Raw genomic sequence first — 57,671 nt, 5'->3', positions numbered from 1 at the left:
CTTCTTCTCGACGCCGGCCGCCGTGATCGGCCGGACCTGGAACCAGCTCACCGGCACCGAGATCTACTGGCATATCGGCATCACGCTAACGGAGACGGTGCTGGCCTTCGTCATCGGCTCGGCGGCCGGCATCTTCTTCGGCTTCACCTTTGCCCGTCGCGAGCTGCTGGCGGCGGTGTTCGATCCGTATATCAAGGCGGCCAACGCCCTGCCGCGCGTCGTGCTGGCGCCGATCTTCGCGCTCTGGTTTGGTCTGGGGATCTGGTCGAAGGTGGCGCTGGGCTTCACGCTGGTGTTCTTCATCGTCTTCTTCAACGTCTATCAGGGCGTGCGCGAGGTCTCGCCGACGGTGCTGGCCAATGCCCGCATGCTCGGCATGAACGAGCGCCAGCTCTTCCGGCACGTCTACTGGCCCTCGGCGCTGACCTGGATGTTCTCCTCCCTGCACACCTCGGTCGGCTTTGCGCTGATCGGCGCGGTGGTCGGCGAATATCTCGGCTCGTCTGCGGGGCTGGGTTACAAGATCCAGGAGGCCGAGAGCGTCTTCGACGTCACCGGGGTGTTCTCGGGCATGCTGATCCTGACGATCTTCGTGATCGCGATCGATTCCGTCGTGACCATGGTCGAGAAGCGGCTTCTGGTGTGGCGGCCAGTGCAGAGTTCGACGACGGTGTGAGCGGCGATGCGAACGCTCTGCCGTCGTTGCGAGCGCAGCGAAGCAATCCAGGCGACGGAGCGCGAAACGCTGGATTGCTTCGCTGCGCTCGCAATGACGGACTATCGCGATGACGCGACAGTTGCCCGTCGGCTGCCATCTCGCCTAACCTGTTTCCCAATGCGCTCGTTCAGAAGCGCAAATCACGCCAACCGGAGGAACACCCATGACGATTTCACGCCGCGCGGCGCTTGCTGCGCTCGCCCTCGCCACCGCGATCGGCTTTTCGCCCCATGCCGCGCTCGCCCAGGCCGCCGAAAAGGCCAAGCTGACGCTCGGCGTCGGCGGCAAGCAGCTTTTGTATTATCTCCCGCTGACGGTCGCCGAGCGGAAGGGTTTCTTCAAGGATGAGGGGCTCGACGTCACGATCAACGATTTCGGCGGCGGCGCGAAATCGCTGCAGGCGCTGGTCGGCGGCTCGGTCGATGTCGTCACCGGCGCCTATGAGCACACCATCCGGATGCAGGCCAAGGGCCAGGACATTCGCGCCGTGGTCGAGCTCGGGCGCTTTCCCGGCATCACCATCGCGGTGCGCAAGGATCTCGTCGACAAGGTCAAGTCGGCGGCCGACTTCAAGGGCCTCAAGATTGGCGTCACCGCGCCGGGCTCCTCGACGGCGCTGACCGCGCAATACGCCATGGTCAAGGCCGGGTTGAAGGCGAGCGATGCCGCGATCATCGGCGTCGGCGCGGGCGCCAGCGCGGTGGCGGCGATGAAGCAGAAGCAGGTCGACATCATCTCGCATCTCGACCCCGTCACCTCGAAGCTCGAGGCCGATGGCGATGTCGTGGCGCTGATCGATACGCGCACCGAGGCCGGCACCAAGGCGCTGTTCGGCGGCTCGAACCCGGCGGCGGTACTCTATCTCAAGGGCGATTTCGCCGAGAAGAATCCGGTGACGACGCAAAAGCTCGCCAACGCCTTCGTCAAGGCGCTGAAATGGCTTGAAACCGCCAAGCCGGAAGACGTCGCCGATCTCGTGCCGGCTGAGTATCATCTCGGTGACAAGCCGCTCTATCTGCGGGCGGTGAAGAACTCGCTGGAAAGTTATTCGCGCAGCGGCGTGTCCAGCCCCGAGGCGATGAAGAGCATGTATGACGCGCTCAAGCTGCTCGATCCGGAACTGGCCACGTCAAAGGTCGATCTGAAGACGACCTTTATCGATACCTTCGCCAAGAAGGCGGCTGCGGGGTCTTGAGCCAAGATCGTCATGGTCGGGCTTGACCCGACCATCTCTGGAGAACGAGATTCTCGGGTCGCCGCTCTGCGCCGCCCGAGAATGACGGCATGCTGATCCCTCCCATCACCGCTTTCGGTTGGCGTGCGGCGCAGCAACGGCTAGGTTCCCCGCCTTTGAAGCCGGGGCCCTGCTACCTCTGATGAACATTCTCTCGATCCAGTCGCATGTCGCCTATGGGCATGTCGGCAATGCCTCCGCCGTGTTTCCGATGCAGCGCCTCGGTGTCGAGGTCTGGCCGATCCATACGGTGCAGTTCTCCAATCACACCGGCTACGGCGCCTGGAAGGGCCGTGTCTTCGATGGCGGCATGATCGACGAGGTGATGGAGGGCATCGCCGAGCGCGGCGTGTTGCCCTCCTGCACCGGCGTGCTCTCTGGCTATATGGGCTCGGCCGATGTCGGCCATGGCATCCTCTCGGCGGTCGAGCGTGTGCGGGCGGCCAACCCCAAGGCGGTCTATTGCTGCGATCCGGTGATCGGCGATGTTGGGCGCGGTGTCTTTGTGCGGCCGGGCATTCCCGAATTCATGCGCGAGCAGGCGGTTCCCGCGGCCGACATCGTCACGCCCAACCAGTTCGAGCTGGAGCTGCTGACCGATATCGAGGTGCGCACGATCGCCGACGCGCATCGTGCGGTCGAGGCGCTGCGCGATGCCGGGCCGAAGGTCGTGCTGGTGACCTCGCTGACTACCAACGAGACGCCCGACGACGCGATCGACATGATGGCAGCCGACGCCAGGGGCGCTTACCGCGTCCGCACGCCCAAGCTCGACGTCAGCGTCAATGGCGCGGGCGATGCGATCGCGGCTTTGTTCTTTGTGCATTATTTGCGCGAGGAATCGGCTGCCGTCGCGCTGGCCAAGGCCTCAGCCTCCATCTACGGCCTGCTGAAGCGCACCAAGGAGGCGGGCTCGCGCGAGATCCTGACGGTTGCCGCGCAGGACGAGTTCGTCACGCCGACGCACCAGTTCGTGCCCGAGAAGCTGTAGAGCCGGATGAAGCTGCGCGTCGGCACCTTTAATGTCGAGAACCTGCTGACGCGGCACCGCTTCTCGTCGGGCGAACGCAGCGACACGGCGCCCGCCATGTCGCTGTTCCATTTCCCCCGGATCGACGAGCGCGACGCGGTCGAGCGTTCGCTCGCGGTCGCGCTGGAGGACGACAAGCGCCAGATGACGGCGCTCGCCATCGCCGAGGCGCATGCCGATCTCTGGATGCTGCAAGAGGTCGATTCGCTGGCGAGCCTGCAGGCCTTCTTCGCCAATTACGTCCACCGCATCGCCGACCATCGCTACGGCCATTTTACGCTGCTCGACGGCAATGACCGCCGCAACATCGATATCGGTTTCGCGGCGCGGCGCGACCTCCTGGCGCCGCAGCGGGTCGCGGTGAGCTCGCACAGGGATCTCAGCTTCGCCGAGGCCGGCGTCCATGACCGCGACCTCGCCGCGCTCGGGATCGATCGCAGCGGCAAGGTCTTCGCGCGCGACTGCCTGCAGATCGAGCTCGATTTCGGCGACCGCAGCCTGACCCTGTTCGGCTGCCATCTGAAATCGATGAGCAATGGCCGCGACGATGGCCGCCAGGCGACGCTGCCGGTGCGCCGGGCCGAAGCGCGTGCGGTCAAGGGGCTGATCAAGCGGCATTTCGGCGAGGGCTGGCGCGCGGCAAACTGGATCGTGCTCGGGGATCTCAACGCCTATCGCTTCGGCCTGGGCCCGCTGGCGCAGCGGACCGACGAGGGCGAGAGCGGGATCGAGCCACTGCTCGAGGATTTCGCGATCGACCCGATGGAAAACCTGCCGGAACACGAGCGCTGGACGCATTTCCGGCGCTACTGGTCCGAAGCCGGCCAACGCCTGGTCGAGACGCATATGCCGCTCGACCACATCCTGCTGTCGCCGGCGCTGGCTGCGGCCAATCCCGCCCCCGCCATGCAGATGATCCGGCGCGGGCTGCCCTACCGTGTGCCGCTCGATCCGCGAACGCCGGACCGCTCGATCGCGACGCTCGCCACGAGCGCCGACCGCTATCCGCGCATCGGCTGGGACCGGCCCAAGGCCTCCGACCATTGCCCGCTCACCATCGACCTGACGATACCGCAGGACCGCGTTTCATGACCCGCCGCTTTGTCACTCTCGATGTCTTCACGGCGACGCCCCATGCCGGCAACCCGCTGGCCGTCGTGCTCGACAGCGAGGGGCTCGACACCGAAGCGATGCAGGCGATTACGCGCGAATTCGCCCTGTCGGAGACGGTTTTCGTCCTGGCGCCGGCGGACGCTTCGCACCGCGCGGCGCTGCGCATCTTCACGCCTGGCCGCGAACTGCCCTTCGCCGGGCATCCCACCGTCGGGACCGCCGTGCTCCTGGCATTGCGCGATGCGGCCGAGGGCAGGGCGGCCGATGTCATCGTGCTGGAGGAGGAGGTCGGCCTCGTGCCCTGCGCCGTCTCCGTGACAAGCCCACGCATCGGCCACGCTGTCTTCACGCTGCCGCGCCTGCCGGAGGAATTGGGGCCGCCGGCTGCGCTGGCGCTGATCGCAGGCGCGCTCGGACTCGACCGCCGCGAGATCGGCTTCGACCGGCATGTGCCGAGCGTGGTCTCGGCCGGGGTGGCGTTCACCTTCGTGCCGGTGTCGAGCCTGGATGCGCTGGAGCGCGTGCGACTCGACACCACGCTCTGGTCGCAGGCGATCAGGCCGGTGGACGAACCCAACGCCTATGCCTATTGCCGCCGCACGCGCGATGCCGGGCATGATTTCCACGCTCGCATGTTCGCCCCTGCCATGGGCGTCAGGGAGGATCCCGCGACCGGGGCGGCCGTTGCTGCCTTTGCCGACGTCATCATGCGCTTCGAGCAGCCGGGCGACGGCGAGCATCGCTTCGTCATCGAGCAAGGCTATGAAATGGGCCGGCCCTCGCAGATCACGCTCGAACTGACCGTGGCGGGCGGCGCGCTCGTCTCGGCCCGGATCGGCGGGGCGGCCGTGATGATCAGCGAAGGCGTTCTGCTGTGACGATCGCCGGCAGCAGGCAGAGCGGATCGATCGAGGCGTTCCCCGACTGCCATATCGTGCCGCTGCGAGCGGTCGAGGCGCGGGCTGAGGCTCATGACTGGGCCTTCGCGCGGGAGAACGAAGACGCTATCGCCGCACATTGGGCCAAGCTCAGCGCCGACAAGCCCGCGATGTTCAACGGGCGCATCCTGCTGCAGCACCGGGCTGCGATCGAGGACGGCGTCTTCCGGGCCGGCTATTTCGAGACCGACTATGCCGCCTTCATGACATGGCGCGATCTCGGCCGGCCGGGACCCGCGATCCGCAACGGCTTCGCGATGGGCGCGCTGCGCGCCGCCGACGGGGCCTTTCTGTGCGGACGGATGGCCGAGCACACCGCCAATGCCGGCATGGTCTATTTCGCAGCCGGCACGCCCGATCGCAGCGATGTGCGCGCGGACGGCACGGTCGATCTCGCCGGCAGCGTCGTGCGGGAACTTTGGGAGGAGACCGGGCTGACGGAGGCCGAGATCACGGTCGGGGAGGGCTGGGACGCCGTGTTCACGCCCGGGCGCATCGCCTTCATGCGGCCGCTCACCGTCAACCTGCCGGCGGAAGAGGCGCGCGCGCTGATGCTGTCGCGGATCGCGACCATGGACGAACAGGAACTCGACGACATCGTGATCCTGCGCAGCGCCGCCGATTGCGACCGCCACAGGATGGCGCCCTTCATGAAGCCCTATCTCGCCCATATCTTCGGGCAGGATTGATCGCACGCCGATCGTCCTGCCGCCCGCCAGCCGAAAGCGATGCCATGACCACGTCCGAAGCCCTCGCCCCCGAGTCCCTGCCGCTTTCCTCGGACAACCCCTTCGCCACGCGCTGGGAGACGCCGTTCGGACTGCCGCCCTTCGCGGCGATCCAGCCTGAGCATATCCAGCCGGCCTTCGAGGCGGCGCTCGCCAAGCACAAGGACGAGATGGCGGCGATCGTGGCCGATCCGGCCGCGCCCGATTTCGCCAACACGATCGAGGCGCTGGAGCGGGCGGGCCGCGCGCTCTCGCGCGTCGGCGGCGTGTTCTACAACTTGTCTGGAGCCGACACCAACGAGGCGCTGCAGGCGATTGAGCGCGAACTCTCGCCACTCACCTCGCGGCACTGGTCGGCGATCATGATGGACCCGGCGCTGTTTGCGCGGGTCGATTCGGTCTTCGCCAAGCGCGAGACGCTGGGACTCGATTCCGAGCAGATGCGGCTCCTGGAGCGGACGCATCGCGGCTTCATCCGCTCGGGCGCACAGCTCGGCGCAGAGGACAAGGCGAGGCTGGCCGCGATCAACGAGCGGCTGGCGGAACTGGGCACGCAGTTCAGCCAGAATGTGCTCAAGGACGAATCCGCCTATGCGCTGATCATCGAGGACGAGGCGGGGCTCGCCGGCCTGCCGCCCTTCCTGCTGGCATCGATGGCACGCGCCGCAACCGACCGCGGCCATCCCGACAAACATGCGGTGACGCTGTCGCGCTCGGTGATCGAGCCGTTCCTGACCTTCTCGACGCGGCGCGATCTGCGCGAGGAGGCCTTTGCGGCCTGGGGCAAGCGCGGCGAGAACGGCAATGACAGCGACAACCGCCTGATCGTCGCCGAAATGGTCAAGCTGCGCGCCGAGAAGGCCAAGCTGCTCGGCTTCGCCACCTTCGCGCATTTCAAGCTCGACGACGCCATGGCCAAGACGCCGGAGAATGTCCGCGAACTGCTCGAATTGGTGTGGAAGCCGGCGAAGGCCCGCGCCGCGCAGGAGGCGGCCGATCTCGCGGCGCTGGCGCAGGCCGAGGGCGAGAACGGCCCGCTCCGCCCGTGGGACTGGCGTCATTACGCCGAGAAGGTCCGCCAGCAGACCTATGCGCTCGATGAGGCCGTGCTGAAGCCCTATCTCCAGCTCGACCGCATCATCGCTGCTGCCTTCGACGTCGCCGGCAAGCTGTTCGGGCTGGCTTTTGAGCCGCGCTCGGAACTCGTCGGCTATCACCCTGATGTCCGCATCTGGGAGGTAAAGGAGGCCGCCAGCGGCCGGCATATCGGCCTGTTCATCGGCGATTATTTCGCCCGCGCCTCGAAACGTTCGGGCGCCTGGATGAGTGCCTTTCGCGGCCAGCGCCGGCTCGGCGGCGAGGTTAGGCCGATCATCGTCAATGTCTGCAACTTCGCCAAGCCCGCCCAGGGGCAGCCGGCGCTGCTCTCGATCGACGATGCGCGCACGCTGTTCCACGAATTCGGCCATGCGCTGCACGGGCTGCTCTCGGACGTGACCTATGGCTCGCTCGCCGGCACCTCTGTCTCGCGCGATTTCGTCGAACTGCCCTCGCAGCTCTACGAGCACTGGTTCCTGACCAAGGAGGTGATGCAGACCTATTGCCTGCATGCCCAGACGGGCGAGCCGATCCCCGATGCCCTGATCGAGAAGATCAATCTGGCGCAGACCTTCAACCAGGGCTGCGCCACGGTCGAATACACCTCCTCGGCGCTGGTCGATCTGGCCTTCCATTCGCTGGAGGAGCCGGGCGAGATCGATGCGCTGGCCTTCGAAAAGGCGGAGCTTTCGCGGCTCGGCATGCCCGAGGGCATGGTGATGCGCCACCGCACCCCGCATTTTACCCATGTCTTCGCGGGCGATGGCTATTCGGCCGGCTATTACAGCTATCTCTGGTCGGAGGTGATGGACGCCGACGCCTTCAACGCCTTCCTTGAGGCCGGCGACGTGTTCTCGCCGGAGCTGGCAGGCAAGCTGAAGCGCTTCATCTATTCAGCCGGCGACACCCGCGACGCGGCCGAAGCCTACACGCTGTTCCGGGGCCGGCTGCCGACGCCCGACGCGCTGCTGCAGAAGCGGGGGCTGGCGGCATAGTCGCTCGCGTCATTCTCGGGCGGCGCGATGCGCCGACCCGAGAATCTCCGGCAAGAGATGCTCGGGTCAAGCCCGAGCATGACGGAGCATCTCACCCCGGGTAGCCAAACCGCGCCTTCGTCGCCCGGATCTGACTGACCGCGCCACCCTCATTGCCGGCGGCGCAGGTCGTGCGCGCGGTCGAGATCTCGGCCGAAACGCGGGTGTGGACGCCCTTGGTGGTGTGGCCGGTGGCGAGGTCGTTGTCGATCACGGCCTGGAAGCGCTCGACCTCGCCGGAGCATCCCGCACCGCTCGGCATGCGGAAGGTGTTGGGCGTGACGCCGGTAGCTGCCTGCTCGGGCGAGGGGGCCGGCGGCGTCGTGACCGAGGCGGTCTGGCAGGCGCCGAGCGCGAAGGCGAGGGCGGCGAAGGACAGGGCAGTGGCGCGCATGGCAGGCTCCGGCATCGGGTGAGTGCGAAGATGACCGATTCCCCTTGCGGGTCAATCGGCGCCCTCAATCGTCCAGCGGCAGGAAGGGCAGGGCGACGGCGAAGATCGCCGCCGCCAGCGCCGCCAGCCAGACGGCGCCCTGGCCGACGAGGTAATGCGCGATGGCGCCGTTGATGCAGCCGGTCAGCAGGCCCAGCCACAGGACGAAGTGGCGGACCCAGGCCAGTCTCGGTCCGCCGAGCATGGCACCGGCGATGCGCTGGCCCATCTTCACCAGCGTCCCGGTCATGTAAGTCAGGGCGATGGTGACCTCGCCGTCGCGCTGGAAGACGCCGTTCTCGGCGCCCATGGCGAAGGCGAGCAGCACCGCGCCGGCAAAGCTCAGGCCGATGATGTCGAGCGTCGCCGATGCCGCCAGCGCCAGCGCCACCAGCCCCAGCACGGCCGATTTGCGGCGCCGGCCGCCGAGATGGCCGACCAGCGACCCGCAGATCACGCCGCAGACAAACAGCGCCAGCACGCTGGCGGCGGTGGCGATGCCGCCGGTGTGGAGCCCCGCGAGTTCGATGCTGAGCCGCGTGGTGTTGCCGCTCATGAAGGAGACGAAGAAGCCGCCGAGGCTGATGAAGCCGATCGTGTCGATATAGCCGGCCAGGCCCGACAGGCAGAAGGCGAGGCCGATCGCCCAGCGGTTATAGGTCAGCATCGGTTGTCGTCCCCCGCCGCGCCGGCTTGCGCCATCCGCGCGGGGCGATCATAGGGGTCCCACCCGTGACGTCACCCATTACGGGCGGCCTGCGACATATGCTTGCGCGGGCGTGCCGGTTTCGGCTACATCGTTCCACGATATCCGAGGATTGCCCTTGTCTGCGACGCTTGCCCCCGACTGGTATGACGATTGCGCCCTGGCGCGATCCGCCGGTTCGCGCGCGCGTCCCGCCGCCTCGCTTGGTCTGCTTCTTCTCCTTAGCCGCCCCTGAGGGCCGGCCGGGCATGCATGCCTGGGCGCTCAGGGGAGTGACGAGAACGACACCCCAGACATAAGGCGCCTGCTTCCAAAGTGGCTACCTGCCAGGTGAGCGGCGCCGGATCTTTCAGGAACACGACCATGACCGAATCGATTGCGAGCAACGGCTCCGCGACTCCTTCTTCCCCCAAAGACCGAATCCTGATCTTCGACACCACGCTGCGCGACGGCGAGCAGTGCCCCGGCGCGACGATGACCTTCGAGGAAAAGCTCGAGATCGCCGAACTGCTGGACGCGATGGGCGTCGATATCATCGAGGCGGGTTTCCCGATCGCCTCGGACGGTGACTTCGAGGCCGTGTCGGAGATCGCGCGGCGCAGCAAGCGCGCGACCATCGCAGGTCTGGCCCGCGCCATCACCGGCGACATCGCCCGGGCCGGCGAGGCCGTGCGCCATGCCGGGAAGCCGCGCATCCACACCTTCGTCTCGACCTCGCCGATCCATCTCGAGCACCAGATGCGCAAGACGGAAGACGAGGTGCTGGAGATCATCACCCGCACCGTCGCGCAGGCGCGCAATCTGGTCGAGGATGTCGAATGGTCGGCGATGGACGCCACCCGCACGCCGATCGACTATCTCTGCCGCACCGTCGAGGCGGCGATCAAGGCGGGCGCCACCACCATCAACCTGCCCGACACGGTGGGCTATGCGACGCCCGACGAGTATCGGACGATGTTCGCCTCCGTCCGCGAACGCGTGCCCAATGCCGACAAGGCGATCTTCTCGGTGCATTGCCATAATGATCTCGGCCTGGCGGTCGCCAATTCGCTGGCCGGCATCGCGGGCGGCGCGCGGCAGGTCGAATGCACGCTGAACGGCATCGGCGAGCGCGCCGGCAATGCCGCGCTGGAAGAGGTGGTGATGGCGCTGCGGGTGCGCGGCGATGTCCTGCCCTACGACACCGGCATCGACGCGACCATGCTGATGCGCGCCTCGAAGACGGTGTCGAACGCCTGCTCCTTCCCGGTGCAGTACAACAAGGCGATCGTCGGCCGGAACGCCTTCGCCCATGAGAGCGGCATCCACCAGGACGGCATGCTGAAGAACCAGTCGACCTACGAGATCATGACGCCGGCTTCCGTCGGCGTGACCAAGACCTCGCTGGTGATGGGCAAGCATTCCGGCCGCGCCGCCTTCCGCTCCAAGCTGAAGGAGATGGGCTATGATCTCGGCGACAATCAGTTGGAGGATGCCTTCACGCGCTTCAAGGCGCTCGCCGACCGCAAGAAGCATGTCTATGACGAGGATATCGAGGCGTTGGTCGACGACAACATCGCCACCGCGCATGACCGCATCAAGCTCGATTCGCTGACGGTGATCGCCGGCACGCGCGGCCCGCAGCGCGCGACGATGCGGCTCGATGTCGAAGGCCGTCTCGTGACCGAGGAGGTCGAGGGCAACGGGCCGATCGATGCCATCTTCAACGCGATCAAGACGATCGTGCCGCATGAGGCAACGCTGGAGCTCTACGACGTCCATGCCGTCACCGAAGGCACCGACGCACAGGCCGAGGTCACGGTGCGGCTGACGCATGAGGGCGTCTCGGTGACGGGCCGCGGCGCCGACCCCGACACACTGGTCTCCTCGGCGAAAGCCTATCTCGTCGCGCTCAACAAGCTGATGGCCAAGGGCGTGCGCCTGCATGCGCAGGCTGCGGCGGAGTAGGGGGCTCCCCTGGCCGTCATGCTCGGGCTTGACCCGAGCATCTCCTGGAAGAGATTCTCGGGTCTGCGCTTCGCTTCGCCCGAGAATGACGCCTGCGAACGTCCGACACTTGCCGATTCCAGTGGATGACCCTGCGCTCGTCTGGCGCGGGCCCGCGACTTGCCTTCATCTCGCCTGATATCAGCGGCCGCCTCTCGCGGCCGCTCGGCATGGCGGGAGCGCGTGATGGCAGGCTATTTTCCGAACTGGACCCTGAAGACCTCAGGCACCGTGATGCCCGACGAGCGGCTGCCGCTCGCGCAGACCTTCATCGCGGGCCTGCAGCATGTGGTGGCGATGTTCGGCGCGACCGCGCTGGCGCCGATCCTGATGGGGTTCGACCCCAATGTCGCGATCTTCTTCTCCGGCGTCGCGACGCTGCTGTTCTTCATCGTCACGCGCGGGCAGTTGCCGAGCTATCTCGGCTCGTCCTTCGCCTTCATCGGCGTGGTGATCGCGGCGACCGGCTATGCCGGCTCGGGCCCCAACGCCAATATCGGCGTGGCGCTGGGCGGCATCATCGCCTGCGGCGCGGTCTATGCCGCAATCGGGTTGCTGGTTCAGGCGGTCGGCACGGCCTGGATCGAGAAGCTGCTGCCGCCGGTGGTCACCGGCGCGGTCGTCGCCGCGATCGGTCTCAACCTCACCGGCGTGGCGATGAACATGATCTCGGCCAGCGCCTATACCAAATGGATTGCGCTGTTCACGGTGGTCACGGTCGCCGTCGTCGCGGTCTATAGCCGCGGGCTGGCGCAGCGCCTGCCGATCCTGATCGGCGGGCTGATGGCCTATCTCGTCTATGCCGCGACCGCTGCGAGCTTCGGCGCGCCGCCGGTCGATTTCGGCCGCGTCGCGGCAGCCGCGTGGTTCGGGCTGCCGAACTTCGTCGCGCCGGTGTTCGACGCCAAGGCGATGGGGTTGATCGCGCCGGTCGCGATCATCCTGGTCGCCGAGAATCTCGGCCACATCAAGGGCATCGCGGTGATGACCGGGCGCAATCTCGATCCCCTGATCGGGCGCGGCTTCATGGCCGACGGCGTCGCCACCATGATCGCCGGCTCGGGCGGCGGCACCGGCGTGACGACCTATGCCGAGAATATGGGCGTGATGGCGGTGACGCGGATCTATTCGACGCTGGTCTTCGTCGCAGCCGGCATCATCGCGCTGGTGCTGGGTTTCTCGCCGAAGTTCGGCGCGGTGATCGGGACGATCCCCGTTGCGGTGCTGGGCGGGCTCGCCATCGTCGTGTTCGGATTGATCGCCGCCACGGCGGGGCGGATCTGGGTCGAGAGCAAGGTCGATTTCTCCGAGCCGAAGAACCTGCTGACCGTCGCGACCGCGCTGATTTTAGGCGCCGGCGACCTCAAGCTGCCGATCTTCGGTTTCGAGCTCGGCGGCATCGGTACGGCGACCTTCGGGGCGATCGCGCTTTATCACCTTTTGAACCGCAAAGCGGCCTGAGCGCCAAGGCCCGCCGCCACGATCTCGGCGGGTCTCACATATTTCTGTCACAGGTGGGTGGACAGCGCCGGGGGGCTTTGCTACATCGCCGGCCTGCCTGACGCGGCTTCGGTCGCCGAACGGCACGCGCTTCGTGGCGTATGGGTGATTAGCTCAGTTGGTAGAGCAGCTGACTCTTAATCAGCGGGTCGTAGGTTCGAGCCCTACATCACCCACCACGGACCTTTCCTGACAATCGACGATCTGGCTGCCCCGGTCGCCGGGCCGCGTCGTCCGGCTGACGGGGATGTCTTTCAGCCTGCCGGGCCCGACCGTGACGCTGAGGTCGCAGTCTGGCTTCCGATGCCATCCCCCGCACCGCGCCGCGTTCCAGCAATGTGCCAGCCGGTCATCAACCAAATGCGGCCTTGTGCCGGGATCGCGACACGAGATTGCTGCAATCCGGCTGATTTTGGAATATTAGGCTGTCGAGGCGTAGAACCGCGCCGACGCTGGACCGGCCCCGATGTTTTCAACCCGGACTCTCACCGCCGAGCTCGTCCAGCTCGCGGACGTGCCGGCCTGCCTCTCTACGGCTGGGTCGGACGGTTCCCGCTATGTCGCCGTCAACGCCGGCTATCTGCGGCTGATCGAACGGGTTTGGCCGGAAATTCATCAAAAGGAGTTGCTCGCCGCCGGCTCCGCGGTGAGCAGCGCGCAGCGCGACCGGCGCCTCGGGATGCTCGAAACGAACGGGTATTATGATTCCGAGCCCGCCGAGGTGCGCGCCGCGACAGGCCGAATCATCGCCGTCGAGATCTGTTCGCAAAGGGTGTGGTGCAGCGGGGTCGCGTGCGATCTCGAATACTTCATGCCGTTGCCGCCCGCGAAGCCTCATGATGCCGGTTGCGGCTCCAGCGAGGCGCCGTCGCGGAGAGCGTCCTTCACGCCCCGGTTCAGCGCCAGCCTCAGATCGATGAACCTGCTGGACAAGCGGATTGTGATCGGGCGCATCCTCTCGGTGGCCGCCAGAGGTGCGGTCCTGGCTAGCCATCTTGCCGGACCGCGCGACATCGCAAGGGCGCTCACGACCATCGGGGCGCGCCTGAGCGCTTATCAGGTTGTCGATTCCGCGAGCCCGACTCAGATCGCCTTCGATTTTGCCGATCTGGAGTATGACCAGCTCGAGAACCTGTTGCTGCAGGTTGCGGGCGACCTCTGGCTCCTGATCATGGCGAGCGAGGATCGTGACATCGTCGAGACGCTGAGGTGTCTGATCGGGCCCTATACTGTCCCCAGGCCGGTGGTCGTCGCCTGCTGAAAGACGACGTTCGTCTGCGAACGAAGCGGCTGCCGAACGAGTCCGTCCGAGGGGCACCGTCTGCCGTCGCGTCTGCCCACCACTTCGCGGGTGGTTGTGATCGGCTGTCCTGCATTGCCGGATTTCCGGGGAGCGACGCACGGAAATGCCGAAAATCGGAGCATGATAGCCGAAAGGTCGAAGCGCTTGTCGGCTTGTGTGCGGCATGGCCTTCCTATAACCGAAGGCTCGAACGGGCCTGCCTCCAGAACAAGGCCCTGAGGTGGATTCGGGAGCATCGGCGTGCAGGGTTTTCTCCGCATCAGCAGGATCATCGACACGATCAACGAGCAGATCGGCAAGAAGGTCGCCTGGCTGATTCTGGTGGCGGTCATCGTCGCCGCCGTCAACGCGATTATCCGCAAGGTCTTCAACGCATCCTCCAATTCCTGGCTGGAATTGCAGTGGATGCTGTTTGGCGCCGTGTTCCTGATGTGTGCGGCCTGGACGCTGAAGGTGAAGGAGCATATCCGCATCGACATCGTGAACAGCCTGCTGCCCAAGCGCGTGCAGCGCTGGATCGACCTGATCGGCCACACGCTGTTCCTGATGCCGTTCTGCTTCTTGATGATCTATCACTCCTGGCCGTTCTTCACGCGCTCCTACGCGATCAACGAACAGTCGCTCTCGGCCGGCGGCCTGCCGCAATGGCCGGCCAAGGGGCTGGTCATCATCGGCTTCGTGATGCTGGCGGTGCAGGGCGTTTCCGAGATCATCAAGCAGATCGCGATCATGCGCGGCCATCTCGAGGATGACGAGACGCTGCGCGGCCACGCCGCCGCGGCGGAAGCCGAAGCCCACCGCCTGCTCGAGCAGGCCCGGCAGCAGGGCCTGGCCTCGTGAGCCCTTCGAAAGACGTCCGGACCCCCGCCATGACCGCCACCCGCCTGTCCCGCGTCGCCGGCCTGCTGCTCGCGCTGACGCTGATCGCCTTCTTCGGCCTCCATACCGGCGACGCCCATGCCGCAGGCCTGGGCGATTTCCTGCGCGTCAACATGGCGCCGGTGATGTTTGCCGCCCTCGTCGGCTTCCTGCTGCTGGGCTATCCGGTCGCCTTCGCGCTGGCCGCCAACGGGCTGCTCTTCGCCATCGTCGGCATCGAGCTCGGCATGTTCCAGGAGAACTTCCTGCAGGCGATGCCGGAGCGCATCTACGGCACGATGAACAACGACGTGCTGCTGGCGATCCCATTCTTCACCTTCATGGGCCTGATCCTCGAGCGCTCGGGCATGGCGGAGGATCTGCTGGACACAATCGGCCAGCTCTTCGGCCCTGTGCGCGGCGGCCTAGCCTATGCGGTGATCTTCGTCGGCGCGCTGCTGGCCGCCACCACCGGCGTGGTCGCGGCGTCCGTGATTTCGATGGGTCTGATCTCCCTTCCGATCATGCTGCGCTACGGCTATGACCGGCGTCTGGCGACCGGCGTGATCGCGGCGTCGGGCACGCTGGCGCAGATCATCCCGCCTTCGCTCGTCCTGATCGTGCTCGCCGACCAGCTCGGCCGCTCGGTCGGCGACATGTATGAGGGCGCCTTCATCCCCGGCCTGGTGCTGTCGGCGATGTATGCCGGCTATGTCTTCCTCGTTACCATGGTCTATCCCAATCGCGCGCCCGGCCTGCCGCCGGAGGCGCAGACGCTGCGCGATGCCGATGGTCAGACGCGGCGTCGCTCGCTCCTCGTGGTCACGATCATCTCGTTCGGGCTCGCCTATGCCTGCATGAAGCTGTTCACCAATGTGAAGGCGGGCGCCGATTTCGTCATTCTGACGATGTCGATCGCGGTGGCTGTGTCCTTCGTCATCGCCATCGCCAACAAGGTTCTGGGCCTCAACCTGCTGTCGCGCATGGCCGAGCAGGTCGTGTTCGTGATGGTGCCGCCACTGGCGCTGATCTTCCTGGTGCTGGGCACGATCTTCATCGGCGTTGCGACGCCGACCGAGGGCGGCGCCATGGGCGCAGCCGGCGCGATCCTGCTGGCTTATGGCAAGAAGCGGATGACCTTCGACCTGCTCAAGCAGGCGGTGGAATCCACCGCCAAGCTCTCGGCCTTCGTGCTGTTTATCCTGGTCGGCGCGCGCGTGTTTTCGCTGACATTCTACGGCGTCAACGGCCATATCTGGGTCGAGCATCTTCTGGTTGGCCTGCCGGGCGGGGCGACGGGCTTCCTGATCGTGGTCAACATCATGGTCTTCCTGCTCGCCTTCTTCCTCGATTTCTTCGAGCTCGCCTTTATCATCGTGCCGCTGCTGGGGCCCGCCGCCGAGAAGCTCGGGATCGATCTGATCTGGTTCGGCATCATGCTCGGCGTGAACATGCAGACCTCGTTCATGCATCCGCCCTTCGGTTTCGCCTTGTTCTTCCTGCGCTCGGTCGCGCCGAAGGATCCCTATCGCGACAAGGTTACGGGAACGATGATGGAGCCCGTGACCACCGCGCAGATCTACTGGGGGGCGGTGCCCTTCGTGGTGATCCAGTGCATCATGGTCGCGCTGGTGGTGATCTTCCCGCAGATGGTGATGCATTACAAAGCGTCGGCTGTGCAGCTCGACCAGCAGTCGATCGACAAGCAGTTCGATTCGATCCAGATCCCGGGCATGGGCGGTGCCGGCGGCCTGCCGGGGCTCGATCTGAGCGCGCCGCCGAGCTTCAAATAAAGCGATCGGCGACGATCTGACGACGATACGACGCCGGCCTCATCGCCGGCGTCGCTGTTTTGGCGGCAGGCCGTCCGGCTTTTGCGCGCAAGCGAACCTTGCCGCCGCTGCTGCGTTGCTCCTCGAACCGAGGAGCGACGAATGACCGATCTCACGATGACGCCAGCCGATCCGACCGGGACCCCGGCCATGCCGACCCCGCCGCAGGAAATGCCGCCGCTGACCCCGACCGAGGTGCCGCCCGCGCCGCCGGTCGAATCGCCTCCGTCCGACGTGCCGGTCGGCATACCCGTCGAGCCGCCGTCGGAACTGCCGCCCGCTTCGCCGATCGAAGGTCCGCCCGCGACGCCCTTCGACATGCCGCCGGACCGCGCTCCCCGCGAGCCGATGGAGTAGTCAGACCGGCGGCGCTTGCCCTGCACCTATATCCCAGTAGAGCCCAGCCATCAGGCCCAGCGCCTCGCGCGCGAGCGCGCTGGGCATGTGCTCGTCGGGCGCATGCTGGGAACAGCCGGGATAGGAGTGCGGCACCCAGATCGTCCGCAAGCCCAGGATTTCGGCGAAGATGTCGTTGGGCAGCGAGCCGCCGAGATTGGGCAGCAGCGCCGGCTTCTTGTTCGTGCTGCGTGCGATCGAGTCGATGGTGAAGCGGACCCAGGCGTCGTCCGGGTCGAGCCGGGTCGCGCCGAAGCGTTCGGTGCCGGGCATGATGATCTCGACCATGCCGAAGCCGTGACGATCGAGGTGGCGGCGCAGCGCCGGCACGACGTCCTGAGGGTCGATGCCGACGACAAAGCGCAATGCCACGCGCGCCCAGGCGCTCGGCGGCACGGCGTTGACGGGCGTCTCGGGCACGCCCGCTTTCATCGCCAGCACGTCGAAGGAACACCAGCCGAAGACCTGCTCGGCCGGCGACAGGTCCGGCTCGCCCCAGCCCGGGTCGATCCGGGGCCCGTCGGGCCCGCCATCGATCACGCAATCGGCCACCGCCTCGCGCACGGCGCGGGGCAGTTCGCGGGGCACCCATTCAGGAATGTGGATCTGACCGGTGGGGGAGGTGATCGAGGCGATCGCATGGGCGAGTTGGATCGCGGGGTCCGAGAGAATGCCGCCCCAATTGCCGGAGTGATGCCCGCCCTCGCGTGCCACGATCGAAAGATCGAAGGTGATGACGCCGCGCGCGCCGAGAAACACCGTCGGGCGCTGCGCATCAAGGCGAGGCCCGTCGGAGGCGATCAGCACGTCCGAGCGGAAGAGCTCGGCTTCCTCGATGCAGAGCTCACGCAGGCCGGGCGAACCGGATTCCTCACCCATCTCGATCAGGTATTTGGCGTTGAATCCGAGCTTTCCGCGCGATTCAAGAACGGCGCGCAAGGCGTTGATGTTGATGACGTGCTGGCCCTTGTTGTCGACCACGCCGCGGCCGTACCAGCGCCCGTCGCGCTCGGTCAGCGTCCAGGGCGAGAGGCCCTCGCTCCATTGCGCGTCGAGGCCGCGAATCACGTCGCCATGGCCATAGCCGAAGATCGTCGGCAGGCTTTCATCCTCGATCCGCTCCGCGAAGAGGAACGGACCCTTTGCCTTGGGGTGGTGCAGGATGCGGCATTCGAAACCCAGGGCCTCGAACAGCGGGCGCATTTCCGTTTCCAGATAGTCGCTCAGGACCGGGGCGCGCTTGGGGTTCTGGCTCTCGGTCGGCATCGCGATGAGCCGGGACAGGTCCGCCTTGAAGGCGCCGGTGTCGAAGTAATCTTGCGCATGCGCGATGGCCTGGGCGCGGGTCATGAAAGCTCGCTCACTGTCTGCCGAAGGAAAGGACGGCGGAGTCGTTGCCGATCCCGCCCACCCTTGATACTGCCATGCGCATGCAGGCATTCGCCACGGAAGTTGGCGCGCAGGGGATGTGCGCCCGATGACGGACGGGCCCCAGACCATGGTGCCGCATGCCCATCAGCGTGTCGCCTGCGAGACGATCCTGGCGGCGCGCGCCGCGGGGGCCCCGGGCTTCCTGCTGGGTGACCTGACGGGGCTCGGCAAGACGCTGTCGGCCTGGCTGGCGCTTTCGGCCATGCCCGAGCAGGACATCCTGGTGATCTGCCCCAAGGGCGCGATCCCACAATGGCGGCGCACGATGGCGCTGTCGGGCCTTCCGCCTAAGCGCGTCACGCTGATGAATTTCGAGAAGACTAAGTCTCTCCTGGCACCGCCCACGGATTCGAAGAAGCGCTCGGTGCGGGCGAAGAACAACGAACTCGCCAAGCTCGGCGTGCCCAAGCGTATCTGGCCGCTGGTCGTGATCGACGAGGCGCACCGCATCCGCAACCCCAACTCGCAGCAGGGCCTGGTCTGCCGGCAGATGGCGGCCGCCGCCTCCTTCACGATCTATATGAGCGCGACCGCTGGCCAGTCGCCGCACGAGCTTTCCTATCTCGGGCCGCTGCTGGCGCGGGCGGCGGGCATGCCGAGCGCCGATCTCGACGGTTTTCGCATCCTGATGAAGCAGCTGCGGATCGGCCGGGCCAAGGGGCGCTGGCAGAACTGGAGCTGGGAGCCCAACGAGACCGACCGCAAGGTGATGGCCGATCTGCTCTATCGTGGCACGCGCGCGATCGGTCTGCGCCGACGGCCGGAGGAGATCGCCGGGTGGCCTGAGGTTCAGCGCGAGCTGGCCCCGGTCGCGCTCGATGCTGCCGCGCGCAAGCTCTACGACGCGACCTGGCGGGAATTCCGCAAGGAACTCGGGCTCGCCGGCGGCTCAACGCGCAAGCCGCAGGGCTGGGCGGCGGATCTGCGCTTTCGCCAGAAAGCAAGCCTGCTGCGCATCCCCGGCACGGTTGCATTCTGCGACGATCTGCTCGGCAATGACGAGCAGATCGCGGTCTCCGTCGCCTTTCTGGAAACCAGCGCCATGTTGGCTGACGCCCTGCGCGGGCGCGGCTGGCGCGTTGGCGAGATCAATGGCGAGCGGTCGGGTGCGGTCAATGAAGAGACGCGGATCGCCTTCCAAACCGGCCAACTCGACGCCGTGATCTTCACTGTGACGGAATCGATCTCGCTGCATCGCGGCGAGATGCCAGGCGGCGAGCGCGAGCGTTCGCTGGTCATCCACGACATGCGCCACAGCGCCATCCAGCTGCAGCAAATCGAGGGGCGCTGCCACCGCGACGGCCAGCACGCCACGATCTTTTACGCCTATGCCGAGGATACGGTGGAAGAGACGGTGGCTGGAACCGTGATCGACCGCATGGCGGCGATGGAGGGGCTTGCCGGCGACGACACGCGACTGCTGGAGGCGATCGCTTGCATCGTCGAGTCGCGCGCAGCAGCCTGAACCAGCGGAACAACCCCGGCGGTCTCCGGTTCAGTCTTTCGGCCCGACATGTGGCCGACAGCCTGAAAAGAGCCGACCGATGCCGGATGCGCCGCAGCACCGCGATACCCATGACCTCAACCCTGTGGCTTTCCCGCCGCGCGCCACCTACCGGCTACAGTTCCACAAGGGCTTTCCCTTCTCGTCCGGGCGAGACCTCGCAGGCTATCTCGCCGAGCTGGGCATCAGCCATGTCTATTCCTCGCCGATCCTGACGGCCCGAGCAGGCTCGATCCACGGTTATGACGTCGTCGATTACGACGCGATCAATCCAGAGCTCGGTGGCGAGGCCGGATTCACCGAGATGGCGGCAGCGCTGCGGGCGCAGGGCATCGGCATCATCCTCGACATCGTGCCCAACCACATGGCCGTCGGCGGCGCCGACAACAGGCTCTGGCTCGACCTGCTCAAGCATGGCCGCGGCAGCGCCTATGCCAACTGGTTCGATGTCGATTTCGACAGTCCGGATCCGCAGATCGCCGGCAAGGTGCATGCGCCCTTTCTCGGCGAGCCCTATCGTGACGTGCTGGCGTCCGGCGCGCTGTCGCTCGTCCTGCATGAGGGCGGTTATGCCGTGTCCTATGGCGAGCACCTGTTCCCGATACGGCCGGAGGACCAGGCCGAGATCGCCGCGGTCGGGGTTGAGGGATTCCGCAATGCGGACGCGCTCGATCGCTTGCTGTCGCGGCAGAACTTCGTGCTCGACTGGTGGCGCAATGCCGGCGACCGGATCAACTGGCGCCGCTTCTTCGACGTCACCCAGCTTGCCGCGGTGCGGATGGACGAGCCGGCTGCGTTTGCCGCCCAGCACGCCATTACGCTGCGGCTCTATCGCGACGGGCTGATCGACGGCCTGCGCATCGACCATATCGACGGCCTTGCAGATCCGGCCGGCTATTGCCTCGAACTGCGCCGCCATCTCGACACGCTCCAGCGCCAGCGCCCCGAGGGGCTGCGGGATGATCGCGCCTGGCTGATCGTCGAGAAGATCCTGGCGGCTGGTGAACTGATCGAAGCCGGCTGGGACGTCGATGGCTCGAGCGGCTACGATTTCATGGATCAGGTCTCGGCCGTGCAGCACGATCCCACTGCTGCCGCGGCGCTGTCGGCGCATTGGGCGGTGCTCAGCGGCCGTTCGCGCGATTTCCACGCCGAGGAGGAAATGGCGCGCCATGAGGTGCTTTCGCACGCCTTCGACGGCCAACGCGAGCGGCTGGTCGACGCGCTGGAGGAGGCCGGTGGTCGCGACCGCGAGGCCGAGGGCCTGACCCGCTCGGCCCTGCGCCGCGCCGTCACCAGCCTGACGGCGCAACTGCGGGCCTATCGCAGCTATGCCACCGGGCGCGATGATGGTGTGGGCGCCGGAGAGGCGATCCAGGCCGCTTTGAAAGCCGCGCTGGCGACACCGCTCGCCGACGCACCGGCGCTGCGTTTCATCGTGTCGGTCATCGCGGGCGAGGGCGGTGAAGCTCATCGCTCCGCACGGATCACCGCGATCCGCCGCTTCAACCAGCTCGCTGCCCCGCTCGCCGCCAAGGCGGTCGAGGATACGGCGTTCTACCGCTATGGCCGGCTGCTCTCGCGCAACGATGTCGGGTTCGATGCCGCGTTGATGGGGCTGGAAACCGCAGCCTTCCATACCATGATGGGCGAACGCGCCGATGGGCTTCCGGTCTCGATGCTCACGACCGCGACGCATGACCACAAGCGCGGCGAGGATGTCCGCGCCCGGCTGGCGGTGCTGAGCGAGATGCCGGAGGATTGGATCGAGGCGACGCAGCGCTGGCGTGGGCTCGCCGACGGCATTCGTCCTCCGGGTCTCGATCCGGCCGATGAATACATGTTCCTGCAGATGCTTGTTGGGGCCTGGCCGCTGGGCCTGCGCGTCGATGACGCCGCAGGTCTCGATCACTTCGCTGTGCGGCTGGGAGACTGGTGGCGCAAGGCGCTGCGGGAGGCCAAGCTGCATTCGAGCTGGGCCGAGCCCGACGGTTCGTACGAAGACCAGGCCCTGCAGTTTGCCGCCGATGTCGTCAATCCCGCCCGTAGCGGACGGCTGCTGCACGAGGTCGCGGCGTTCGTGGAACGGCTCGAGCGCCCCGGTGTGCTCAACAGCCTGGTGCAGACCGCCCTGCGCTGCACCGTGCCGGGCATTCCCGACACCTATCAGGGCACCGAGTTCTGGGATTTCAGCCTCGTCGATCCCGACAACCGCCGTCCGGTGGATTTCGGCGCCCGCAAGATCGCGCTGGCGCAGCATCTTTCGCTCGACCTGCTGGCGGAGAGCTGGCGCGATGGGCGCATCAAGCAGGCGCTGCTGCGCAAGCTGCTGCGGTTTCGCCTAAGCCAGCCGGCGCTGTTTGCCCAGGGCGGCTATGAGCCGGTCGAGGTGGTGGGGCCGCGCGCCGACAACCTCATGGCCTTCCTGCGCCGGCATGACGATGCGGGGATGCTGGTGGTGGTGGCGCGCTGCTGCAGCCAGGGGCTGTCGCAGACCGGTGGGCTGGTGCCCGAGGCCGATTGGTGGGGCGATACGCGCGTGATCCTGCCGGCGGGGCTGCAGATGTCAAACGCGGTGATCGGGCCGTCGCTCGACGCCACCGACGGCTTCGCGCTGCGCGATGCGCTGCCGGTGGTGCCCGTGGGGGTCTGGGCGGTGGAAGGCGTCTAACGCGGCATCATCCCGGGCGGCTGAAGGTCGCCCGGATCCCTCATGAAGCGCCAGTGAGCCCGATGATGGATCCCGGCCAGGGGGCTTGCGCCGCCTGGCCGGGATGACGTCGTTGGTTTTGGAATGGGCGGGTTTTGGAAGGGGCGGCCCCGACCTCAGGCCGCGCCGTCGCGCGCCTGGCCGAGATGCGAAAGCCGGCTTCTCACCGCTGCGTCGTCGAGCAGCGCATCGGCATCGCCATCGAGGCGGTGGCGCCAGTTCGGCTTTTCGGTCGTGGTTCCCGGCACATTGGGCTGGGTCTGCACGCCGAGCGCGTCCTCGATCGGCAGCAGCTTGAGCGTGCAGGGCGTCCTGGCGATGAAGCGGATCGCCGCGTCGACCACGGGCCCGGTGTCTTGGGGCGCCGGGCGTTCGCCTTCGACGAGGCCGGCATCCTGGAAGGCGCCCCAGAGAATGCCGCGGTCCCAGGCGCGCAAATCCTGGGCTTCCGTTTCGCCCTCGCCTGCGTCGATATCGGCTCCTGCCCACCAGCCGGCGGTCGCGATCAGATCATGGGTGGTGGTCAGCGCGGCCGCGTCGGCATGCCACTGCTCGGGCGGGATATAGCCATCGTCGCTCTTCTCGAAACGCAGCACGCGCAGGCCGGCGACGCCCTGGTCGCGCAGATACTCGCGGAAGCCATCCGGCAAGGTGCCGAGATCCTCGCCGATGACGATCGCCTTGTGGCGCCACGATTCGAGCGCGACGAGCCGAAACAGCGTCTCGGAGGGAAAGGTGACATAGGCGCCATCAAGCGCGCTGGCGCCTTCGGGGACCAGCCAGAGCCGGCTCATGCCCATGACATGGTCGATGCGGATGCCGCCGACATAGCGCAGGCTGGCGCGCAGCGTGTCGATGAAGGGTGCAAAGCCCGAGGCCGCGAGCCCGTGCGGCGAGAAAGTCGTCAGCCCCCAGCTCTGGCCCTCGGCGGAATAGTAATCGGGCGGGGCACCAATACTCAGCCCGCCCAGCACCTCGTGCTGACGACTCCAGGCATGGCTGCCCGAGCCGTCCATGCCGATCGCCAGATCGGCGATCAGGCCGACCTTCATCCCGGCATCGCGGCAGGCGCGCTGGGCTTCGCCATAGGAGCGGCCGGTCAGCCATTGCAGGAAGATCTGGTGGGCGACCTCGTCCTGATGCTCGGCGGCGAAGGCCGCGACCTCCGGGCTGTTGGGGTCGCGATAGGGGGCGTCCCAGTTGCGCCAACTCCAGGCGTTGCGGTCCTGTCGCAAACGGGTGGCGTGCAGCACCTCGAAGATCGCATGGGACTTCAGCAGTGGCGAGGCTTCGGCCAGCGTCCGCTCGAAATCCATTCGCGCGGGCTCGGCCGCGAAGCCGGGTTGGCGAAGCGCGTCGAACAGCGCCCGCAGCAGCTTCTGCCGCAGCGGCGTCGCTGCCAGCCAATCGACCTGCGGCAGGCCCGACAGCTTCGCCATCTCCTCGCCGAGACCAGCGCGGTCGATCACGTCCCGCAGCAGGCCCTCGGGCAGGATCGCAGCCGGATCGGCATGGAGCGGGTTGTAGAACAGGCGGGTCGAGGGGGAGTAGGGGCTGAAATGCCCGGCCTCAGCGCCATAGAGCGCATGGACCGGGCTGATCGCGAGCGCATCGGCCCCGCGCGCGGCGGCCGCCCGCCCCAGCGCCGAGACGCCGGCGAAATTGCCGATGCCGCCGTCGTCTGCCGTGCGCAGCGAATAGATCTGCGCCGCCAGGCCGAAGCCCGGCGCGCCGCCATTGAGGTCGGCCAGCGTGATGCAACGCTCGGGCGCGGTGGCGACCGTGTAATCCCCCTGGCTGGTGCGGACCATGTGGTAGCCCGGCTCGTCGAAAGCCGGCAGGGTGAGCGCCCCATCGTAGCCGTCTTCTGAGGTGACGATCCGGTGCCCGCCGCCTTCGAGCGTGATCTCGACGGCTTGCCCGCCCTGTCCCGCGATCGGCAGGCCGACCTTCTGGCCGACGCGGGCCGTGGTGAAGCGGGACGAGGCGGCCGGGTTGAAGCCGCTTTCCATCAGCGACAGCGAATTGCGCAGCGCCGAATCGCCATCGGCCGGCAGGCCGAGCGCACGCAGGATCGCGCGCAGGCTGTCGGGCGAAACGGCGCGGTCGGCACCCGTCTGGTCGGTCCAGTGGGATGCGACCCCGGCCTTGGCGGCAAGCTGGCGCAGGATGTCGTCACTCATGAAGGGCTCCGGGCGTCTTCGTCGGGTTGATCATGGTATCGGGTTGGATCGTCGGTGATGCGATCACCCGGCGCCCTTGTCGTGATGCAGGACGAGAAGTCCGAGCGGCGGCAGCGTCAGGGACAGGCTTTGGGCCTGGCCATGGGCGGCGACGGCCTGCGTCTGAACCTGCCCGCCATTGCCGAGACCGCTGCCGCCATAGACCCCGGCATCGCTGTTGAGGCGCTCCTGCCAGAGGCCGGCATGGGGCACGCCGATCACGTAGTCGTGGCGCGGAACCGGGGTCATGTTGGCGACGACCAGGATCTCGCTCGCACCGGGCGCGCTCGACCGGCTGAAGGCGAAGACGGAGTTGGCGCTGTCGTCGGCCACGACCCAGGCGAAGCCCTCCGGCGCATGGTCGAGCCGATGCAGCGCCGGGGTTGCGCGGTAGAGCGCGTTCAGGTCGCGCACCAGCCGGGAGACGCCCTGCCTGCGCTCGTCGAAGGGGTGCGGCCAGGGGAAGGGCGCATCGACGGACCATTCGTCTTCGGCGCCGAACTCGCAGCCCATGAACAGGAGCTTCTTGCCGGGATGGGCCCACATCATCGCCAGATAAAGCCGCAGATTGGCGAAGCGCTGCCAATCGTCGCCGGGCATGCGCGAGAGGAGCGAACCCTTCCCGTGCACGACCTCGTCATGCGAGATCGGCAGCACGAAATTCTCGGAGAAACCGTAGACCAGGCCGAAGGTCAGGTCGTCGCCGTGATGGCCGCGATGGATCGGGTCATGCCCGATATAGCGCAGGGTGTCGTGCATCCAGCCCATGTTCCATTTGAAATGGAAGCCGAGCCCGCCATGGTGAACCGGCTGCGTCACACCCGGCCAGGCGGTCGATTCCTCGGCGATGGTCACGGCGCCGCGACCGCGCGCGCCCACGAGCGTGTTCAGTTCCTGGAAGAAGCCGACCGCTTCCAGGTTCTCGCGCCCGCCGAGATGGTTGGGCACCCATTCACCGGGCTTGCGGCTGTAATCGCGGTAGAGCATCGAGGCGACCGCATCGACGCGCAGCCCGTCGAGATGGAAGGTCTCGATCCAGAACAGCGCCGAGGCGATCAGGAAGCCACGCACCTCGCGCCGCCCGACATTGTAAATCAGCGTGTTCCAGTCGATGTGGAAGCCCTGGCGCGGATCCTCGTGCTCGTAGAGCGCCGTGCCGTCGAACTGGGCCAGCCCATGCGCGTCCGAGGGGAAATGCGCCGGCACCCAGTCGAGGATCACGCCGATGCCGGCGGCATGGCAGCGATCGACGAAGCGCGCGAAGGCCTCCGGCGGGCCCAGCCGCGATGTCGGGGCAAACAACGCCAGCGGCTGATAGCCCCAGGAGCCGCCGAAGGGGTGTTCGGTGATCGGCATCAGTTCGACATGGCTGAAGCCCATATGCTGGAGATAGGGGATCAGCCGGTCGGTGGCCTCGTCCCAGGAGCCGAGCTGGCCCCATTGTGTCCGCAGCCATGAGCCGACATGGACCTCATAGGTCGTCATCGGCGTCGACAGCGGGTTCGCGTTTTCCCGGGCCCTCAGCCACTCCTCATCCGTCCAGGTAAAGTCCGGCGCCTTCGCCACGATCGAGCCGGTGCGGGGCGGCAGCTCGGTGCAGCGGGCCAGCGGGTCGGCCTTCCAGGGCAGGCGCTCGCCCGAAGCCGAGATCAGCGCGTATTTGTAGACCGCGCCTGCCTCGATGCCCGGGATGAACAGCTCCCAGATGCCGGCGCCGAGACGGCTACGCATCGGGTGACGGCGATCGTTCCAGCCGTTGAAATCTCCGACCACCGCGACATGGGAAGCGTTAGGCGCCCAGACGGCGAAGAGCACACCGTCAATGCCGTCGATGCGACGCAGATTGGCGCCCAGCCTCGTCGAAAGGTCGAAATGACGGCCTTCGGCTGCGAGATGGATGTCGTCGTCCGACAGCAGCAATCCAAACCCATACGGGTCAGCTGTCTCGGAGATGCCGCCGGACCAGGCCGTGCGGATGCGGTAGGGCGTGTCGGCCGGGCAGGGCGCCTCAAACAACCCGTCGCCCGTACCAATCATGGGAATAGCGCGCCGCTGCTCGCCCTGTCCGGTCACGAGTTCGACGTAGTTTGCTCCGGGAAGAAACGCGCGGACGAGGCCGATGTCCTCGACGACATGCCGGCCCAGAACGGCGAAAGGGTCGGGATGGCGCCCCTCCGTCAGCAGGCCGATATCGCTGGCCGAAAGGCTGGGGAGTCGATGCGGCATCTGGCGCGTCATATAGTCAACTCCGTAGCAGAAGCGACTCCACCCGGAGCGGGGAATCGTCAATGATGCAACGCAGCGGAGCCAGCCTGCGTTCCGTTGCGACGATGCCGTTACCTCCGGGCCGGAGTGGAACCAAGTCCACTCAGCACGGTTATCGCACTGCATTGCAGGGGTTTGACAGGGAGAATACCGATGAGCCGGGAGCAGACCGTTCGCGACGTGGCCTATGCGATCTGGGAAGCCGAGGGCAAGCCCCAAGGGCGTGACTCTGAGCACTGGATGCAGGCCGAGGAGCGCGTTGCCGCGAGCCTGAACGGCGACAAGCCGGCCAAGGCCAAGGCGCCCGCGAAGGCTAAGCCGTCAGCCGAGGCTGAGCCGACCGTCGTCGAGGCGAAGCCCATGCCAAAGTCGCCGGCCAAGGCCGCCGCTACCAAAGCGGCTCCCAAGAAGAAAGCGTGATAGCTTTCGACGGGATGGTCTGATCGGCCGTCTTCCGGCGGCCCACGTTAACGCCATTGTCGTTGCATGCTCAAAGCCTGCGACGACAGATCTGTTGGGCATAGCCTGGTGTTGGCAATGAGAATTTTTTCGCAATGGCGGTGCCGCGCCATGCGGCGCTGGCCTCAGGCCGACAAGGCCCTCGCATAGACATCGGCATAGCGATGCGTCGGCCGACCCCAGTCGAAGCGTTTCGCCATCGCATGCTCGCGCATCTGGAGGAACGCGACCTTCGAACGGAAAGCGTCGAGCGCGCGCGTCACCGCCGAAGCGAGCCCCGCCCCCGTCAGCGACGAGAACAGGAAGCCCGAGCGGCCATCCTCAATCGTATCGACAAGACCACCGGTCCGATAGGCGATCGGCAATGCGCCGTACCGCTGGGCATACATCTGGCTGAGGCCGCAGGGCTCGAAGCGCGACGGCATCAACAGAAAATCGCTAGCCGCAAAGATGCGGCGTGCCTCGGCATCGTCGAAGCCGATCCGGGCGGCCACCGCCTGGGGATGCTGCCGGGCGAGGCGCTCGATGGCGTCCTCCAGGCGCGGTTCGCCACGGCCGGTGACGACGAGTTGGCCGCCATTAGCGACAATGGTCTCCGCCGCTTCGATCGACAGATCGATGCCCTTCTGGTGAACCAGCCGCGAAATGATCGAAAACAGCGGTCCACGCGAGGGCGGCAGTTCGAAGCTCTTGCGAATATCGGCGGCGCTCTTGCGCTTCCACTGGCGCACCCGCTTGGCTGCTGTCGTGTCCGCGCCCGAGGGGGAACTCCAGCTGTCGTCGATGCCGTTGACGATGCCGGTCAGACGGCCCTCTTCCATGCGGGTCTTGAGCAGCCCTTCGAGACCGCAGCCATGTTCGGCCGTGGTGATCTCGTGGGCATAGGTCTCGCTGACCGTGGTCACATGCGAGGCGTAGAAGATCCCGCTCTTCAGGAACGAGATCTTGCCGTGGAATTCGGCGCCGTTCATCGAGAAGGCGAGATCGGGAATGCCGAGCGCCGCCATCCGGCCGGGCTGGTAGAGCCCCTGATAGGCGAGGTTGTGGATCGTCAGGATCGAGGGCGTGCTCAGGCCCTTCCAGCGCAGATAGCCCGGCGCCAGGGCGGACGGCCAGTCATTGACGTGGATGACGTCGGGCTTCCAGTTCGGATCGGCCTCGCCGGCTGCGATCTCGGCGGCGGCCAGCGAGAGCCGCGCGAAGCGGATGTCGTTATCGGCGAAATCACCCCCGGCGAAGGGCCCGTAGGGTGAACCTTCGCGGTCATAAAGCTCGTCGCAGAGCACCGCGTAAATGGTCAGCCCGTCAGCAGTGACGAAACGCCCCAGCGACCAGGGCGGCAGGCTCGCGGTGCGCGGCATTTCCCGGACGATGTCCATGGCGGGCCTGGCCATGCGGACCTGACGGAAGCCCGGCAGCAGAACGCGGACATCGCAATGGGCACGCAACTGTCGCGGCAGGGCGGTCGAGACCTCGCCCAGCCCGCCAGCCTTGATGAACTCGCCCATTTCCGACGTCACGAAAAGCAGCTTCGTCGTGCTGGGAAGCCGTCTGCCGACCTCCGGCGCGCCGTCCTTGACGGCGGCGGCATAGGTCAAGGCATGGCCCGATGTCGCAGGAGCGGTTTCTGGTCCCATGTCCTGCAGCAAATCGGCCATCGGCGAGCTCCCCAACGCGCAACACCACCATATCAAAGAACACCGCAGGGCGGTTAACGTTCCTATTGCGGTGCAAAAAATTCATGCAATTCGGAGGCCGGTTTCAGGAACTCCGCAGCGAGCGTCACGTTGCACGAGTGCGGCAGGCTTGCGGCATCATTTGACAGGGTGGTCGCTCGCACGAGGCGAGGCGCGTCCGTCAGAGGCCTGATCCGCACGGGGAACAAGATGGCTGATGGTAACGGAATGCGCTTCGATGTCGAGGCCGGTGAAGGCACGGAACTCGGCGCGGTCCATGATGGGCAGGGGACGAATTTCGCGATCTTTTCCGCACATGCCGAGCGCGTCGAGCTGTGCCTTTTCGATGATGCCGGCGAGGTCGAGACCGCACGGATCACGCTTCCGGAATATACCGACGAGGTCTGGCACGGCTATCTGCCGGGCGTGAAGCCGGGCCAGCGCTACGGCTACCGCGTGCATGGCCGCTTCGCGCCCGAGGAGGGCCATCGTTTCAACCCCAACAAGCTCCTGCTCGACCCTTATGCACGCGAATATTCCGGGAAGGTCGATTGGAACGCCGCCCATTACGGTTATGACGTCAATGCCGAGGCCGATCACGACCTGACTTTCAGCGAGCTCGACAGCGCGCCTTTCATGCCCAAATGCGTGGTCTGCGACTGGAAGGCCGATCCGCAGGCGCCGGCACGGCCGAATGTGCCCTGGGACCGGACGATCTATTACGAGACCCATGTGCGTGGTTTCACCAAGCTGCACCCGGCCGTGCCCGAGGCGATGCGCGGAACCTTCGACGGGCTCGGCGAGAAGGCGGTGATCGACTACATCAAGAGCCTGGGCGTCACCGCAGTCGAGCTTTTGCCGATCCATGCCTATCTCGACGACCATCACCTCGCCGCCAAGAACCTGACCAATTACTGGGGCTACAACACCATCGGCTTCTTCGCGCCGATGCAGCGCTATGAGGGCAAGGCGGGGCTGCGGTCCTTCCGCGACATGGTGCGCAAGTTCCACGATGCCGGGCTCGAGGTCATCCTCGACGTGGTCTACAACCACACTGCCGAAGGCAACGAGATGGGGCCGACGCTGTCCTTCAAGGGCATCGACAACTTCGCCTATTACCGGACGATGCCGGACGATCCGCGCTTCTACATCAACGACACCGGCACCGGGAACACGGTCAACACCAGCCATCCGCGCGTGCTGCAGATGATCCTCGATTCGCTGCGCTACTGGGTCGAGGTGATGGAGGTTGACGGGTTCCGTTTCGATCTCGGCACCATTCTCGGGCGCGAGCCGCATGGCTTCGACCAGCGCGGCGGCTTCTTCGACGCGATCGGGCAGGACCCCGTGCTGCGCAAGGTCAAGCTTGTCGGCGAGCCCTGGGATATCGGCCCGGGCGGCTATCAGGTTGGTGGCTTTCCGCCGGGCTGGGGCGAGTGGAACGATAAATATCGCGACACCACACGGGCCTATTGGAAGGGCGAGGAAGGGATCATCCGCGATCTCGCCGCGCGCATCACCGGCTCGGGCGATATCTACGATCTGCGTGGCCGCCGGCCCTGGGCGGGCGTCAACTTCATCACCGCCCATGACGGCTTCACGTTGAACGATCTCGTTTCCTACAACGAGAAGCACAACGAGGCGAATGGCGAGGACAACAAGGACGGCCACGGCCATAACCTGTCCTATAACTTCGGTGTCGAAGGCCCGACCGATGATGAGGGCATCAACGCCGCCCGCGAGCGCCAGAAGCGCAACCTGCTGGCGACGCTCCTGCTCTCCCATGGCTCGCCGATGATCCTGGCCGGCGACGAATGCGGCCACTCCAACGGCGGCAACAACAACGTCTATTGCCAGGACAACGAACTCGCCTGGATGAAGTGGGACGAGCTGACCGATCGCGACAAGGCCCTGACCGGTTTCGTCCAGCGCGTGACGAAGCTGCGGGCCGACCATCCGATCTTCCGGCGCTCGAGTTTCCGTGACGGCTGCATCCTGCGCTGGGTCAATCCGGCCGGCGGCGACCAGCAGGAGGAGCATTGGGACGATGAGGGCCTGCGCGCGATCGGGCTCTTGATGCACATGCCTGATGTCGAACGCGGCGGCGATGAAGCCTTGATTCTTTTCAACGCCTTCGACGGCGACGTTCCCTTCAAGATTCCGCCGCGCGTGAAGGCGGGGTCATGGTCGGTGGTGCTCGACACGGATACTGGTCCCGGCTCCGACGAGGGACGAAAAGGGCTGAAGGCCGATGCCGAGCTGACGCTGTCGCCACGGTCGCTGATCGTGCTGATGTGAGAGCGTGGCCGTAGCTGCAATTATAGATACGATGGGAGATGGGCTTCCAGTGGGACGGGACGAAGAGCGCGGCCAACGAGGCCAAGCACGACGTCTCGTTCCCCTGAAGCGACGCTGCAAAGGCTATCAGAGCCGTATCAGCGCCGTGCTGGCGAGCTATTCGACGCCAGCCGCAAAGCCGGCTGGCCTGGCGGCTCAGCCTTCTGCGCTCGCGACGAAAAGGGACACGCTGCGCGCTGGCAGCGCCCTCTCGCTGGGGGCCGGCACGGATGTGAACAGGCGTTGCCAGAGTCTGCCCGGGGCCGTTGGCAGCACCAGCACCCTGGGCTCATGCGCGCGATTGAGTGCGATCGCCAGCGTCTCGCCGCCGCCCCCCAGCGCCAGGCAGAACGCGTCGAGGAACGACCATTCCTCGTCGGCGACCGGCGTGGCTTCGGTTTTAAGCCAGCGCGCATCGGGCGGGTCGCCCGCGCCGGTCAGGAACGTCTCGGCTGTCAGGAGCGGGCTGGCTGCGCGCAGCCGTGCCAGCGTCGCGACGAAATCCGCGAGGCCGGCATCGGCTCCCTGCCAATCCAGCCAGAACGCCTCGTTGTCCTGGCAATAGGCGTTGTTGTTGCCGTGTTGCGTGCGGCCGAACTCGTCGCCAGCCGTCAGCATCGGGATGCCTCGCGACAGGAACAGCGTCGCCAGCAGAGCGCGGATATCGCGGTCACGCGCCATGCGCACCCCGGCATCGTCGCTCGGCCCTTCGACGCCATTGTTCCAGCTATGGCTCTCATTGTCGCCGTCGCGGTTGCCCTCGCCATTGGCCTCGTTGTGCTTCGACCCGTAGGCGACGAGATCGGCGAGGGTGAAGCCGTCATGGGCGGCGATGAAGTTGATGCTCGCTTGGGGCCCGCGGTGGCGTTCGCCGAACAGATCGGCGGAACCGGCAAGCCGCGTCGCCAGCGCCCCGGCCATTCCGGCATCGCCGCGCCAGAAGCGGCGGACGTCGTCGCGATAGCGGCCGTTCCATTCGGCGAAGGGGGCGGGGAACTCGCCGAGCCGATAGCCGCCCGGCCCGATATCCCAGGGTTCGGCGATCAGGATGGCGCGCGACAGGTCGGGGTCTTGCAGGATCGCGGCGAAGAGCGGGGCATCCTGCGAATAGCCGGTATCTGAGCGCCCCATCACCGTGCCGAGATCGAAGCGGAAGCCGGCGACCCCGAGGCCGCGCCAGTGCCTCAACGAGTCCATCGCCATGCCCACGACCGGGGCCCGGTCGAGCGCGAGCGTGTGACCGCAGCCGGTGTCGTTGATCAAAAGGCCGGGATCATCCGTGGCGTGGCGGTAATAGACGGCATTGTCGAGTCCGCGCAGGCAGATCGTCGCGCCGAATTCGTCGCTCTCGGCGGTGTGGTTCAAGACGATGTCGAGGATGATGCCGATGCCGGCCTGGGCGTAGGTCTCGCACAGCGTGCGCAGATCGGCCGCGCCGCCCGGAGCGAGCCGGGGATCGAGGGCGAAGAAGTTGACCGGGTTGTAGCCCCAGGCATTGGCGAGGCCGAGCGGCGGCAGATGCCGTTCATCCATCCAGGCCGCGACGGGCATCAACTCGACATGGCTGACGCCGAGCCCGCGAATGTGATCGAGGATCGCCGGTTCGCAGAGCGCGGCCAGCGTGCCCCGGATGCGCTGCGGCACGGCGGGATGGCGCATCGTGAAGGACTTCACGGCGAGTTCGTAGATGAAGCTCGGGGCCTCCTCGCATCCTGTCGCCTGAGGGGGGAGGGCGTCGCCGACGATGCAGCGCGGCACCAGGTCTTCCGTGTCAACGCCATGCTCCGCTAGGCGCGGATCCCAGCGGAACGGCCTGTCGACCCGCGTCGCATAGGGGTCGATCAGCAGCTTCGACGCGTCGAAGCGGTGCCCTTCCTCGGGGCGCCAGGGTCCCTCGACGCGCAGGCCGTAGCGCAGCCCGGTCACCGCGCCCGGCAGCAGACCGTGATGGATGTCGCCGGTGCGGCAGGGCAGGGGCAGGCGCGCCGTTTCATGCGCGCCCGTCTCGTCGAACAGGCACAGATGCACGCGCTTGCCATGGCGTGAGAACACGCCGAAGCTGATGCCGTCCTCGCCTGTCGTCGCGCCGAGCCGGGCCGGCAGCTTGCAGGAGACGAGCATCTGGCGGTTCGCCAAGGCGCTCAGCCCTGCGTGTCGCGGGTCGGGATGTTCCAGATCCGCTGGGCATATTCCCCGATCGCCCGGTCGGCGCTGAACCAGCCGCAATGGGCGGTGTTGGTCACCGACATGCGCCACCATTTGTCCTGATCGGCCCAGAGGGCGTCGATCCGGCGCTGCGCCTGGCTGTAGCTCTCGAAGTCGTTGAGCGTCATGAACCAGTCATTGGCGCGCAGGCCGTCGACGAGGCCGCGATAGCGGTCGCGCTCGCGCGGCGAATAGGCGCCGCTGGCGACCGCATCGAGCACGCCTTCGAGATGGGGCGCACCGGCGATGACCTCACTGGTCGGCCGTGGATTGCGCTTGGCGGCCTCGACCTCCTCGGCGGTCATGCCGAAAATCACGATGTTGTCTTCGCCGACGCGCTCGCCGATCTCGATATTGGCGCCGTCCAGCGTGCCAATGGTGATGGCGCCGTTGAGGGCGAACTTCATGTTGCCGGTGCCCGACGCCTCCATGCCGGCCGTCGAGATCTGCTCGGAGACGTCGGCGGCCGGGATGATGAGTTCGGCGGCGCTGACATTGTAGTTCGGCAGGAACACGACCTTGAGCCGGTCACGGGTGGTAATGTCGTTGTTCACGACCACGGCGACATCGTTGATCAGGTTGATGATCGACTTGGCGGTGCCGTAATTGGACGCCGCCTTGCCGGCGAAGATCTTCACGCGCGGCGCCCAGTCCTTGTAAGGCTCCGAGCGGATCGCGTCATAGAGCGCGATCGTCTCGAGAATGTTCAGAAGCTGGCGCTTGTATTCGTGGATCCGCTTGATCTGGACGTCAAACAGCGCGTCGGGATCGACCGTGACGCCGGTCTCCTGGCGGATGATCCCCGCCAGCTTGAGCTTGTTCTCGCGGCGGATGGCGGCCAGGCGCCCGTGCAGGGCGCTGTCGCCGGTATGGGCCGCCAGTCGGTGAATCTGGCCGATATGGTCGGTGAGGTCGTCGCCGCAAACCTCCTGCAGCAGCTTCGTCAGGCCGGGATTGGCGCCGAAGAGCCAGCGTCGCGGCGTGATGCCATTGGTGACGTTGGTGATGCGGCCCGGAAAGATCGCGTGGAGCGGCGCGAAGACGGTCTGCTCCATGAGCTTGGAATGCAGCGCCGAGACGCCGTTGACCGTGTGCGAGCCGACAAAGGCGAGATGGGCCATGCGGACCCGCCGACCATTCTGCTCGTCGATCAGCGAGATGCGGGCGAGATCGATGCTATCGCCGCCGCTGGAGCGCCGAACCTCTTCGAGGAAGCGGGCATTGATGGCGAAGATGATCTGCATGTGGCGCGGCAGAAGCCGCTCCATCAGCGCGACGGGCCAGGTCTCGAGGGCTTCGGGCAGGAGCGTGTGGTTGGTGTAGGAGATCGTGGCGTTGGTGATCGTCCACGCCTCTTCCCAGGGCAGCCCGTGTTCGTCGATCAAGAGCCGCATCAGCTCGGCCACCGCCAGCGACGGGTGGGTGTCGTTGAGCTGGATCGCGACCTTGTCTTGCAGATTGTCGAGCTTGCCGAACTGGCGATAATGCCGGCGCACCAGATCCTGCAGCGAGGCGGAGGTGAAGAAGAACTCCTGCCGCAGGCGCAGTTCCTGCCCGGCCGGGGTCGAATCATTGGGGTAGAGGACCTTTGATATCGCCTCGGCGCGGTTGCGCTCGGCCACCGCACCGACGAGATCGCCCTGGTTGAAGGCGTCGAGCGACAGCGGATGCATGGCGCGCGCACGCCAGAGCCGCAGCGTCGTCGCGTCGCGGCCGCGCCAGCCGATGATCGGCGTGTCATAGGCGACGGCAAACACCGTCTCCTCAGGCTCCCAGAAGACCTCGCCGGGTTTCTGCGTCGCGGTGACCGCGCCGCCGAAGCCGATCTTGTAGGAGGATTCGCGGCGCTCAAACTCCCAGGGGTTGCGGAAGGAGAGCCAGTCTTCGGGCACCTCCATCTGCTTGCCGCCATCGATGAGCTGCTTGAACAGGCCGTGGTCGTAGCGGATGCCGTAGCCCAGCGCCGGAACGCCGGTCGATGCCATGGCCTCCAGATAGCAGGCCGCCAGGCGCCCCAGACCGCCATTGCCGAGCGCGGCGTCGGGCTCGATCATCTCGATCTTGGCGAGATCGACGCCGAGCTCCCGCAGCGCCTGCGCCATTGCGCCCGTGAGGCCGAGATTGTTCAGCGCGTCCGCCAGGGAGCGGCCGATCAGGAATTCCAGCGAGAGATAATAAACCCGCTTGCGGCCGGTCTGGTAGCTGTCGCGCGTCGAGCGATGCCAGACGTCGACGATATGGTCGCGCGCAGCCAGAATGCCGGCCGTCAGCCAGTCATGCGGCTGGGCGACCGAGGCGTTCTTGCCGAGCGAATAGGTGAGTTTCTTGAGAATCTCGGCCTTGAGGACCTCGACCCGCGCATCGGTTGCAGAGGGGCGGGCGGCGTCGGAAGCTGTCTCGGTCAAGCGTGGTGATCCCGGCTGTTTGGTTGGCGCGGAGTTTCGGCACAACCTCCCGCCAAGTCCAGACGTAATTGCCGCAATGCAACAGAATCGGCCGGGTCGCGCTCGGCAAACCGGCTCTCTCGCCCGCCCCGTCGCTTACTGCCGGACGGTGCCAGGCTCCTCGCGGGCGCCTTGTCCAAGCTCCCGCGCGCTGTCCACGGCGGAGCCGGTCAATCCGACGACGCTCGCCCAAGCATTGCGGGTGTAGAGGCCCTGATGGGCGATGGCGTCGTAGCCAATCAGGATGACGGCGATGAGCAGCAGAATGCGAAACATGGATCCCTCCAACCTTACGTGTCGCAGGAACGCCAGGGGCCACGGCATGTTCCGTTCAGGCCGACCCAAGGAGAGCCGCGACGAAAGGTCTCTGGCGTCTCGAAGCCATGTCTATTAACTAGAACAAATAATGAACAAGGACGCCCTGCATGGCCCAACCGACCGTGATGGAGAAGCTCGAAATCCTCAGCGACGCGGCGAAATACGACGCCTCCTGCGCGTCGAGCAGCACGACCAAGCGCAATTCGCTGAAGGGCGGCATCGGCTCGACCACGGGCTCGGGCATCTGCCACTCCTACGCCCCCGATGGCCGCTGCATCTCGCTTCTGAAGATCCTGCTGACGAATTACTGCAGCTATGACTGCGTCTTCTGCATCAACCGCTCGTCGAGCAATGTCAGGAGGGCGCGCTTCACGGTGGAGGAGGTCGTCGACCTGACGCTGAGCTTCTACAAGCGCAACTATATCGAGGGGCTGTTTCTCTCCTCGGGCATCATCCGCTCGCCGGACTACACGATGGCGGAACTGGTGCGCGTCGCGCAGACGCTGCGCGAGGTCCATGGCTTTCGTGGCTACATCCATCTCAAGCTGATCCCGAGTGCCAATGCGGATCTGGTGGCGCAGGCGGGGCTTTATGCCGATCGCGTCTCGATCAATGTCGAATTGCCGAGCGAGGTCTCGCTGAAGCGCTTCGCGCCGGAAAAGCAGCCACGCGAGATCAGCGCCGCGATGGGCGGCCTGAAGCTGCGGATCGAGGAGGGCAAGGCCGAGCGCGCGAAATCGCGTCGCGCGCCGGCCTTCTCGCCCGCCGGCCAGAGCACCCAGATGATCGTCGGCGCCGACGGCGCAAGCGATGCCGCGATCCTGCAGCGAAGCGCCCAGCTCTATGGCTCGTTTGGTCTGCGGCGGGTGTATTATTCGGCCTTCAGCCCGATCCCCGATTCCAGCGCGCAGCTGCCGCTGGCCGAACCGCCGCTGATGCGCGAGCACCGGCTCTACCAGGCCGATTGGCTGACGCGGTTCTACGGCTTCGAGGTCGGCGAGATCCTCGATGACGGGGTGGGCGGCATGCTGGATCTCGCCATCGACCCCAAACTCGCCTGGGCGCTGCGCCATCGCGCGCGGTTTCCGGTGGACGTCAACCGCGCCGATCGCGAGACGCTGTTGCGGGTGCCGGGTCTGGGGACGAAAAGCGTCGGCAAGATCCTCGAGACGCGGCGCTTCCGGCGGCTCCGGCTGGAGGATGTCGGCAAGATCGCGCGTTCGATGACGACCCTGCGGCACTTCATTGTCGCCGAGGGCTGGCGGCCAGGCGCCGTGCTCGACAGCGAGCGGCTGAAGCAGCATCTGGCGCCCAGGCCACAGCAACTGGCGCTGCTGTGACGGATGCGTCCGGGCCCGTGCTGGCGCGGCTAGCCCATCCCGCCGATTTCGAGGGCTGGCGGCAGCAGGCGCGGGCGCTGGCGCTGGCGGGCGTTGCGCCCGCACAGATAGACTGGCGGATCGGCGACGCGGATGCCGGCCTGTTTGCCGATGCGGCCGTGCCGCTGCCCGAGCCGAAGCCCGGCATCGAACTGACCGTGCCGCGCGACTTTCCGGAGCTGGCGCGCCTGGTCGTCTGCCATCGCGATGCCGGCCGCTTCGACCTGCTCTATCGGCTGCTGCTCCGGCTCCAGAGCCAGCCCGCCTTGCTGCGGGTCCTGACCGACGACGATGTCCACAAGGCCAATGCGATGGCCAAGTCGGTACGCCGCGACCTGCACAAGATGACCGCCTTCGTGCGCTTCCGCCAGGTCGAGGGGCCCGACGGCGCCGAGGCCTTCGTCGCCTGGTTCGAGCCGGAGCATCATATCGTCGAGCGCGTCTCGCGCTTCTTCGTCGAGCGTTTCGCGTCGATGCGCTGGTCAATCCTCACCCCCTTGCGGTCGCTGCACTGGGACGGCGCGACGCTGCATATCGGGGAGGGGGCGAGCCGCGCGGACGCGCCCGACGACGATGCGATGGAGGCCTATTGGCGAACCTATTACGCCAATATCTTCAATCCGGCGCGGCTCAAGATCAAGGCGATGAAGGCCGAGATGCCGGAGAAATACTGGCGCAACCTGCCCGAGGCGCAGTTGATCGCACCGCTGATCGCCGCCGCCGGAAGACGTGCCGAGGCGATGGTGGCGAACCAGCCGACCCTGCCGTCGGAGCGGCATCTGCGGCAGGCGCAGCGCCAGCGCGACGAGGCGCTGCCTGGGCCGGAGGCCGGCGGAAGCTGGCAGGAGGCGAAGGCGGCCGCGCGCGATTGCGCGCGCTGCGGCCTGTGTCAGCACGCGACGCAGACGGTCTTCGGGGAGGGTCCGTTGTCGGCGCCGGTGATGTTCGTCGGCGAGCAGCCGGGTGACCAGGAGGATCTGGCGGGCAAGCCCTTCATCGGGCCGGCGGGTCAGGTCTTCGATCGAGTCATGGGCGAAGCCGGGCTCGACCGCAGCCGCGCCTATGTCACCAATGCGGTGAAGCACTTCAAGTTCACGGTGAAGGGCAAGCGGCGCATCCATGAGCGGCCGAATGCGGGGGAAATTTCGGCCTGCCGCTTCTGGCTCGGGCTGGAGCGCGATTTCGTCCGGCCGAAACTGGTGGTGGCGCTGGGCGCCACCGCGCTGAACGCTCTGACCGGGCATACCGGGTCACTGGCCTCGATGCGCGAACGCGATCTCGTGCTGGAGGACGGCGCCGCGCTCATCGCCACCGTCCACCCCTCCTATCTGCTGCGCCTGCCGGATGAGGCCGCGCGCGAACGCGAGACGGCGCGCTTCCGCGCCGATCTGGGACGCGTCGGGCTGCTGGTGCCGGAGATGGTGGCGGCTTAGGCGGTCCATTCCTCCGCGGGTCATCCCGGGCGACCGAAGGGAGACCCGGGATCCATTCCGGAACGCTTCAGGCATGGATCCCGGGTCGCGCTTCGCTTCGCCCGGGATGACGGCGTAGAGTTTCCGAAGAGTCCGGATGTCAGCCGTTGGAGCGATTGACCCGCCGTCCGCCGCGGTGTCCCTTCCGGACAGGACAACGAGGGTCGGCATGGATGTTCGAGGATCTGAAGGGCAAGCGCGTGCTGGTCACCGGCGCATCGTCGGGGCTGGGTGCGCATTTCGTGGCGCTGCTGGCGGGGCAGGGGGCGCATGTCGTCGCCGCCGCACGCCGGGTCGAGCGTCTGGAAGAGCTGGCGCAGGCCTGCGCGGCGCTGCCGGGCAAGGTCTTGCCGCTGGCGCTCGACGTCGCCTCGGTGCCCTCGATCCAGGCCGGCCTGGCTGAAGCCGCGCGGCTGCTGGGCGGGCTCGATGTGCTCGTCAACAATGCCGGCATCGGCGAGACGGAGGCCGCGATCTCCGTCACCGAAGCGCAATGGGACGCGCAGCTTAACGTCAATCTGAAGGGCTGCTTCTTCGCGGCGCAGGCGGCGGCGCAGGTGATGATGAAGCAGGAGGGCGGGGGCGCGATCGTCAACATCGCCTCGATCCTGGGCGAGCGGGTGACGGCGCGCGTCGTGCCCTATGCCATCTCCAAGGCCGGGCTGATCCAGATGACCAAGGGGCTGGCGCTGGAATGGGCGCGCCATGGCATCCGGGTCAACGCGCTGGCGCCGGGCTATGTCGTCACCGACATCAACCGCGATTTCTTCGAAAGCGAAGCCGGCGAGGCGCTGAAGAAGCGGGTTCCCGCCCGCCGCATCGGCGATCCCGCCGATCTCGACGGGCCGCTGCTGCTGCTCTGCTCGGAGTCGGGGCGCCACATGACCGGGGCGGTGGTCGCCGTGGATGGCGGGCATCTGGTGAGCGGGTTGTAAGTTTGCGCGTCATGCTCGGGCGAAGACCCGAGCATCTCCGGCCGGAGATGATCCTGCCAGAGATTCTCGGGTCTGCGCTTCGCTGCGCCCGAGAATGACGGCGCGATTACCGCATGATCTCCTTCAGCCGCAGCAGCGAAATCCGCTCGACCTGCCCCAGCGCCGTCTCGAACTCGACTTCGGGCGTGCTCTGCAGCCGCGTCTCGAAAGCGGCCAGGATAGCGTCCTTGCTGGCGCCGGCCACCGCCATGATGAAGGGGATGCCGAAGCGGGCCTTGTAGGCGTCATTCAGCGCCATGAAGCGGGCGCGTTCGGTGGCGGTCAGCCGGTCGAGCCCGGCGGAGGCCTGCTCGCCGATCGATTCCTCGGTCATCTCGCCAGCCGCCGCGAGCTTGCCGGCGAGGTCGGGATGGCCGAGCAGCAGCGCCTGCAGCGTCTCGCGCGGGGCGGCGCGCATGACCTTGACCATCGCCGCATGCAGCGTCTCGGCATCATCATGGGCGGCGGTGATGCCGGCGTCGAAGGCGGCTTCGGAGACCCAGGGCGCGTTCTCCCAGATCCGCCCGAAGACCTCGACGAACAGCGCTTTGGGTACGGTTGAGGGCCGGTAGCCGCCCGCCGGCGGGTGGTGGCGGATCCAGTGGCGGGCGATGTCGAGCCGGGTCGCGATCCAGACTTGGCTGTGGCTCTGGACATAATCGAGGAAGCGCGCCAGCGCTGCGGCGCGGCCGGGCCGGCCGACGAGGCGGCAATGCAGCCCGATCGACATCATCTTCGGGGCGGTTTCGCCTTCGGCATAGAGCAGGTCGAACGTGTCCTTGAGATAGGCGTAGAACTGGTCGCCGCTGTTGAAGCCCTGCGGCGTGGCGAAGCGCATGTCGTTGGCGTCGAGCGTGTAGGGCACGACGAGCTGCGGCCCCTTGGGGCCGGACAGCCAATAGGGCAGCTCGTCGGCATAGCTGTCGGCGGTGTAGAGGAAGCCGCCTTCCTCCATCATCAGCGGCGTCGTGTTCCCCGAACAGCGCCCCTGGTAGAAGCCGAGCGGACGCTCGCCGGTGATCTCGCGCTGGATGCGAACTGCTTCCGCGATGTCGGCGGCTTCACGCTCGGCGGGGATGTCGCGGTAATCGATCCATTTCAGGCCGTGGGTGGCGATCTCCCAGCCAGCCTCCTGCATCGAGGCGGCGATCTCGGGATAGCGCTGCAGCGCGCTCGCGACCGCGAAGACGGTGACCGGCATGGCGCGCTCCGTGAACATCCGCCACAGCCGCCAGTAGCCGGCGCGCGAGCCGAATTCATAGATCGACTCCATGTTCATGTGGCGCTGGCCGGGCCAGGGCGCGGCGCCGACGATCTCGGAGAGGAAGGCTTCTGAAGCCGCATCCCCATGCAGGATGTTGTTCTCCCCGCCCTCCTCGTAATTGATCACGAACTGCACGGCGATGCGGGCCTTCCCCGGCCAGCGCGGATGCGGCGGGGTGCGGCCATAGCCCTTCAGGTCGCGCGGATAGGCAGTGTTGGTCATGGCGGACGGCGCTCGCAAAGTGATTCAGCTGAGAGAGATAAACGTCTGACGGTGAAGGCAAGTTACGGGCCGTCATTCTCGGGCGGAGCGAAGCGCAGACCCGAGAAGCTCTGGCCCGAGATGCTCGCGTCAAGCCCGAGCATGACGACGGCTGTCAACTTCCGCGATAGGTCGTGTAGCCATAGGGCGAGCAGTTGAGCGGGACGTGCCAGTGCCGGCTTGTGTCGGCGATGCCGAAGCGCACCGTGACCGTCTCCAGAAAGGCGGGCTCGGGCAGGGGCACGCCGCGGCCGCGAAAATAGGGGCCGATGGCGAAGTCGATCTCGTAGAGGCCGGGCTGCGTCGCCTCGGGCGTCAGTAATGGCGCGTCGGTGCGGCCATCGGCATTGGTCACGGTGGTCGCAAGAGTTTCGGTCTTGCCGTCCGCGATGCGGCGCAGCGTGATCGACACGCCCGCGGCCGGGACGCCGCCATGGGTGTCGAGGATATGCGTCGTCAACCCGGCCATCTCGGTCCCTTTCGATCTGCAGTCTACAGCCCTCATCCTGAGGAGCAGCCTTCAGGCTGCGTCTCGAAGGATGAGCGCTGTGGGACTTGGCAGGGCCGCTCAGCGGTTTCGGTCTGCGCATGCTTGCCTGCCGCTCTAACCCAACCGTAACCTGCGGTCCGGCGAAGTCCATCGCCGGACCTGACGGGAATCCCAGCCGCGATGCTCGATGCCTATCTGATGGAATGGGGCGGCATGCTGCTGCGCTGGCTGCATGTGATCACAGCCATCGCCTGGATCGGCTCGTCCTTTTTCTTCATTCATCTCGACGCCTCGCTGCGCCCCGCCGCTGACATCCCGCCGGGCGAGGGGGGGCGGGCGTGGCAGGTGCATGGCGGCGGCTTCTACGAGATGCGCAAATACCTCGTCGCGCCTGCGGTGATGCCGGTCGAGCTGACCTGGCACAAATGGCAGGCCTATTGGACCTGGATCTCGGGCTTTTTCCTTCTGGTCTGGGTCTATTACGCGCAGTCCGAGCTTTATCTGATCGACCCGGCGGTGATGCAGTTGTCGCCTCTGGCGGCTGGAGCGATCGGCATCGCCGCGCTGGTCTTCGGCTGGCTGTTCTACGACTGGCTCTGCCGCTCGGCGCTGGGCCGCAACGATGTCGTGCTCGGCCTGCTCGGCTTTTCCTATGTCGTGGCGGCGAGCTGGGCTTTCGCCTCGGTGTTCTCGGGGCGCGGCGCACTGATCCATACTGGCGCGCTGATGGCGACGATCATGACCGCCAATGTCTTCTTCAACATCATGCCCGGCCAGCGGAAGGTCATCGCGGCGCTGAGCGCCGGCGAGAAGCCCGATCCGAAATACGGCAAGGCGGCCAAGCAGCGCTCGCTGCACAACAATTACATCACCCTGCCGGTGCTGTTCCTGATGCTGTCGAACCACTACCCCGTGACCTATGCCAATTCGGCGGTGATCCCGGTGCTGGTGGCTCTGATCATCGTGGCGGGCGCGCTGATCCGGCATTTCTTCAATGTCCGCCACGCCGACCATGCGAAATCGCCCTGGTGGACCTGGGCGGTCGCGCTGGTGGCGCTCTGGCTCGCCTTCTGGGTGGCGATGGCGTCCTCGCCGGGCGGGCGCGAGCGGCTGGGCCTGTCGCCGTTGCCTGCCTCGAAGCCGGTGATGCTGGCCGGGCTGCAGGCGCCGCCGGAGGCGGTCGCCACCATCGTCACCGGGCGCTGCGCCATGTGCCATGCACCCGAGCCGACCTGGCCCGGCATCCAGATTCCGCCCAAGGGCGTGCTGCTGCATGAGCCGGAGTTCATTGCTGCGCAGGCCCGCGCGATCCGGGTCCAAGCGGTCATGACGCATGCGATGCCGCCCAATAATCTGTCGGGCATGACGACGGACGAGCGCCGTGTGCTGGCCGCGTGGCTGAGTAACAGCCGCTGATACGACCGTCGCCGTAGCCTTCGTTGACGTGGCTTGCGGCGGCGATCACCTTTTCGTGATTCCATTCAGTTTCAGTTCACGTGCCCACCGGCATGGTCCCGGCAACGACAGGGTGGAGGCTGTCTCCGAATCCGGAGACGTCCAAGCCTGAGGGGACCGGGGGGTCCGCTTGAACACGCTTCTGAAGAAGGGCGCCGGCTATCCGCTGGCCGCCATTGCCTTCATCTGTGTCTGGACGGTGCTGTGCTGGCCCTGGTTGTCGGGCGCGGTCACGATTCCCTTCGACGCCAAGGCGCATTTCCAGGCGCAGATCCAGTTTCTGGCGCAGGCGCTGCATTCGGGTCAGTCGCCGTTCTGGACGCATAATGTCTTCGGCGGTTCGCCGCAGGTCGCCGACCCCCAGTCGCTGATCTTCTCGCCCGCGATCATCCTCGCGCTGCTCTCGCCCTCGCCGAGCTTCCGCGCGGTCGATGCCTATGTGCTGGCGCATCTGCTGGCGGGTGGGCTCGCGCTGATGATGTTCTTCCGCGACCGCAACTGGCATCCGGCCGGCGGGCTGATGGCGGCGATCGTCTTCGCCTTCGGCGCCTCGGCCGCCTGGCGGGTGCAGCATGTCGGCCAGATCGCCAGCCTTGCCTTCTTCGCCACCGCCTTCTGGCTGACGGCGCGCATGCTGCAGCGATCTTCTGCGGGGGCAGGCGCGTTGGCCGGCCTCGCCGCCGGGCTGATGATGGTCGAGCCCGACCAGGTCGCGCTGCTCGGCGCCTATGTGCTGATCGGCATGGTGGTGGCGCACTGGCTCGTGGGCGGCTGGGCCGCCTTCCGCGCCAGCCTGGTGCCTGGCGCTGTCGCGGCGCTGGCCGGCCTGGCCGTGATCGCCTTGCCCTTGCTGTGGACCTGGCTCTTTGCGGAAGCCACGACCCGGCCGGCTGTCGATCTGGTCGAGGCCGGGCGGGGCTCGCTGCATCCGGCCTCGCTGCTGACGGCCTTCGTCGCCGATCTCTTCGGCGCGCAGGACCCCAAAGTCGAATTCTGGGGGCCCTACAGCCCGAGCTGGAATGCCAAGGAACTGTTTTTGTCCCAGAACATGGGGCAGGTCTATTTCGGGGCTCTGCCGGTTCTGCTGCTGGTCGTGCCGGGGTTGAGCCGCGGCTGGCTCTGGGACCGGGGCATCCGCAGCCTGACCATTCTGTTTGCGCTGATGGCCGTGTTCGCGATTGGCCGCTACACGCCCGCCTTCGCGTTTTTCTACCATCACCTGCCGGGCGTGAATGCCTTTCGCCGGCCGGCCGACGCCACTTTCCTGATCGGCGCCCTGGGCGCCGTCCTGGCCGGATATGTGCTGCACCGGCTGTTCACCGAAGCCTCCATCAGGCTGACGAAACGGGACCTGTTCTGGGCGGGGGGCCTGTTTGCCGTCCTTGCGGCCGCCGTATTGGTGGTCTCGGTCGAGAACGATCGGCTGGCGGCGGCATGGCGACCCGTGGCCTTCGCCGGGCTTTGGTTCGGATTGGGCCTGGCTTTGCTCCAGGGCCTGCGCCACATGCGCGGCGGGCTGGGCCCGCTCGTGGCAGCGACGCTGGTCACCGGCGTCGTCGCGGCCGATCTCGGTGTCAATAACGGGCCCAATGAATCGACGGCGCTGGCGCCCGAGATCTATGACGTGCTGCTTCCCGAGACGCGCAACGAAACCGTGCAGGTGCTGAAGCAACTGACCGCCCAGCCCGCCGGCTCGCCGCGGCGCGATCGGGTCGAACTGCTGGGGCTGGGCTTCGAATGGCCCAATGCCGGCATGGTCCATGGCTTCGACCATACGCTCGGCTACAACCCGCTGCGGCTGGCTGATTTCTCGGATGCGGTCGGCACGCGCGATTCCATCGCCGGGCCCGACCAGCGCAAGTTCACGCCGCTGTTTCCCTCCTATCGGTGCCGGCTCGCGAACCTGCTGGGGCTGCGATACATCGCATCGCCCGTGCCGATCGAACAGGTCGATCATGCCTTGCGGGATGGCGATCTGCGGCTGATCGCGCGCACGAAGCAGGGTTATGTCTACGAGAACCCGCGGGCCCTGCCGCGGGTGCAGTTCGTCGGCGGCTGGGCGTTCGCCGATTTCGACGGCATGAAGCAAAGCGGCCGCTGGCCTGAGGTCGATCCGCAGCAGGCTGTGCTGCTTGAGGTCGACCCGCCCCTGGCCATGCCAGAAGGACCGTCCCCGACACGGGCCGATATTCGATTGAGCCGCTACGAGAACACCGAGATCGAGATCGAGGTCACGACTGCGACAGCCGGCTTCGTCGTGCTCAACGACATCTGGCATCCCTGGTGGCGGGCCACGGTCGACGGGGTCGAGACCGAGATCCTCAAGGCGAATGTGCTGTTTCGCGCCGTCCAGGTGCCGGCCGGCACCCACAAGGTGCGTTTCAGCTTCAACCCGGTCGAGGGCGCGCTGGCCGAACTGCGCGAGCGAATCAGCCCGACGCCGGTCGAGGAGGGTGATGATCTGCTGCCCCTGCCGCCTCTGCGCGAGGATCCGCTGGTGGCGGAAAGCTCGCGCCTGCTTCCCTCCATGCTGTCAGGGCCTTCGCAGCAGGTGCGCGACTCGCTGCGTCTCGGCCCCGCGCCGATGACGGCCGTGAGCGAGATGGTGTCATCGGCTCAGGCGCACTGAGCGCACCGTCCCGGAGCGGACGGCCGGAATTGTCCGCCGCCTGAAACGCTCAGGCGCCGGTGTCGGCCACAAGACCCGCCGCCGCGATGCCGCTGAGTGCTGCCGCCTCGTCATTGTCGGAGGTGTCGCCGGAAATGCCGACGGCGCCGAGCAAGGTGCCTGCCGCATCGCGGATCAGGACGCCGCCGGGTACCGGCACGAGCGAGCCGCCGACCGCATGGGTCGCCGCCTCGACGAAATAAGGCCGCTCCAGCGCCATCTTGTGCAGCGCCCGCGAGCCGATGCCCATCGCCACCGCACCATGGGCCTTGCCGAGCGCGATCTCGGCCCGCTTCAGGCTGGTCCCGTCCTGCGCGGCGAGGAGCTTCTGTGCGCCGCGAGCATCCAAAATGGCGATGACGAGCGGCTTGAAGCCGGCCCCATCGGCATGAGCGAGGGTGGCGGCAAGGATGGCCTGGGCCTGGACGAGGGTCAGCATGGACATAAAGCTCCGATCGATCGTTCGATCAGCGCTTGTGACAGCCCGCAGCGCGCGGCGAAAGGGCCGGTCCGCGCGGCGGCTCGCAGACGACCTCGTGCGTAGCCGGTCCGAGCACAAAGTTTTACGCAAAAAGGGCCCGCCGTCTTGAACTTATCATCTCAAGAGTCGTTGATGGGAGTCCCAACGTAAGGAGAAAATCGTCATGGGTCTGTTCAGTTTCATCAAGGAAGCCGGAGCCAAGATCTTCGGCTCGAGCGCCGCCAAGGCCGCCACGGCCGAGGAGTTGCAGAAGGAGCTGGCGGGCCACGGGCTGCCGTCCGACGTCGCGATCTCGATCGACGGCGACAAGGTCAAGGTGTCCGGCAAGGCCGTGTCGACCGAGGAGGCCGAGAAGATCATCCTCGCGCTCGGCAACACCATCGGCGTGGCCTCGGTCGAGTCCGAGCTCGCCGTGACCAAGGAGGTCGCGGCTGCGGTGTTCTATACGGTGAAGAAGGGCGACACGCTCTGGAAGATCGCCGAAGAGCATTACGGCAAGGGGCAGGGCGCGAAATACACCGAAATCGTCAAGGCCAATACGCCGCCGGTCAAGGATCCTGACTTGATCCAGCCGGGTTGGGTGCTGCGCATTCCGCCGAAGGCCTGAACCGCCATCGCATTCTGAACATGAATGAGCCGCGTCCGCCAGGACGCGGCTTTTTTTCGGCGTCGCGTCGGGAATTGACGCGTCGCGCTGACTGCGCCCGCAGCCGGCGCTTGACGGAATTGGTTGCGTCGGCAACGATCCGTCTTGACGTTGAGCGAGCGTGCATGGGGAGTCTAAACGCCGTCGCCGAACATGCTATCATCGACCAAAGCATCGCGGATGCGTTCGCCCTCTCGGGCGTGGCGCGCCTTAGAACAATCGCAGAAGCGAGATCCTTGGAGGGACGCCATGACATTCGATCGCCGTCGATTCCTGACACTGGCCGGTTCGGCCGTGGCCATGCCGGCCGTGCTGCGCGCCACGCGCGCCGATGCGCAGGAGGTGACGCTGAAGATGCATCACTTCCTGCCGCCGGTCGCGGTGGGCCATGCGCGATTCCTGAAGCCCTGGGCCGACAAGGTCGCCGCCGAATCGAACGGGCGCATCAAGATCGACATCTTCCCCTCGATGCAGCTCGGCGGCACGCCGCCGCAGCTGTTCGACCAGGCGCGCGACGGCGTGGCCGACATCGTCTGGACGCTGCCGGGCTATACGCCGGGCCGCTTTACGGGGCTAGAGGCGTTCGAGCTGCCCTTCGTCGCCAACAAGCGGGCGCTGCCGAACTCGCTGGCGCTCACCGAATACGCCCAGCAGAACCTGAAGGACGAGCTCAAGGACGTTCATCCGATCTGCCTTTGGACGCATGATCACGGCCTGATCCATGCCAACAAGCAGGTGAAGACGATGGAAGACCTCAAGGGTCTGAAGCTGCGCTTCCCGACGCGGCTGGCCGGCGAGGCGCTGAAGGCGCTGGGTGCCAACGCGATCGGCATGCCGGTGCCGCAGGTGCCGGAATCGCTGGCGCAGCGCGTCATCGACGGCGCCGTCATCCCCTGGGAGGTCGTGCCCTCGGTGAAGGTGCAGGAGCTGGTCAAGTTCCACACCGAGATTCCGGGCTCGCCGACCTTCTATGTCGCGACCTTCATCCTGGCGATGAACAAGGCGAAATATGCGGCGCTGGCGCCCGATCTGCAGGCGATCATCGATCGCAATTCCGGTGCGGCCGCGGCCGGCATGGCCGGCAAGGTCTGGGACGAGCAGGCGGTTGCCGTCTCCGACATGGTCCGCAAGCGCGGCAACACCATCACCGTGCTTGAGGAGGCGGAGGCTGCGCGCTGGCGCAAGACCACCGAGCCCGTGATCGAGACCTGGCTGAAGACGACCAAGGAGAAGGGGCTGAACGGCGAGAAGTTGCTGGCCGATGCGCGGGCGGCCCTCGCCAAGCACGAGAAGGCGGCCTGACGGACACGATGGCGCGGCAGCAGGGTGAGGACAGCGCGCCGTCGGGCTTCGACCGGGCAGTGCAAGGGATTGCCCTGCTCGGCGGCGCGCTGCTGATCGCGCTTTCGGTCGTCGTCGTCATCAGCGTGACGCTGCGCAGCGATCTCGTGGGAGCTGCCGGGGTGCCCGGCGATTTCGAACTGGTGCAGATGGCCACCGCGCTTGCCGCCTTCTGCTTTCTGCCCTGGTGCCAGCTGCGGCGCGGCAACATCTTCGTCGATACCTTCACGCTGAAACTGCCCGTTGTGTGGCAGCGCCGGATCGATGCGGGCTGGGACATCGTCTATGCGCTGGTGATGGCGCTGGTTGCCTGGCGGCTTTCGGTTGGCGCGGCCGCCGCCTTCTCCACCGGCGAGAACACCATGGTGCTGCAGATCCCGAGCTACCTGCCGATCGGGCTCTGCTCGGCGCTCGCGGCTTTGGTCGCGGCCTGTGCCGTCGTCAGCGCAGCGCGGCTTTTGAGGGCGCCCGCGTGAGCGGTTTTGCGATCGCCGCCACCGGTTTTGCGGTCATGCTGGCGCTGATGGCGCTGCGCCTGCCGATTGGGCTGGCGATGATGCTGGTCGGCGGTGTCGGCTACATCCAGCTCAACGGGCTCGATCCGTTCCTGAACTATATCCGCACCACGCCTTACCAGATCTTCGCCAACTACACGCTATCGGTGATCCCGCTCTTCGTGCTGATGGGCGCCTTCGCCGAGCGTTCCGGGCTGGCGGGCGATCTGTTCAAGGCGGCATCGGCGATCGTCGGGCATCGGCGCGGCGGGCTTGGCATGGCGGTGATCGGAGCCTGCACCGGCTTTGGCGCGATCTGCGGCTCGGCGGTTGCGACAACCGCGACCTTTTCGCGCGCGGCGCTGCCGGAACTGCGGCGCTACCGCTACGATCCGGGCTTTTCCTGCGGGGTGGTGGCGGTCGGCGGCACGCTCGGCATCCTGATCCCGCCCTCCGTCATCCTCGTCGTCTACGCGATCTCGACCGAGCAGAACATCGCCAAGCTGTTCAAGGCGGCGCTGATCCCCGGGCTGATGGCGGCGGTGTTCTACTGCGTCACAATCGCGCTGATGACGCGGCGCCATCCCGAGTGGGGTCCGGCCCAGCCGCGTGTCGCTTGGCGCGACCGCATCCGTCCGCTGCTGGGCGTCGTTCCGGCGCTGATCGTCGCGATCATCGTGGTCGGCGGCATCTATGGCGGCGTGTTCACGCCCACGGAGGGGGCGTCGGTCGGAGCCTTCGTCATGCTGCTGATCGGCGTGCTGCGCGGCACGCTCTGGCTATCAGGCATCGGGCAGGCGATCCTGCAGACGGCCGAGACCTCGGCGATGATCTTCGCGATCCTGCTTGGCGCCGAGGTCTTCAACGCCTTCCTCGCCCTGACGCAGGTGCCCACCGCCGCCGCAGAGATGATCGCGGCGGCCGGATATGCACCCTACACCGTCCTGATCGGCTTGCTGGCGATCTATATCCTGCTGGGCGCTGTCATGGACGAACTGGCCATGATCCTGCTGACGCTGCCGGTGTTCTTCCCGATCGTGATGGCGCTCGATTTCGGCATGCCCGCCGACGATGTCGCGATCTGGTTCGGCATCCTCGTGCTGATCGTCGTCGGCATCGGCATGACCTGCCCGCCGATCGGGCTCAACGTCTTCGTCGTCGCCTCGCTGGCGCGCGACGTGCCGATCACCCGGATCTATCGCGGCGTTCTGCCCTTCGTCGCCGCCGACATTCTCCGGCTCGGCATCATGGTGGCATTTCCGGCGCTCACGCTTTATCTGGTGAAGCTGCTGGAGTGAGACTGCGGAGCCGCTGCCTTGACCGTGAATGATCTCGACATCGACGACATCAAGACCGGGCTGTCCGACGGCTCGATCCTCCTCGTCGATGTGCGCGAGCCGCATGAATTCGCCGCCGGACATATTCCGGGCTCGGTGTCGCGCCCGCTCTCGCGCTTCGACCCCGCCGACCTGCCCAACGAGCCCGGCAAGCGGATCGTCCTCTCATGCGCCGCCGGGGTGCGGTCGCTGCGGGCGATGGAGTTCGCGCAGTCGGCCGGGCTCGACGTCGACAGCCATTATCTCGGCGGCTTCCGGGATTGGGTGATGCAGGGCGAGCCTGTCGCAACCTGAGCGCGACCCGATCCTTCGCCTTGCGCCCGGCGCATCGCGGCACGCCATTTGCCGGGGCTGACGCAACTTCGATCCTGTTCCAGTCTTTCGTTCGACCTCTTCTGAAGGATACCGACCATGCGCCCCATGAAATTCGGATTTGGCCAGCCGGTGCGCCGGGTCGAGGACCAGCGCCTGACGACCGGCACGGGTCGCTACACCGATGACACGGCCGTCGAAGGCGCGCTGCATGCCTTCGTCCTGCGCTCGCAATATGCCCATGCCACCTTCACCATCCGCGACAAGCAGGCGGCGCGCGCGATGAAGGGGGTCAAGCTGATCCTGACCGGCGAGGATGTCGCCCATCTCGGCGATCTGCCCTGCAAGGGCCTGATCAAGACGGTCTCGGGCGAGCCGGTGACGCCGCTGCCCGTGCCCGTGCTGCCGATGAACATCGTGCGCCACGTCGGCGAGGCGGTGGCCTTCATCGTCGCGGAGACGCTGGACCAGGCTCGCGACGCCGCCGAGGCGATCGAGATCGAGTGGGAGAGCCTGCCTTCGGTCACCGGCATCGAGGAGGCGCTTGACCCCAAGGCGCCGCAGATCTGGCCGGACCGGCCGGGCAATGTCGCGTTCGAAGGGCAGCAGGGCGACAAGGCAAAGACCGACGCCGCCTTCGCCGGGGCCGACCGCACGGTTTCGGTCACGATCGTCAACAACCGGCTCGCCTCCAACTATATGGAAACGCGCGCCTGCATCGCAGAATATGACAAGCCGACGCAGCGCTGGACCTTGACGCTCGGCAGCCAGGGCAGCCACGGCACGCGCGACATCCTCGCCAAGAGCATCCTGAAGGTCGATCCTTCGCGCATCCGTGTGGTGACGCCCGATGTCGGCGGCGGTTTCGGCACCAAGATCTTCATGTACCGCGAATACCCGCTGACGATGGTCGCGGCCGAGAAGCTGAAGCGCCCGGTGCGCTGGGTGGCGGACCGGACGGAGCATTTCCTGGCCGACACCCATGGCCGCGCCAATCTCGCCACCGCCACGATGGCGCTGGACAAGCGCGGCAAGTTCATCGGCCTCAAGGTCGATCTGGCGGCTGAGATGGGCGCCTATCTCTCGCAATATGGGCCCTTCATCCCCTGGGTCGGCACGACGATGACGCCGGGCTGCTACAGCATCCCCGCCGTGCATGTGCGCTTCCGCGGCGTGCTGACCAACACCATGGCGGTCGATGCCTATCGCGGCGCCGGCCGGCCGGAGGCTGCCTATCTGATCGAGCGGCTGGTCGATGCCATTGCACGCGAGACGGGCAAGACGCCCGATGCGGTGCGTGCGCTCAACTTCGTCAAGCCGACCGAGATGCCGCACAAGACGCAGACCGGGCCCGTCTATGACTCCGGCGAGTTCGAGGGGCATATGCGCCGCGCCATGGAGGTGGCGGATTGGAACGGCTTCAAGGCCCGGCTGAAGGCCGCCAACAAGGCTGGCAAGATCCGCGGCATCGGCATGGCGAGCTATATTGAGGCCTGCGGCGGCGGCGGGCCGGAAAGCTCGACGGTGATCCTGGAGAAGGACGGCATGGTCACCGTTCTGATCGGCACGCAGTCGAACGGGCAGGGCCATGAGACCGCCTATTCGCAGCTCGTCTCGCAGCATCTCGACATTCCGATGGACCGCATCCGCGTGATCCAGGGCGACACCGACAAGGTCGAGACCGGCTCGGGCACCGGCGGCTCGCGCTCGATTCCGGTCGGCGGCGCGGCGCTCGACAAGGCCACCGCGATCCTGTCGGACAATCTGAAGCAGCTCGCCTCCGAGAAACTCGAGGCCGGCATCGGCGATCTCGAGATCGTCGATGGGGCGGTCCGCGTCGTCGGCACCGACAAGGCGCTCGACCTCGCTGCCATCGCCGCGCTGCCGGGCGCGACGACGGCGATGCTGCGCGTTCATCAGAGCTGGCAGCCGCCGGAGGCGACCTATCCGAACGGCACCCATGTCTGCGAGCTCGAAGTCGATCCGCAGACGGGCGCGACCGAGATCGTCAACTATGTCGTGGTCGACGATTTCGGCATGACGCTGAACCCGATCATGCTGCAGGGCCAGGTCCATGGCGGCGCGGCGCAGGGCATCGGCCAGGCGTTGATGGAGGAGATCAAGTTCGATTCGTCGGGCCAGATGCTGACGGCGACCTTCATGGATTATGCGCTGCCGCGCGCCATCGACATCCCCAACTTCCATTTCGAGACGCGCAATGTGCGCTGCGTCACGAATGCGCTGGGTGTGAAGGGCGCGGGCGAGGCCGGTGCGATCGGGGCCTGCCCGGCGGTGATGAACGCAATGGTCGATGCGCTCGACCGGGCTGCGGGCATCAAGGCGATCGACATGCCGGCGACGCCGCTCAAGGTGTTCAACGCGCTGAAGGAGGCGGGGTATCGGCTCTGACGCAAGGGTAGCCTTGCGTCGCCGCAAGACTGCTCACGCGAATGGCACTTGGCGCCGACGTTGGGATCGGTTGATCTGGAATGGTTCCAATCGGCGCCACTCCGGCGACCGAACTCTTAGGGAAGCGCCATGATCCGCACCATCGCTGTCGCCGCCGTTCTGGGACTGGGCATCACCGCCGTCCTCGCCCAGTCCGACCCGATCACCGAACGCCGCAACGCGATGAAAGCCGTCGGTGGAGCCACGCGCGACGGCGCGGCGATCGCCAAGGGCGAGGCGCCGTTCGAGGCGGCGAAGGCCCAGGCCATCGCCAAGGTCTATATCGACGCGGCCAAGAAGGTGCCGGGTCTCTATCCCGACAGCGCCAAGACCGGCGGCGAAACCACGGCCGCTCCGAAGATCTGGGAAGATCAGGCCGGCTTCAAAGCCGCCTTCGTCAAATTCGAGACGGACGCCGCTGCCGTCGGCGCTGCGACGGACCTGGCCGGCTTCCGCACGGCCTTCGGCAACGTCACCAAGAACTGCGGCTCCTGCCACGAGGTCTATCGCATCAAGAAGTGAGTGCGGCTGCGCATGTCGCCGCTCGGCATGATGGCGAGCGGACGGCCTCCGGGGGGCGTCCGCCCGCATGCGGCCGGGCGGGAGCTTTCCAGTGCGGGATGCGTTATCAACGTATCCATCGCGCGGCTGATCCGCGCCTGATCGACGCCTCGGGGAAGAACTGACATGCTGCGTCTGCGCCGTCTGCTGGTCACCCTCCTCCTGTTGGCGACCGTCGCATTCGCTGGCTTTTATGTCCTCACCGATCCGCGCATCGTCTCGCCGTCTCCGGAGATCGGAACGCTGGGCACGCCCGATCTCGACAATGGCAGGCTGCTGTTTGCGGCGGGCGGCTGCGCTTCCTGTCACGCCACGCCCAACCAGGACGACAAGCTCAGACTCGGCGGTGGTCTGGCGCTGGGTTCGCCCTTCGGCACCTTCCATGCCCCCAACATTTCGCCGCATACGCGCGACGGCATCGGCAATTGGGGTGTGCAGGATTTTGTCGATGCGATGGCGGCGGGCGTCTCGCCGCAGGGGCAGCACTATTATCCGGCTTTTCCCTATACCTCCTATCGCCTGATGCCGCCCAAGGCGCTCGCCGATCTCCTGGCCTATATCCGCACGCTCAACCCCGTCGAGGGCCGGGCGCCGGCGCATGAGTTGCCGTTCCCGTTCAACATCCGCCGCATCGTCGGCGGCTGGAAGCTTCTGTTCTTCGAAGGCGCGTCCTTCGTGCCCGATCCCACGAAGAGCGAGGAGTGGAATCGCGGGGCCTATCTGGTGAACGGGCCGGGACACTGCGCCGAATGCCACTCCAACCGCAATGCGCTGGGCGCCATCGTCCAGGCGACGCGCTTTGCCGGCGGGCCTGATCCCGAGGGCAGGGGCTTCGTGCCCAACATCACCCAGGCTGATAGCGGGCTCGCCAAGTGGTCAAAGGCCGAGATCGCCGAACTGCTCAAGAGCGGTTTCACGCCCGAATACGACAGCGTCGGCGGCACGATGGCGGCGGTGGTGCGCAACACGGCGCAACTGCCCGAGGCCGACCGCCAGGCGATGGCGGAGTATCTGAAGTCGCTCCCGGCGGTGCAGGGCCCGGCGAGGCCGGTGAAGGTGGGCGGGTGAGAGTACACACCGCGCGGCTGACACTCACGTTATGGTTCGTGCCATGAAGCCGGGCTTGTCGGCAGGCGCTGCTCAGGGTCGATGACGGAAACCCGGGCGTCGCCCGCGCCGGCGTTCCATCGCCAAAGGGCGACGCAGCGGCCACCGGGCGACATGAATGAGGGGTAGATCACGCCGTCCCACCCCGCCGTCTCGATATTTTCTGCCACAATATGGGTCGCGGGCTCTCGTCCGGCGTCGAGTTCGGCGCGCCAGGCGATGCGATGGATGTCGGGCGCCGCGCCTGCTGCCTCCAGGGCTTCCGGAAGGGTCAGATCGAAGAGCCGAACCCGTTGGACCTCAAGCTGCGCAATCAAAGCGGGATGCTGCACGAAGCCCTGGTTGTATTCCGCCCAGGCGCTTGAAAGTTCGCAGGCGGCATAGAGGCAAGGGCGGCCCATCCGGTTCCAGCGACCGCCGAAACGCGCCGCGCCTACGCCCGACAGCGGCAGGTAAGACCAGCGCGGGACGTAGGCGCGCCACAGAACCAGGTTCGCGGCTTCGCCGGGTTCAGGAATAGACACCCGCGCGGACCGATTCGAGATAATCGAGAACCCGGTCGCTCTTGCGCTCGCGCACCAGATCCAAAGCGGTCTTGCCGCCCCATCCTGGCAGGGGCTGATGCTTGAACCAGATCGCGGCGCGGCCCTCGTCGCCGGCCATTTCGGCGGCCATGGCGATGATCCGAACCAGCGGGCTCAGGGCCGCGTCGACCTTGCGCAAGCCTGATTTGGCCGTCAGCGTCGTGCGGGCGACACCAATCATCGCCGCGATCTCGGTCAGCGGCAGACCGAGTTTCTCCGAGACGCGTCGCGCCGAGAGATAGGGCTGTCCGGTTTCGCGGAAGCTGGCTGCGCTCAGCTCAAAGGCCGCCGACATGTCGCAAATCCTGCAGGGGGTGATCAATCCGTGTCCAATATGCGCCGCACTTCGGCGCTCTGCAAGGTGGAGCCGGCGGCTGTCCGTCACCTTACGGAATCAGCCGCTCCGCCCGCAGCTGCGCGAACAGATCGAAGAAGGCGTCGTCGGTCGGCTGGTAGCCGGTGAAGCCGAGCCTCCGGCTCTTGCCCATGTCCGTCACCACCTCGATCGGCCGGCCGAGATCGGCATCGGTGTGCCAGGGCGAGGCCAGCCGCGCCAGATCCGGCTCGACCAGCCTTTCGCGGGTCGCGATCTCGCGCCAGAGCGGTGCGTCGTCGGCCATCTGCGTTTCCAGCGGCAGGACCGTGCCGTCGAAATCCGCGGCGTCGAGCTCGAACCAGCGCGCGATCTGGCCCCACATCCAGCTCCAGCGAAACACGTCGCCATTCACGACGTTGAAGGCCTGGTCGCGGGCGGCGGGGGTCGTGGCGGCCCACAGCATGTGCTGCGCCAGGAGCCGCGCATCGGTCATGTCGGTCAGGCCGTTCCACTGCATGGCCGAGCCCGGAAAACGGAACGGGCGCCCGGTCTCGCGGCAGAGCGTGGCATAGACCGCCAGCGTCGTGCCCATGTTCATCGCATTGCCGACGGCCCGGCCGATGACGGTGTGGGGGCGGTGGACGCTCCAGTGAAATCCGTCCCGCGCCGCCGCGGCGAAGACCTCGTCCTCCTGGGCGTAGTAAAAATTCTCGACGTCGAGACGACCCTGCTCCTCGCGGAAGGGGGTCTGCGGCAGCACGCCTTTGCCATAGGCCTCAAACGGGCCGAGGTAGTGCTTGAGGCCCGTCACGAGCCCGACATGCTGGACGCTGCCGGCCGGGCGCAGGGCCTCGAGCATATTGCGGACCATCGCGCCGTTGACGCGGATGTTTTCGGCTTCGGTGGCCTGGCGCGACCAGGTCGTGATGAAGACGCGTTCCGGCGCGTGGCCTTCGAGAGCGGCAGCCAGCGAGGCAGGGTCGGACAGATCGGCTGCGACAGCCGCGACGCCGTCCTGCGGGGTGGGGCGCCGGGCGAGGCCAAGCACCTGATGCCCCTGCGATGCCAGCAAGGCCGATATCGCACTGCCGACGATCCCGCTCGATCCCACCACCAAAGCTGTATGAGGCATATCGTTCTCCTGTCCGATCAGCCTCAACTGGTCACGGTTGCCCTCAGGGGCAATGGTGCGCTGCCGAAGAGACGCAGGATGGGAGGTTCATGCAGAGCTTCCGGCCCTACTCCATCACCGCCGCCTTGAGGATGCAGACCATCATGGCGGTGCCAGGCGTCGATCCGACGCAGCGGACGACATGGCGGCGGTCGCAGCGGTAGCGCAGGGTTTCGCCCGCCTTGGCGCGCTGGATGATGTCGCCGACCTCGACCTCGAACTCGCCCGAGGTGACCGAGAGCGATTCGATCGAGCCGCGCTGGTGGCCTTCTGAGTCCAGTTCGCCGCCGGGCTCGGACTGGACATCGTACCATTGCAGCCATTCGACGGTCTTGATCCAGCCGACGATGGCGAGCTTCAGCTTGCCGTCCTCCGAGACGAGGATCGGGGTGTCGGCGCGCGCGGTCTTGTCGATGAAGGGCTCTTCCTCAC

General features: G+C 66.6%; 46 protein-coding genes and 1 tRNA gene (2 of these 47 cut by a window edge). 31 read left to right on the top strand and 16 right to left on the bottom strand.

All coding sequences use genetic code 11. The annotated features are described in order from the left end of the window. The 7 genes from IP69_RS15630 to IP69_RS15600 all read left to right on the top strand — a co-directional run. Nucleotides 1–676, top strand: the 3' portion of a protein-coding gene (locus IP69_RS15630) for an ABC transporter permease (RefSeq protein ID WP_054143751.1). The gene continues 113 nt to the left of window position 1, outside the view; 676 of the gene's 789 nt are visible here — the last part of the coding sequence; its start codon lies off the left edge, out of view; it ends in the stop codon at nt 674–676. A gap of 205 nt (nt 677–881) precedes the next feature. Further along, nucleotides 882–1,913, top strand: a complete 1,032-nt coding sequence (locus IP69_RS15625) for an ABC transporter substrate-binding protein (protein WP_082359372.1) — start codon at nt 882–884, stop codon at nt 1,911–1,913. A gap of 181 nt (nt 1,914–2,094) precedes the next feature. Continuing rightward, entirely contained in the window at nt 2,095–2,943 is an 849-nt protein-coding gene (gene pdxY / locus IP69_RS15620; RefSeq protein WP_054143750.1) for a pyridoxal kinase PdxY, read from the top strand. A gap of 6 nt (nt 2,944–2,949) precedes the next feature. Further along, nucleotides 2,950–4,074: a hypothetical protein gene (locus IP69_RS15615; protein WP_054143749.1), complete on the top strand. Its 1,125-nt coding sequence runs from the start codon at nt 2,950–2,952 to the stop codon at nt 4,072–4,074. After that, on the top strand, nt 4,071–4,973 hold the full coding sequence (locus IP69_RS15610) for a PhzF family phenazine biosynthesis protein (RefSeq protein ID WP_054143748.1): 903 nt from the start codon (nt 4,071–4,073) through the stop codon (nt 4,971–4,973). Before IP69_RS15615 ends, IP69_RS15610 begins: the two co-directional genes overlap by 4 nt. After that, complete coding sequence (locus tag IP69_RS15605; RefSeq protein ID WP_054143747.1) at nt 4,970–5,722, top strand: hypothetical protein; 753 nt, start codon at nt 4,970–4,972, stop codon at nt 5,720–5,722. Before IP69_RS15610 ends, IP69_RS15605 begins: the two co-directional genes overlap by 4 nt. Before the next feature lie 44 nt (nt 5,723–5,766). Beyond that, nucleotides 5,767–7,854, top strand: a complete 2,088-nt coding sequence (locus IP69_RS15600; RefSeq protein WP_054143746.1) for a M3 family metallopeptidase — start codon at nt 5,767–5,769, stop codon at nt 7,852–7,854. A 91-nt stretch (nt 7,855–7,945) separates the two neighbouring features. On the opposite strand, the gene IP69_RS15595 is transcribed toward IP69_RS15600, so the two are convergent. Beyond that, nucleotides 7,946–8,287: a hypothetical protein gene (locus IP69_RS15595; protein WP_082359377.1), complete on the bottom strand. Its 342-nt coding sequence runs from the start codon at nt 8,285–8,287 to the stop codon at nt 7,946–7,948. 64 nt (nt 8,288–8,351) lie between these two features. Beyond that, nucleotides 8,352–8,993, bottom strand: a complete 642-nt coding sequence (locus tag IP69_RS15590; protein ID WP_054143744.1) for a YoaK family protein — start codon at nt 8,991–8,993, stop codon at nt 8,352–8,354. A gap of 402 nt (nt 8,994–9,395) precedes the next feature. On the opposite strand from IP69_RS15590, the gene IP69_RS15585 reads away from it, so the two are divergent. From IP69_RS15585 to IP69_RS15555, 7 genes are all read left to right on the top strand, one after another. Next, entirely contained in the window at nt 9,396–10,979 is a 1,584-nt protein-coding gene (locus IP69_RS15585) for a 2-isopropylmalate synthase (RefSeq protein WP_054143743.1), read from the top strand. Nucleotides 10,980–11,204: 225 nt separating this feature from the next. Further along, nucleotides 11,205–12,479 carry a solute carrier family 23 protein gene (locus tag IP69_RS15580; protein ID WP_054143742.1) on the top strand — a complete coding sequence of 425 codons (1,275 nt, stop codon included), beginning with the start codon at nt 11,205–11,207 and terminating at the stop codon, nt 12,477–12,479. A 142-nt stretch (nt 12,480–12,621) separates the two neighbouring features. Next, nucleotides 12,622–12,697, top strand: a tRNA-Lys gene (locus tag IP69_RS15575). 287 nt (nt 12,698–12,984) lie between these two features. Beyond that, entirely contained in the window at nt 12,985–13,779 is a 795-nt protein-coding gene (locus IP69_RS15570; RefSeq protein WP_054143741.1) for a hypothetical protein, read from the top strand. Nucleotides 13,780–14,061: 282 nt separating this feature from the next. Further along, complete coding sequence (locus tag IP69_RS15565) at nt 14,062–14,661, top strand: TRAP transporter small permease subunit (RefSeq protein WP_054143740.1); 600 nt, start codon at nt 14,062–14,064, stop codon at nt 14,659–14,661. A 128-nt stretch (nt 14,662–14,789) separates the two neighbouring features. Next, nucleotides 14,790–16,472 carry a TRAP transporter large permease subunit gene (locus tag IP69_RS15560; RefSeq protein WP_156323492.1) on the top strand — a complete coding sequence of 561 codons (1,683 nt, stop codon included), beginning with the start codon at nt 14,790–14,792 and terminating at the stop codon, nt 16,470–16,472. Between the two features lie 141 nt (nt 16,473–16,613). Next, a complete protein-coding gene (locus IP69_RS15555; RefSeq protein WP_054143739.1) occupies nt 16,614–16,868 on the top strand; it encodes a hypothetical protein in 255 nt (84 codons plus the stop codon). On the opposite strand, the gene IP69_RS15550 is transcribed toward IP69_RS15555, so the two are convergent. Continuing rightward, nucleotides 16,869–18,257, bottom strand: a complete 1,389-nt coding sequence (locus IP69_RS15550; RefSeq protein ID WP_054143738.1) for a M20 family metallopeptidase — start codon at nt 18,255–18,257, stop codon at nt 16,869–16,871. A 127-nt stretch (nt 18,258–18,384) separates the two neighbouring features. Here IP69_RS15550 and IP69_RS15545 point away from each other — a divergent pair, with 127 nt between their 5' ends. Further along, the gene (locus IP69_RS15545; RefSeq protein ID WP_054143737.1) at nt 18,385–19,803 is read left to right on the top strand and encodes an SNF2-related protein; all 1,419 of its coding nucleotides are present in this window, start codon (nt 18,385–18,387) and stop codon (nt 19,801–19,803) included. A gap of 79 nt (nt 19,804–19,882) precedes the next feature. After that, a complete protein-coding gene (gene treY, locus IP69_RS15540; RefSeq protein ID WP_054143736.1) occupies nt 19,883–22,513 on the top strand; it encodes a malto-oligosyltrehalose synthase in 2,631 nt (876 codons plus the stop codon). A gap of 155 nt (nt 22,514–22,668) precedes the next feature. On the opposite strand, the gene malQ is transcribed toward treY, so the two are convergent. Then, complete coding sequence (gene malQ, locus IP69_RS15535; RefSeq protein WP_054143735.1) at nt 22,669–24,735, bottom strand: 4-alpha-glucanotransferase; 2,067 nt, start codon at nt 24,733–24,735, stop codon at nt 22,669–22,671. Nucleotides 24,736–24,798: 63 nt separating this feature from the next. Then, the gene (gene glgB / locus IP69_RS15530) at nt 24,799–27,000 is read right to left on the bottom strand and encodes a 1,4-alpha-glucan branching protein GlgB (RefSeq protein WP_054143766.1); all 2,202 of its coding nucleotides are present in this window, start codon (nt 26,998–27,000) and stop codon (nt 24,799–24,801) included. Nucleotides 27,001–27,192: 192 nt separating this feature from the next. Here glgB and IP69_RS15525 point away from each other — a divergent pair, with 192 nt between their 5' ends. After that, nucleotides 27,193–27,459 (top strand): DUF2934 domain-containing protein, encoded by a 267-nt coding sequence (locus IP69_RS15525; protein WP_082359370.1) that lies wholly within the window; start codon nt 27,193–27,195, stop codon nt 27,457–27,459. Between the two features lie 164 nt (nt 27,460–27,623). Here the strand turns inward: IP69_RS15525 and glgA are convergent, their stop codons facing one another. Next, nucleotides 27,624–29,156 carry a glycogen synthase GlgA gene (gene glgA, locus IP69_RS15520; protein ID WP_248306855.1) on the bottom strand — a complete coding sequence of 511 codons (1,533 nt, stop codon included), beginning with the start codon at nt 29,154–29,156 and terminating at the stop codon, nt 27,624–27,626. A gap of 228 nt (nt 29,157–29,384) precedes the next feature. Here glgA and glgX (IP69_RS15515) point away from each other — a divergent pair, with 228 nt between their 5' ends. Beyond that, on the top strand, nt 29,385–31,472 hold the full coding sequence (gene glgX, locus IP69_RS15515) for a glycogen debranching protein GlgX (protein ID WP_054143734.1): 2,088 nt from the start codon (nt 29,385–29,387) through the stop codon (nt 31,470–31,472). A 195-nt stretch (nt 31,473–31,667) separates the two neighbouring features. Here glgX (IP69_RS15515) and glgX (IP69_RS15510) read toward each other — a convergent pair whose 3' ends face one another. The 3 genes from glgX (IP69_RS15510) to IP69_RS15500 form a co-directional block, all read right to left on the bottom strand. Then, nucleotides 31,668–33,647, bottom strand: a complete 1,980-nt coding sequence (gene glgX, locus IP69_RS15510) for a glycogen debranching protein GlgX (protein ID WP_248306854.1) — start codon at nt 33,645–33,647, stop codon at nt 31,668–31,670. A gap of 5 nt (nt 33,648–33,652) precedes the next feature. After that, nucleotides 33,653–36,121, bottom strand: coding sequence for a glycogen/starch/alpha-glucan phosphorylase (locus IP69_RS15505; RefSeq protein WP_054143733.1), 2,469 nt, complete (start codon nt 36,119–36,121; stop codon nt 33,653–33,655). A gap of 135 nt (nt 36,122–36,256) precedes the next feature. After that, nucleotides 36,257–36,436 (bottom strand): hypothetical protein, encoded by a 180-nt coding sequence (locus IP69_RS15500; RefSeq protein ID WP_054143732.1) that lies wholly within the window; start codon nt 36,434–36,436, stop codon nt 36,257–36,259. 149 nt (nt 36,437–36,585) lie between these two features. Between IP69_RS15500 and IP69_RS15495 the strand changes: the two genes are divergently transcribed. The 3 genes from IP69_RS15495 to IP69_RS15485 all read left to right on the top strand — a co-directional run bounded on the left by IP69_RS15495 (nt 36,586) and on the right by IP69_RS15485 (nt 40,264). Further along, nucleotides 36,586–37,818: a putative DNA modification/repair radical SAM protein gene (locus IP69_RS15495; protein WP_054143731.1), complete on the top strand. Its 1,233-nt coding sequence runs from the start codon at nt 36,586–36,588 to the stop codon at nt 37,816–37,818. After that, nucleotides 37,815–39,290 carry a UdgX family uracil-DNA binding protein gene (locus IP69_RS15490; RefSeq protein WP_248306853.1) on the top strand — a complete coding sequence of 492 codons (1,476 nt, stop codon included), beginning with the start codon at nt 37,815–37,817 and terminating at the stop codon, nt 39,288–39,290. The genes IP69_RS15495 and IP69_RS15490 overlap by 4 nt, the downstream gene beginning before the upstream one ends. 212 nt (nt 39,291–39,502) lie before the next feature. Then, entirely contained in the window at nt 39,503–40,264 is a 762-nt protein-coding gene (locus IP69_RS15485; RefSeq protein WP_054143730.1) for an SDR family oxidoreductase, read from the top strand. 106 nt (nt 40,265–40,370) lie between these two features. On the opposite strand, the gene puuE is transcribed toward IP69_RS15485, so the two are convergent. After that, nucleotides 40,371–41,789, bottom strand: coding sequence for an allantoinase PuuE (gene puuE / locus IP69_RS15480; RefSeq protein ID WP_054143729.1), 1,419 nt, complete (start codon nt 41,787–41,789; stop codon nt 40,371–40,373). A gap of 154 nt (nt 41,790–41,943) precedes the next feature. Then, nucleotides 41,944–42,297: a hydroxyisourate hydrolase gene (uraH, locus tag IP69_RS15475; protein WP_054143728.1), complete on the bottom strand. Its 354-nt coding sequence runs from the start codon at nt 42,295–42,297 to the stop codon at nt 41,944–41,946. Nucleotides 42,298–42,498: 201 nt separating this feature from the next. Between uraH and IP69_RS15470 the strand changes: the two genes are divergently transcribed. Further along, the gene (locus IP69_RS15470; RefSeq protein WP_054143727.1) at nt 42,499–43,734 is read left to right on the top strand and encodes a urate hydroxylase PuuD; all 1,236 of its coding nucleotides are present in this window, start codon (nt 42,499–42,501) and stop codon (nt 43,732–43,734) included. Nucleotides 43,735–43,903: 169 nt separating this feature from the next. Further along, a complete protein-coding gene (locus tag IP69_RS15465; RefSeq protein ID WP_054143726.1) occupies nt 43,904–46,402 on the top strand; it encodes a hypothetical protein in 2,499 nt (832 codons plus the stop codon). 49 nt (nt 46,403–46,451) lie between these two features. Here the strand turns inward: IP69_RS15465 and IP69_RS15460 are convergent, their stop codons facing one another. Then, nucleotides 46,452–46,886, bottom strand: coding sequence for a heme-binding protein (locus IP69_RS15460; protein ID WP_054143725.1), 435 nt, complete (start codon nt 46,884–46,886; stop codon nt 46,452–46,454). Between the two features lie 199 nt (nt 46,887–47,085). On the opposite strand from IP69_RS15460, the gene lysM reads away from it, so the two are divergent. From lysM to IP69_RS15420, 8 genes are all read left to right on the top strand, one after another. Beyond that, nucleotides 47,086–47,529, top strand: a complete 444-nt coding sequence (gene lysM, locus IP69_RS15455; protein WP_054143724.1) for a peptidoglycan-binding protein LysM — start codon at nt 47,086–47,088, stop codon at nt 47,527–47,529. Between the two features lie 288 nt (nt 47,530–47,817). Continuing rightward, nucleotides 47,818–48,870, top strand: coding sequence for a TRAP transporter substrate-binding protein (locus tag IP69_RS15450; protein ID WP_054143723.1), 1,053 nt, complete (start codon nt 47,818–47,820; stop codon nt 48,868–48,870). Between the two features lie 8 nt (nt 48,871–48,878). Next, a complete protein-coding gene (locus tag IP69_RS15445) occupies nt 48,879–49,385 on the top strand; it encodes a TRAP transporter small permease subunit (protein ID WP_054143722.1) in 507 nt (168 codons plus the stop codon). After that, entirely contained in the window at nt 49,382–50,701 is a 1,320-nt protein-coding gene (locus IP69_RS15440) for a TRAP transporter large permease (protein ID WP_248306852.1), read from the top strand. Before IP69_RS15445 ends, IP69_RS15440 begins: the two co-directional genes overlap by 4 nt. Nucleotides 50,702–50,719: 18 nt before the next feature. Next, nucleotides 50,720–51,034 carry a rhodanese-like domain-containing protein gene (locus IP69_RS15435; protein WP_054143721.1) on the top strand — a complete coding sequence of 105 codons (315 nt, stop codon included), beginning with the start codon at nt 50,720–50,722 and terminating at the stop codon, nt 51,032–51,034. Between the two features lie 117 nt (nt 51,035–51,151). Further along, a complete protein-coding gene (locus IP69_RS15430) occupies nt 51,152–53,461 on the top strand; it encodes a xanthine dehydrogenase family protein molybdopterin-binding subunit (protein ID WP_054143720.1) in 2,310 nt (769 codons plus the stop codon). A 129-nt stretch (nt 53,462–53,590) separates the two neighbouring features. Continuing rightward, complete coding sequence (locus tag IP69_RS15425) at nt 53,591–54,022, top strand: cytochrome c (protein ID WP_054143719.1); 432 nt, start codon at nt 53,591–53,593, stop codon at nt 54,020–54,022. A gap of 165 nt (nt 54,023–54,187) precedes the next feature. Beyond that, nucleotides 54,188–55,129 (top strand): cytochrome c, encoded by a 942-nt coding sequence (locus IP69_RS15420; protein ID WP_054143718.1) that lies wholly within the window; start codon nt 54,188–54,190, stop codon nt 55,127–55,129. A gap of 29 nt (nt 55,130–55,158) precedes the next feature. Here the strand turns inward: IP69_RS15420 and IP69_RS15415 are convergent, their stop codons facing one another. The 4 genes from IP69_RS15415 to IP69_RS15400 form a co-directional block, all read right to left on the bottom strand. After that, on the bottom strand, nt 55,159–55,692 hold the full coding sequence (locus IP69_RS15415; RefSeq protein WP_248306851.1) for an RES domain-containing protein: 534 nt from the start codon (nt 55,690–55,692) through the stop codon (nt 55,159–55,161). After that, nucleotides 55,679–56,047: an antitoxin Xre/MbcA/ParS toxin-binding domain-containing protein gene (locus tag IP69_RS15410; RefSeq protein WP_054143717.1), complete on the bottom strand. Its 369-nt coding sequence runs from the start codon at nt 56,045–56,047 to the stop codon at nt 55,679–55,681. Before IP69_RS15410 ends, IP69_RS15415 begins: the two co-directional genes overlap by 14 nt. A gap of 91 nt (nt 56,048–56,138) precedes the next feature. Then, nucleotides 56,139–57,200, bottom strand: a complete 1,062-nt coding sequence (locus tag IP69_RS15405) for an SDR family oxidoreductase (protein WP_054143760.1) — start codon at nt 57,198–57,200, stop codon at nt 56,139–56,141. 106 nt (nt 57,201–57,306) lie between these two features. Further along, a protein-coding gene (locus tag IP69_RS15400) for an XRE family transcriptional regulator (protein ID WP_054143716.1) crosses the window boundary here: on the bottom strand, nt 57,307–57,671 show its 3' portion. 256 nt of this gene lie beyond the right edge of the window; 365 of the gene's 621 nt are visible here — the last part of the coding sequence; the start codon falls outside the window, past its right edge — the gene reads right to left on this strand; its stop codon occupies nt 57,307–57,309.

The organism is Allobosea sp. AAP35 (genome assembly GCF_001295925.1).
In the GTDB taxonomy this organism is placed as follows: domain Bacteria; phylum Pseudomonadota; class Alphaproteobacteria; order Rhizobiales; family Beijerinckiaceae; genus Allobosea.
The sequence above is the reverse complement of the archived record's forward strand: the minus strand, read 5'-3'. Positions and strand labels throughout refer to the sequence as shown.

What these genes read in the sequence shown, in the direction of transcription:
- IP69_RS15625 (WP_082359372.1), top strand. Translation starts at nt 882, where the DNA reads ATGACGATTTCACGCCGCGCGGCGCTTGCTGCGCTCGCCCTCGCCACC.
- pdxY (WP_054143750.1), top strand. Translation starts at nt 2,095, where the DNA reads ATGAACATTCTCTCGATCCAGTCGCATGTCGCCTATGGGCATGTCGGC.
- IP69_RS15615 (WP_054143749.1), top strand. Translation starts at nt 2,950, where the DNA reads ATGAAGCTGCGCGTCGGCACCTTTAATGTCGAGAACCTGCTGACGCGG.
- IP69_RS15610 (WP_054143748.1), top strand. Translation starts at nt 4,071, where the DNA reads ATGACCCGCCGCTTTGTCACTCTCGATGTCTTCACGGCGACGCCCCAT.
- IP69_RS15600 (WP_054143746.1), top strand. Translation starts at nt 5,767, where the DNA reads ATGACCACGTCCGAAGCCCTCGCCCCCGAGTCCCTGCCGCTTTCCTCG.
- IP69_RS15595 (WP_082359377.1), bottom strand. Translation starts at nt 8,287, where the DNA reads ATGCGCGCCACTGCCCTGTCCTTCGCCGCCCTCGCCTTCGCGCTCGGC.
- IP69_RS15590 (WP_054143744.1), bottom strand. Translation starts at nt 8,993, where the DNA reads ATGCTGACCTATAACCGCTGGGCGATCGGCCTCGCCTTCTGCCTGTCG.
- IP69_RS15585 (WP_054143743.1), top strand. Translation starts at nt 9,396, where the DNA reads ATGACCGAATCGATTGCGAGCAACGGCTCCGCGACTCCTTCTTCCCCC.
- IP69_RS15580 (WP_054143742.1), top strand. Translation starts at nt 11,205, where the DNA reads ATGGCAGGCTATTTTCCGAACTGGACCCTGAAGACCTCAGGCACCGTG.
- IP69_RS15570 (WP_054143741.1), top strand. Translation starts at nt 12,985, where the DNA reads ATGTTTTCAACCCGGACTCTCACCGCCGAGCTCGTCCAGCTCGCGGAC.
- IP69_RS15555 (WP_054143739.1), top strand. Translation starts at nt 16,614, where the DNA reads ATGACCGATCTCACGATGACGCCAGCCGATCCGACCGGGACCCCGGCC.
- IP69_RS15550 (WP_054143738.1), bottom strand. Translation starts at nt 18,257, where the DNA reads ATGACCCGCGCCCAGGCCATCGCGCATGCGCAAGATTACTTCGACACC.
- IP69_RS15545 (WP_054143737.1), top strand. Translation starts at nt 18,385, where the DNA reads ATGACGGACGGGCCCCAGACCATGGTGCCGCATGCCCATCAGCGTGTC.
- treY (WP_054143736.1), top strand. Translation starts at nt 19,883, where the DNA reads ATGCCGGATGCGCCGCAGCACCGCGATACCCATGACCTCAACCCTGTG.
- malQ (WP_054143735.1), bottom strand. Translation starts at nt 24,735, where the DNA reads ATGAGTGACGACATCCTGCGCCAGCTTGCCGCCAAGGCCGGGGTCGCA.
- glgB (WP_054143766.1), bottom strand. Translation starts at nt 27,000, where the DNA reads ATGCCGCATCGACTCCCCAGCCTTTCGGCCAGCGATATCGGCCTGCTG.
- IP69_RS15525 (WP_082359370.1), top strand. Translation starts at nt 27,193, where the DNA reads ATGAGCCGGGAGCAGACCGTTCGCGACGTGGCCTATGCGATCTGGGAA.
- glgA (WP_248306855.1), bottom strand. Translation starts at nt 29,156, where the DNA reads ATGGCCGATTTGCTGCAGGACATGGGACCAGAAACCGCTCCTGCGACA.
- glgX (WP_054143734.1), top strand. Translation starts at nt 29,385, where the DNA reads ATGGCTGATGGTAACGGAATGCGCTTCGATGTCGAGGCCGGTGAAGGC.
- IP69_RS15500 (WP_054143732.1), bottom strand. Translation starts at nt 36,436, where the DNA reads ATGTTTCGCATTCTGCTGCTCATCGCCGTCATCCTGATTGGCTACGAC.
- IP69_RS15495 (WP_054143731.1), top strand. Translation starts at nt 36,586, where the DNA reads ATGGCCCAACCGACCGTGATGGAGAAGCTCGAAATCCTCAGCGACGCG.
- IP69_RS15485 (WP_054143730.1), top strand. Translation starts at nt 39,503, where the DNA reads ATGTTCGAGGATCTGAAGGGCAAGCGCGTGCTGGTCACCGGCGCATCG.
- puuE (WP_054143729.1), bottom strand. Translation starts at nt 41,789, where the DNA reads ATGACCAACACTGCCTATCCGCGCGACCTGAAGGGCTATGGCCGCACC.
- uraH (WP_054143728.1), bottom strand. Translation starts at nt 42,297, where the DNA reads ATGGCCGGGTTGACGACGCATATCCTCGACACCCATGGCGGCGTCCCG.
- IP69_RS15470 (WP_054143727.1), top strand. Translation starts at nt 42,499, where the DNA reads ATGCTCGATGCCTATCTGATGGAATGGGGCGGCATGCTGCTGCGCTGG.
- IP69_RS15460 (WP_054143725.1), bottom strand. Translation starts at nt 46,886, where the DNA reads ATGTCCATGCTGACCCTCGTCCAGGCCCAGGCCATCCTTGCCGCCACC.
- lysM (WP_054143724.1), top strand. Translation starts at nt 47,086, where the DNA reads ATGGGTCTGTTCAGTTTCATCAAGGAAGCCGGAGCCAAGATCTTCGGC.
- IP69_RS15450 (WP_054143723.1), top strand. Translation starts at nt 47,818, where the DNA reads ATGACATTCGATCGCCGTCGATTCCTGACACTGGCCGGTTCGGCCGTG.
- IP69_RS15445 (WP_054143722.1), top strand. Translation starts at nt 48,879, where the DNA reads ATGGCGCGGCAGCAGGGTGAGGACAGCGCGCCGTCGGGCTTCGACCGG.
- IP69_RS15430 (WP_054143720.1), top strand. Translation starts at nt 51,152, where the DNA reads ATGCGCCCCATGAAATTCGGATTTGGCCAGCCGGTGCGCCGGGTCGAG.
- IP69_RS15425 (WP_054143719.1), top strand. Translation starts at nt 53,591, where the DNA reads ATGATCCGCACCATCGCTGTCGCCGCCGTTCTGGGACTGGGCATCACC.
- IP69_RS15420 (WP_054143718.1), top strand. Translation starts at nt 54,188, where the DNA reads ATGCTGCGTCTGCGCCGTCTGCTGGTCACCCTCCTCCTGTTGGCGACC.
- IP69_RS15410 (WP_054143717.1), bottom strand. Translation starts at nt 56,047, where the DNA reads ATGTCGGCGGCCTTTGAGCTGAGCGCAGCCAGCTTCCGCGAAACCGGA.
- IP69_RS15405 (WP_054143760.1), bottom strand. Translation starts at nt 57,200, where the DNA reads ATGCCTCATACAGCTTTGGTGGTGGGATCGAGCGGGATCGTCGGCAGT.